This window comes from Azospirillum palustre (assembly GCF_002573965.1).
In the GTDB taxonomy this organism is placed as follows: Bacteria; Pseudomonadota; Alphaproteobacteria; order Azospirillales; family Azospirillaceae; genus Azospirillum; species Azospirillum palustre.
In genome coordinates, this window is record NZ_PDKW01000043.1 from 1,503,009 (window position 1) to 1,559,570 (window position 56,562).

At 66.2% G+C, this 56,562-nt stretch carries 52 protein-coding genes (2 of these 52 running past the window's edge); 22 read left to right on the top strand and 30 right to left on the bottom strand.

The genetic code is table 11. From position 1 onward, the window contains the following. Positions 1–667, top strand: the 3' portion of a protein-coding gene (locus CRT60_RS29445; protein ID WP_098740004.1) for a response regulator transcription factor. 95 nt of this gene lie to the left of the window's left edge; the window shows 667 of its 762 coding nt (coding positions 96–762); its start codon lies off the left edge, out of view; the stop codon is at positions 665–667. Between the two features lie 174 nt (positions 668–841). On the opposite strand, the gene CRT60_RS29450 is transcribed toward CRT60_RS29445, so the two are convergent. The 4 genes from CRT60_RS29450 to CRT60_RS29465 all read right to left on the bottom strand — a co-directional run bounded on the left by CRT60_RS29450 (position 842) and on the right by CRT60_RS29465 (position 4,740). Beyond that, positions 842–1,891 (bottom strand): sensor histidine kinase, encoded by a 1,050-nt coding sequence (locus CRT60_RS29450; protein ID WP_098740005.1) that lies wholly within the window; start codon positions 1,889–1,891, stop codon positions 842–844. Beyond that, positions 1,888–2,313, bottom strand: coding sequence for a DUF1987 domain-containing protein (locus tag CRT60_RS29455; RefSeq protein ID WP_244592832.1), 426 nt, complete (start codon positions 2,311–2,313; stop codon positions 1,888–1,890). Before CRT60_RS29455 ends, CRT60_RS29450 begins: the two co-directional genes overlap by 4 nt. Next, complete coding sequence (locus CRT60_RS29460; protein ID WP_244592833.1) at positions 2,310–2,807, bottom strand: SiaB family protein kinase; 498 nt, start codon at positions 2,805–2,807, stop codon at positions 2,310–2,312. The genes CRT60_RS29455 and CRT60_RS29460 overlap by 4 nt, the downstream gene beginning before the upstream one ends. A gap of 172 nt (positions 2,808–2,979) precedes the next feature. Further along, positions 2,980–4,740, bottom strand: coding sequence for a hybrid sensor histidine kinase/response regulator (locus tag CRT60_RS29465; protein ID WP_244592834.1), 1,761 nt, complete (start codon positions 4,738–4,740; stop codon positions 2,980–2,982). A 502-nt stretch (positions 4,741–5,242) separates the two neighbouring features. Between CRT60_RS29465 and CRT60_RS29470 the strand changes: the two genes are divergently transcribed. After that, positions 5,243–6,937, top strand: a complete 1,695-nt coding sequence (locus CRT60_RS29470; RefSeq protein WP_098740009.1) for a sensor histidine kinase — start codon at positions 5,243–5,245, stop codon at positions 6,935–6,937. On the opposite strand, the gene hisE is transcribed toward CRT60_RS29470, so the two are convergent. Beyond that, complete coding sequence (hisE, locus tag CRT60_RS29475; protein ID WP_244592835.1) at positions 6,934–7,383, bottom strand: phosphoribosyl-ATP diphosphatase; 450 nt, start codon at positions 7,381–7,383, stop codon at positions 6,934–6,936. The two genes, CRT60_RS29470 and hisE, sit on opposite strands and share 4 nt — an antisense overlap. Before the next feature lie 260 nt (positions 7,384–7,643). Between hisE and CRT60_RS29480 the strand changes: the two genes are divergently transcribed. Beyond that, on the top strand, positions 7,644–7,838 hold the full coding sequence (locus tag CRT60_RS29480) for a hypothetical protein (RefSeq protein WP_244592836.1): 195 nt from the start codon (positions 7,644–7,646) through the stop codon (positions 7,836–7,838). A gap of 44 nt (positions 7,839–7,882) precedes the next feature. Further along, positions 7,883–8,080: a hypothetical protein gene (locus CRT60_RS29485; protein ID WP_098740011.1), complete on the top strand. Its 198-nt coding sequence runs from the start codon at positions 7,883–7,885 to the stop codon at positions 8,078–8,080. 132 nt (positions 8,081–8,212) lie between these two features. Here the strand turns inward: CRT60_RS29485 and CRT60_RS29490 are convergent, their stop codons facing one another. After that, a complete protein-coding gene (locus CRT60_RS29490; RefSeq protein ID WP_098740012.1) occupies positions 8,213–8,947 on the bottom strand; it encodes a Crp/Fnr family transcriptional regulator in 735 nt (244 codons plus the stop codon). Between the two features lie 212 nt (positions 8,948–9,159). Here CRT60_RS29490 and CRT60_RS29495 point away from each other — a divergent pair, with 212 nt between their 5' ends. Together CRT60_RS29495 and CRT60_RS29500 are read left to right on the top strand one after the other, a co-directional pair. Further along, the gene (locus CRT60_RS29495) at positions 9,160–9,561 is read left to right on the top strand and encodes a hypothetical protein (protein WP_098740013.1); all 402 of its coding nucleotides are present in this window, start codon (positions 9,160–9,162) and stop codon (positions 9,559–9,561) included. A 96-nt stretch (positions 9,562–9,657) separates the two neighbouring features. Then, positions 9,658–10,494 carry a DUF502 domain-containing protein gene (locus CRT60_RS29500; protein WP_342210688.1) on the top strand — a complete coding sequence of 279 codons (837 nt, stop codon included), beginning with the start codon at positions 9,658–9,660 and terminating at the stop codon, positions 10,492–10,494. Here CRT60_RS29500 and recG read toward each other — a convergent pair. The 7 genes from recG to CRT60_RS29535 all read right to left on the bottom strand — a co-directional run bounded on the left by recG (position 10,446) and on the right by CRT60_RS29535 (position 21,087). Beyond that, positions 10,446–12,527, bottom strand: a complete 2,082-nt coding sequence (recG, locus tag CRT60_RS29505; RefSeq protein WP_098740014.1) for an ATP-dependent DNA helicase RecG — start codon at positions 12,525–12,527, stop codon at positions 10,446–10,448. The two genes, CRT60_RS29500 and recG, sit on opposite strands and share 49 nt — an antisense overlap. A gap of 415 nt (positions 12,528–12,942) precedes the next feature. Further along, positions 12,943–15,897 carry a chemotaxis protein CheA gene (locus CRT60_RS29510; protein WP_098740015.1) on the bottom strand — a complete coding sequence of 985 codons (2,955 nt, stop codon included), beginning with the start codon at positions 15,895–15,897 and terminating at the stop codon, positions 12,943–12,945. Positions 15,898–15,949: 52 nt separating this feature from the next. Further along, positions 15,950–16,372 carry a response regulator gene (locus CRT60_RS29515; RefSeq protein WP_098740016.1) on the bottom strand — a complete coding sequence of 141 codons (423 nt, stop codon included), beginning with the start codon at positions 16,370–16,372 and terminating at the stop codon, positions 15,950–15,952. Between the two features lie 56 nt (positions 16,373–16,428). Further along, positions 16,429–17,508 carry a chemotaxis-specific protein-glutamate methyltransferase CheB gene (cheB, locus tag CRT60_RS29520; RefSeq protein ID WP_098740017.1) on the bottom strand — a complete coding sequence of 360 codons (1,080 nt, stop codon included), beginning with the start codon at positions 17,506–17,508 and terminating at the stop codon, positions 16,429–16,431. Next, entirely contained in the window at positions 17,505–18,944 is a 1,440-nt protein-coding gene (locus CRT60_RS29525) for a chemotaxis protein CheW (RefSeq protein WP_098740018.1), read from the bottom strand. The genes cheB and CRT60_RS29525 overlap by 4 nt, the downstream gene beginning before the upstream one ends. Next, positions 18,941–19,867, bottom strand: a complete 927-nt coding sequence (locus CRT60_RS29530) for a CheR family methyltransferase (RefSeq protein WP_098740019.1) — start codon at positions 19,865–19,867, stop codon at positions 18,941–18,943. The genes CRT60_RS29525 and CRT60_RS29530 overlap by 4 nt, the downstream gene beginning before the upstream one ends. After that, a complete protein-coding gene (locus CRT60_RS29535; RefSeq protein ID WP_098740020.1) occupies positions 19,864–21,087 on the bottom strand; it encodes a methyl-accepting chemotaxis protein in 1,224 nt (407 codons plus the stop codon). Before CRT60_RS29535 ends, CRT60_RS29530 begins: the two co-directional genes overlap by 4 nt. A gap of 215 nt (positions 21,088–21,302) precedes the next feature. Between CRT60_RS29535 and CRT60_RS29540 the strand changes: the two genes are divergently transcribed. Next, complete coding sequence (locus CRT60_RS29540; protein ID WP_098740021.1) at positions 21,303–23,306, top strand: methyl-accepting chemotaxis protein; 2,004 nt, start codon at positions 21,303–21,305, stop codon at positions 23,304–23,306. Between the two features lie 244 nt (positions 23,307–23,550). Continuing rightward, entirely contained in the window at positions 23,551–23,790 is a 240-nt protein-coding gene (locus tag CRT60_RS29545) for a hypothetical protein (RefSeq protein ID WP_098740022.1), read from the top strand. A 39-nt stretch (positions 23,791–23,829) separates the two neighbouring features. On the opposite strand, the gene CRT60_RS29550 is transcribed toward CRT60_RS29545, so the two are convergent. The 7 genes from CRT60_RS29550 to CRT60_RS29580 all read right to left on the bottom strand — a co-directional run bounded on the left by CRT60_RS29550 (position 23,830) and on the right by CRT60_RS29580 (position 30,069). Then, positions 23,830–24,135, bottom strand: a complete 306-nt coding sequence (locus CRT60_RS29550) for a DUF2934 domain-containing protein (protein ID WP_098740023.1) — start codon at positions 24,133–24,135, stop codon at positions 23,830–23,832. A 94-nt stretch (positions 24,136–24,229) separates the two neighbouring features. Further along, complete coding sequence (mltG, locus tag CRT60_RS29555) at positions 24,230–25,237, bottom strand: endolytic transglycosylase MltG (protein ID WP_098740024.1); 1,008 nt, start codon at positions 25,235–25,237, stop codon at positions 24,230–24,232. A 49-nt stretch (positions 25,238–25,286) separates the two neighbouring features. Continuing rightward, a complete protein-coding gene (gene fabF, locus CRT60_RS29560; RefSeq protein ID WP_098740025.1) occupies positions 25,287–26,549 on the bottom strand; it encodes a beta-ketoacyl-ACP synthase II in 1,263 nt (420 codons plus the stop codon). A gap of 127 nt (positions 26,550–26,676) precedes the next feature. After that, on the bottom strand, positions 26,677–26,916 hold the full coding sequence (locus tag CRT60_RS29565) for an acyl carrier protein (protein ID WP_014247969.1): 240 nt from the start codon (positions 26,914–26,916) through the stop codon (positions 26,677–26,679). Positions 26,917–27,104: 188 nt separating this feature from the next. Next, positions 27,105–27,842, bottom strand: a complete 738-nt coding sequence (gene fabG, locus CRT60_RS29570; protein WP_098740026.1) for a 3-oxoacyl-[acyl-carrier-protein] reductase — start codon at positions 27,840–27,842, stop codon at positions 27,105–27,107. 41 nt (positions 27,843–27,883) lie between these two features. Then, positions 27,884–28,825, bottom strand: coding sequence for an ACP S-malonyltransferase (gene fabD, locus CRT60_RS29575; protein WP_098740027.1), 942 nt, complete (start codon positions 28,823–28,825; stop codon positions 27,884–27,886). Positions 28,826–29,082: 257 nt separating this feature from the next. Beyond that, positions 29,083–30,069, bottom strand: coding sequence for an acyltransferase family protein (locus tag CRT60_RS29580; RefSeq protein WP_098740028.1), 987 nt, complete (start codon positions 30,067–30,069; stop codon positions 29,083–29,085). Between the two features lie 426 nt (positions 30,070–30,495). Here CRT60_RS29580 and rpsF point away from each other — a divergent pair, with 426 nt between their 5' ends. The 9 genes from rpsF (at position 30,496) to CRT60_RS29625 (ending at position 37,878) form a co-directional block, all read left to right on the top strand. Next, on the top strand, positions 30,496–30,936 hold the full coding sequence (gene rpsF, locus CRT60_RS29585; protein WP_098740029.1) for a 30S ribosomal protein S6: 441 nt from the start codon (positions 30,496–30,498) through the stop codon (positions 30,934–30,936). After that, positions 30,937–31,206, top strand: a complete 270-nt coding sequence (rpsR, locus tag CRT60_RS29590; RefSeq protein WP_012974291.1) for a 30S ribosomal protein S18 — start codon at positions 30,937–30,939, stop codon at positions 31,204–31,206. Between the two features lie 49 nt (positions 31,207–31,255). Then, a complete protein-coding gene (locus CRT60_RS29595; RefSeq protein WP_098740030.1) occupies positions 31,256–32,215 on the top strand; it encodes a DUF2232 domain-containing protein in 960 nt (319 codons plus the stop codon). Next, on the top strand, positions 32,215–32,775 hold the full coding sequence (gene rplI, locus CRT60_RS29600; RefSeq protein ID WP_098740031.1) for a 50S ribosomal protein L9: 561 nt from the start codon (positions 32,215–32,217) through the stop codon (positions 32,773–32,775). Before CRT60_RS29595 ends, rplI begins: the two co-directional genes overlap by 1 nt. 246 nt (positions 32,776–33,021) lie before the next feature. After that, positions 33,022–34,290, top strand: a complete 1,269-nt coding sequence (locus CRT60_RS29605) for an SAM-dependent methyltransferase (protein WP_244592837.1) — start codon at positions 33,022–33,024, stop codon at positions 34,288–34,290. A gap of 325 nt (positions 34,291–34,615) precedes the next feature. Next, entirely contained in the window at positions 34,616–35,839 is a 1,224-nt protein-coding gene (locus CRT60_RS29610; protein ID WP_098740032.1) for an NADP-dependent isocitrate dehydrogenase, read from the top strand. Positions 35,840–35,986: 147 nt separating this feature from the next. Next, a complete protein-coding gene (locus tag CRT60_RS29615) occupies positions 35,987–36,367 on the top strand; it encodes an oxidoreductase (protein WP_098741090.1) in 381 nt (126 codons plus the stop codon). Between the two features lie 107 nt (positions 36,368–36,474). After that, on the top strand, positions 36,475–37,431 hold the full coding sequence (locus CRT60_RS29620) for an SPFH domain-containing protein (protein WP_098740033.1): 957 nt from the start codon (positions 36,475–36,477) through the stop codon (positions 37,429–37,431). A 3-nt stretch (positions 37,432–37,434) separates the two neighbouring features. Next, positions 37,435–37,878 carry an NfeD family protein gene (locus tag CRT60_RS29625; RefSeq protein WP_098740034.1) on the top strand — a complete coding sequence of 148 codons (444 nt, stop codon included), beginning with the start codon at positions 37,435–37,437 and terminating at the stop codon, positions 37,876–37,878. Between the two features lie 101 nt (positions 37,879–37,979). Here CRT60_RS29625 and CRT60_RS29630 read toward each other — a convergent pair whose 3' ends face one another. The 5 genes from CRT60_RS29630 to CRT60_RS29650 form a co-directional block, all read right to left on the bottom strand. Beyond that, on the bottom strand, positions 37,980–38,348 hold the full coding sequence (locus CRT60_RS29630) for a GcrA family cell cycle regulator (RefSeq protein WP_098740035.1): 369 nt from the start codon (positions 38,346–38,348) through the stop codon (positions 37,980–37,982). A gap of 174 nt (positions 38,349–38,522) precedes the next feature. Further along, positions 38,523–39,323 (bottom strand): anti-sigma factor family protein, encoded by an 801-nt coding sequence (locus CRT60_RS29635; RefSeq protein ID WP_098740036.1) that lies wholly within the window; start codon positions 39,321–39,323, stop codon positions 38,523–38,525. Then, entirely contained in the window at positions 39,323–39,874 is a 552-nt protein-coding gene (locus CRT60_RS29640; protein WP_098740037.1) for an RNA polymerase sigma factor, read from the bottom strand. The genes CRT60_RS29635 and CRT60_RS29640 overlap by 1 nt, the downstream gene beginning before the upstream one ends. A gap of 42 nt (positions 39,875–39,916) precedes the next feature. Further along, on the bottom strand, positions 39,917–41,362 hold the full coding sequence (locus CRT60_RS29645) for an NADP-dependent isocitrate dehydrogenase (protein WP_098740038.1): 1,446 nt from the start codon (positions 41,360–41,362) through the stop codon (positions 39,917–39,919). A gap of 141 nt (positions 41,363–41,503) precedes the next feature. Continuing rightward, positions 41,504–43,612 (bottom strand): multicopper oxidase family protein, encoded by a 2,109-nt coding sequence (locus tag CRT60_RS29650; RefSeq protein ID WP_098740039.1) that lies wholly within the window; start codon positions 43,610–43,612, stop codon positions 41,504–41,506. Between the two features lie 303 nt (positions 43,613–43,915). Between CRT60_RS29650 and CRT60_RS29655 the strand changes: the two genes are divergently transcribed. After that, on the top strand, positions 43,916–46,171 hold the full coding sequence (locus CRT60_RS29655; RefSeq protein WP_244592838.1) for an SLC26A/SulP transporter family protein: 2,256 nt from the start codon (positions 43,916–43,918) through the stop codon (positions 46,169–46,171). A 103-nt stretch (positions 46,172–46,274) separates the two neighbouring features. Here CRT60_RS29655 and CRT60_RS29660 read toward each other — a convergent pair whose 3' ends face one another. Further along, on the bottom strand, positions 46,275–46,991 hold the full coding sequence (locus CRT60_RS29660; RefSeq protein WP_098740040.1) for a helix-turn-helix domain-containing protein: 717 nt from the start codon (positions 46,989–46,991) through the stop codon (positions 46,275–46,277). A 379-nt stretch (positions 46,992–47,370) separates the two neighbouring features. Between CRT60_RS29660 and CRT60_RS29665 the strand changes: the two genes are divergently transcribed. Beyond that, entirely contained in the window at positions 47,371–48,666 is a 1,296-nt protein-coding gene (locus tag CRT60_RS29665; RefSeq protein WP_098740041.1) for an AAA family ATPase, read from the top strand. After that, positions 48,663–49,409, top strand: a complete 747-nt coding sequence (locus CRT60_RS35915) for a hypothetical protein (protein ID WP_143273411.1) — start codon at positions 48,663–48,665, stop codon at positions 49,407–49,409. The genes CRT60_RS29665 and CRT60_RS35915 overlap by 4 nt, the downstream gene beginning before the upstream one ends. Positions 49,410–49,436: 27 nt before the next feature. Here the strand turns inward: CRT60_RS35915 and CRT60_RS29670 are convergent, their stop codons facing one another. Further along, the gene (locus CRT60_RS29670; protein ID WP_098740042.1) at positions 49,437–50,627 is read right to left on the bottom strand and encodes a vWA domain-containing protein; all 1,191 of its coding nucleotides are present in this window, start codon (positions 50,625–50,627) and stop codon (positions 49,437–49,439) included. Between the two features lie 69 nt (positions 50,628–50,696). Here CRT60_RS29670 and CRT60_RS29675 point away from each other — a divergent pair, with 69 nt between their 5' ends. Together CRT60_RS29675 and ccoG are read left to right on the top strand one after the other, a co-directional pair. Further along, positions 50,697–51,275 (top strand): HD domain-containing protein, encoded by a 579-nt coding sequence (locus CRT60_RS29675; RefSeq protein WP_098740043.1) that lies wholly within the window; start codon positions 50,697–50,699, stop codon positions 51,273–51,275. Between the two features lie 108 nt (positions 51,276–51,383). Continuing rightward, the gene (gene ccoG, locus CRT60_RS29680) at positions 51,384–52,901 is read left to right on the top strand and encodes a cytochrome c oxidase accessory protein CcoG (RefSeq protein ID WP_098740044.1); all 1,518 of its coding nucleotides are present in this window, start codon (positions 51,384–51,386) and stop codon (positions 52,899–52,901) included. Positions 52,902–52,984: 83 nt separating this feature from the next. On the opposite strand, the gene CRT60_RS35920 is transcribed toward ccoG, so the two are convergent. The 3 genes from CRT60_RS35920 to CRT60_RS29690 all read right to left on the bottom strand — a co-directional run. Next, the gene (locus tag CRT60_RS35920; protein ID WP_143273413.1) at positions 52,985–53,419 is read right to left on the bottom strand and encodes a hypothetical protein; all 435 of its coding nucleotides are present in this window, start codon (positions 53,417–53,419) and stop codon (positions 52,985–52,987) included. Positions 53,420–53,486: 67 nt separating this feature from the next. Further along, complete coding sequence (locus CRT60_RS29685; protein WP_143273415.1) at positions 53,487–53,876, bottom strand: hypothetical protein; 390 nt, start codon at positions 53,874–53,876, stop codon at positions 53,487–53,489. A 396-nt stretch (positions 53,877–54,272) separates the two neighbouring features. Further along, positions 54,273–56,562, bottom strand: partial view of a [protein-PII] uridylyltransferase gene (locus CRT60_RS29690; RefSeq protein ID WP_098740046.1) — the 3' portion only. 554 nt of this gene lie beyond the right edge of the window; the window shows 2,290 of its 2,844 coding nt (coding positions 555–2,844); its start codon lies off the right edge, out of view — the gene reads right to left on this strand; it ends in the stop codon at positions 54,273–54,275.

Genomic DNA, 56,562 nt, shown 5'->3' on the forward strand with positions numbered 1-56,562 from the left:
CGCACGCGACGGGACGGAACTGGACCGGCTGTTGCAGACCCGCACCGCCGCCATCGTCATCCTGGATGTGAATCTGCCGGACGAGGACGGGTTCAAGATCGCCGCCCGGCTGCGCGACCATCACGGCGCCGGCATCATCATGGTCACCGCCCGCAGTTCGACGGTCGACCGCATCGTCGGGCTGGAAATCGGCGCCGACGCCTATCTGGTGAAGCCGGTCGAGCTTCGCGAGCTGGAGGCGCAGGTGAAGTCGCTGCTGCGGCGGCTGAGCGAGCGAGCGGCGGAATCGGCCGCCCAGTCCGCCAACGGCGCGGCGTCCGGCGAAGCCCCCGGCGATGGGGCGGACGAGGCGCGCTGGTCGCTGGATCCGACGGAATGGAGCCTGACCAATCCTGCCGGCATCCGCATCGGCCTGACCAGCATGGAGATGAAGCTGACCAGCCTGCTCGCCGCCCAGGCACGCAAGCCGGCGACCCGCGACCAGATCTCCCAGGCCTTGTACAATCGCCGCTGGAACCCGGAAGACCGCTCCATCGACACCGTCGTCGGCCGCCTGCGCCACAAGGTGGAGGGCGCCATCGGCGGTCCTGCGCCGCTGAAGTCGGTGCATGGCGTCGGTTACGTGTTCTCCGCTCCGATCCGGGTGGTTGGGGCGGGCCAGGGCTGAGCCCCGGCTCTTATACCAGTGCCGGAAAGTTCCGACCTGCGGTCGGCACTTTCCAGCCCCTCAGACGCCGGGCGGCCCGACATGGGCAATAAGGGGCCGCGGGCCTTGGCTTCGCGGGCATGTGCCCGCGCGGCCGATACCAGGGTCAAAAGTCAAAACTTTCTGACCCTGGTATTACATCGTCACAGCCTCGACCGGCAGGTCGCGGTCGGGCGTCCTGCGGGGGAACTGCAGGGTGAAACTGGTGCCCAGGTCGGGCGCGCTCAACACCGTGATCGAGCCCATCAGAACACCGACCACCAGATTGTGGACGATGTGGAGCCCAAGCCCGCTGCCGCCGCGACCGCGCCTGGTGGTGAAGAAGGGCTCGAACACCCGGGCGCTGTGCTCCTCGCTCATGCCGCGGCCATTGTCGGCAAAGCACATGCGGACGGTGTCGGCGTCCGGGCAATCCACCGTGATCGCCATCCCCCCTGCCTGCCCGTCGACGAAGGCATGGGTCAGCGCATTCATCACCAGATTCGACAAAATCTGCGACAGCACGCCGGGATAGCTGTCCAGTTCCAGGTCGGGGGGGCAATAGACCGCCACCGCATGGCCCGATGGCCGGAACTTGGGCTGAAGGCTGACCAGCGTGTCCTGGATATAGGCGGCAAGATTGACGGTGCGCCGCACCGCGCTGGCGCGGTCCACCGCCACCTGCTTGAAGCCGGCGATCAACTGCGACGCCCGTTCGCAATTGCCGAGGATCAGGTCGGTGGTGTCGACCGCCGTGGCGAGATAGCGGGCGAACTCCGCCTTGCCCAAGGTCCCGCCGTCTGCCCGCCGGCGCATCGCCTGGGTGGCGTCGGCCAGATGCGAGGCGCAGGAGACGGCGATGCCGACCGGCGTGTTGATCTCATGGGCGACGCCGGCGACCAGCGCGCCGAGCGACGCCAGCTTCTCCGACTGGACCATCGCCTCCTGCGCCTCGCGCAGGTGGTCGAGCGCCGCCTCCGCCTCGCTGCGCTGGCGGTCCAGTTCGTGGATGGCGTCGCTCAATTGGGCCTGCAACCGGTCGCTGACCCGTACGAGCCGCTGCTGCTCCCGCGTGCTGAGTTCGAAGGCGGCGATCAGGTCGCGGAATTCGGGCAGGCAGTCGGGCGCCAGCGCGCCCAGCCTCGTCTCCAAAGCGCGGGCCTTGGCGAGGGCCTCCTCCTCCGCGGCGAAGAGATTGAAGCTCATGGCGGGCCGCCGGCGGGCATCTCCCGCATCTGGAAGACGACGTGCCGCAAATCCTCCGCGAAATCCTCGCCCAGTTCGCGCATGGACTCGTCATTCTCCTCGACGCACCATGTCAGCGTCACCGACCGTCCGCCCTTGGCCACCGTCTCCAGCATCTGGAATATGTTCATCAGAGCCTTGGCGCTGGAGCTGTTGAAGTAGAGAAGCTCCATGTCGAAGCGGATGGGACCGCCGTCGGGATCGTCGAGGAAGCTGCGCAGCGCCTCGAACACCGGGCCGAAGAAGGCCGCGACATCGTCGGGATAGGACTCGCCGGTCATCCGCAAATGGCCGTTGGCGAAGTCGAACGACACGCCCGGCGTCCGTCCGGTGGCGGGAATGGTCAGGCAGTCCATCGCGTGGTGCTCGGCTCGGACGTTCATACGCTGACCTTGAGGCAGAAGAAGCTGCGGTCGGCGTCCATCGCGTTGAAATCGTAATCGATGGGATCGCTGGCCCGCCGGGCGATCTCGATCAATCCCAGCGTGGCGCCGCGGCTGCCGTCGTCCGGCTCCTCGCGAAGCTGCTCGCGGTAGTAGGTCTTGATGCCGTCGCGATCCAGGCTCTTCAGATGGTCCAGCCGTTCCTTCAGGCGGGGCACCTCGCTGTTGCGCACGGTGTTGCCGCAGACGATGAAGACCTTGCCGCGCTCCATGCCGATGGTGACCATTCCGGCGCTGAGCTCCACCGCGCGGCCGGCGGTGCCGGACATCTTCTCCGCCGAATAGCGAATGATGTTCTGCATCTGCTCGACGAAGACCGAGAAGACGCGGCGGATGGTCGGCCCGTCTGCCGCCTCCAAGGCCATCTTCTCGCGCAGAGCCTCCCCCAGGGAGTAAAGTATCCCCTCCGACAAATATCCGCTGAAAGAGAACACGATCCCCTTGTCATCGAGATCGCGCTTAATCGACGCATATTGCTGGGCAAGCATGGCTGTGGCCTGAAATTCCACCGGTACCAGGGTTCCGCCCGACTATGTCATTTCCTATGACAAAGGACCATAGACTTTCAGAGAGGCGAGATGAGAGCAGCCGCGACATCGCGCTGCATCACACCGGCACCACGACCCGGAAGGTCGATCCCTTCCCCAGCATGCTGTCGACGGCGACCGCGCCGCCATGCAGCAGGGCGATCTGCTGGACGGTGTGCAGCCCGATGCCGGTACCCGGCACCCCGGAAGCGCCCGCCCCGCGGAAGAAGCGGTCGAACAGGCGCGGAAGCTCCACCTCGGGAATGCCGCGGCCATGGTCCGTCACCTCGATCACCGCCATGGCGCCGTCGGTGTCGCCGCTGAGGAGGATCGGCCCACCCGGTCCGGAATATTTGAGGGCGTTGTTGACCAGATTGCTGATCACCAGGCCGATCAGGTTGGCATCGATCTCCGCCCGCTGCGGCAAACGATCCAGGGTCAGCCGGAATTCGCGGTCGGGGTAGGCGACGCGGAAAGGCTGGACGACGGCGCGGATCAGGTCCGGAAGGTCGACCTCGGCCCGCTCCACGACGAGGGCGTTGCTCTGCAGCCGCTCGTCGGTCAGATGGGAGTCGATCAGGCCGGTCAGGCGCTGCACGCTGCCGCGGATCACCGTCAGCCGTTCCAGCATCTCCGGCTCCACCTGCCCGGCCCGCATCGCCAGCAGTTGGGCAGCGCTGTCGATGATGGCGAGCGGTGTGCGGAATTCGTGGCTGACCATGCCCAGGAACTGGCGCTGCTGGTCGCGCGCCAGCAGTTCGCGCTCCAGCGCCCGTTCCACCCGTTCCTTCGCCAGGATCAACGCCTTCTGGTTGGCGGCCAGTTCCAGCGTGCGATCCTCCACCCGCTTTTCCAGCGAGCGGTTCAGCGCCATCAGCTCCTCGTACAGGCAGACATTGTCGAACCCAATGGCGACGCGGTTGCAGAACAGCTCCAGCAGGCGCTGCTCGTCGGGGATATAGGGCTCCGCCCGTTCCAGCCGGAAGATGGTCACGCCATGCTCGCGCGTGCGGAAAACCAGGACGCAATGGTCGTCACGGTAGAGGTTGGACTGGGTGGCGAGCGCAGTTGCCACCTCCGCGGCGGCGGCGGCGGACAGGACGTCGGCCACCGGCATGCCGATGCTGCCGGCGAACGGACCCAGCCCGGCGACGATGTCGACGGTCAGGCTGCCGTCGGCACGCGCAACCGGCCGGCAGGCAAGCACCGCAGGCGCGGCGCCGTGATCGACGACGCGGGCGATCTGCTCCGCCAGCCGTTCGACGAAGCAGCGCATCGGCCGCATCTCGAACAGCGGGGCCGACGCGCTGAGGATCCGCTCCAGCCCCTGCCTGTTGCGCTCGATCGTCACGATGTCGCGCCAGGCACGCAACGCGCTGACCAGGGTGGTGAAGAGACGCTGGGCGGTCAGCTCGCTCTTGGCTTTGTAATCGTTGATGTCATAGCCGACGATGACGTCGCGTTCCGGCGCCTGTCCCGGCTGGCCCGTGCGCAGGATGATGCGCATGCGGTGGTTGCCCAGTTCCTCCCGGATGTAGCGGACCAGCTTCAGGCCGGCATCCTCCGTCTCCATGACCACATCGAGCAGGGCGATGGGCAGGTCCGGCCGCCGGGCGAGGACCGCCCTCGCCTCTTCCGCCGACAGAGCGCTCACCACCTCGAACGGACGTCCGTCGAAATCGAAGTCGCGCAGCAGAACCGCGGTCATGGCATGGACCTGGGGGTCGTCGTCCACCACCAGAACGGGCCAGGGCAGCCCGCACGGCCGATGGGGCGCTGCCACGGTCGCGGCGCCGTCTTCCGGGCCGAACAGCAGCTCGTCGTCCAGCCCACCGTCCATCCCCATCATCCGCCGCCCCCATACCACTGCGCATGACCGCCCTTACCACAGCACAATGGAACCACCGTCCGGTGCCGGTTCCAAGTCTGATCGGACGAATAGGCAGCATTCGTTTCAATTTGTCGCATATGAGCGAACAGCGACGTGTCGCTTCGTCAATGTTTCGCAAGAGTTCATTACGCCCACACACAACGGAAGCTGTGCAACGGACGGAGCGGGTGCGACACTGATCACGGGACGGCTGCCCGCCGGGAGAGGGGACGGAGGATTCCCTTTTCCATGCTGCGGGGATGCTCCCTCTGCCGAAGTCCCAGGGCATCATGCCGGATTGGACAGAAGAGAGGACGAAGCCTACTATTCGGGGAAATAGTATGGACACTTAACCCGATATGGTTGCCGGGTGACGGAATGCAACGGTTGAGCTATTCTCGCGCCCTGTCCATCTCCTTTGCGGCCATCTCCTTTGCGGCCATCCCCTTTGCGGAAGGACCACCTCGCCCCGATGACCCCTGCTGGCCTCGAACAGGACTCACATGCCGCAGGAAGCCGGGATGCGAAACAGGAGGGGCGCAAGGCGGCGTCCCTGGCCGTTGGCGCATTGCTGGCGGTGTCGCTGGGCCTCACCGCCGCCCTGCTGGTGTTCTCAGCCTACCAGTATCGCAGCCAGGTGATCTCGGAGGCGGAGAACCGCAGCATCGCCATCGCCCGCGTTCTTGAGGAACATGCGGCGAGAACGCTGGGCATCCATGCCTCCACCCTGTCGCACATGGAATGGATGGTGGACGACCTGGGCTGGGACCGGATCGACAACACTCCCCTGCTGTTCGAGCGGCTGAAGGCGATGGCCGCGCAATCGCCGGAGGTCCAGTCCTATTGGATCACCGACGAGACCGGGCGGGTTCGTGCCAGCAGCTACGAATGGCCGATGCGCCCTTTGAACGCGGGAGACCGCGAGTATTTCCGCGCCCACCTGTATCCCGGCACGATGCTTCATATCGGCCCGCGGCTGAACGGCAAGATCGTATCGGATGTCTTCTTCACCCTGAGCCGCCGGATGGAACTGCCCGACCACCGGTTCCAGGGTGTGGCGCAGATCTCGCTGCTCCCCAGCTATTTCACCGACTTCTACCGTTCGGTCCTGCATGGGTCCCGCGATGTGATCCTGCTGATGCGCGAGGATGGCGAGGTGCTGGTCCGCAATCCGATGATCGCACCGGAGGACAGCGCCGCCATCGGCCATTTCCCGGAACTGATCTCCGCCCCCGACAGGAACGGCATCTTCCGCACGGTCACCCCCTCCGACGGGATCGAGCGGTTGCTTGCCCGCCGCAAGGTGCCCGACCTGCCCGTCTACGTGGTCTATGGCACCGATGTCGCCTCCATCGAGGCGGCCTGGCGCGACCGGGTGCTGCCCTATGCCCTGACGGCCTTCCCGGCGCTGGGCCTGCTGGGCCTGCTGGGCGGCATCGCGTTGCACCGGTCACGTCAGGCGGTCAACGCGCAGGAGGCGCTGCGCCGCGCCAACGAGGCGCTGGAGGGCCGCATCGCCGAGCGCACCCGTCACCTCGATCAGGCGCTTGCCGACAAGGAAGTGCTGCTGCGCGACATTCACCACCGGGTGAAGAACAACCTGCAGGTCATTCTCAGCCTGCTGGAGTTGCAGGCGCAACGGTCACCCGAGTTGGAAGCGCCGTTCAGCGAAGCCCTGACCCGCATCAACACGATGGGTCTGATCCACGAGCAGATCTACCGGTCGACCGGCATATCGGCGGTCCGGCTCGACAATTTCGTCGAGGCGCTGGCCGGGCACCTCAACAGCTTCCACAGCCGCCCCGGCCGGACAATCGTCATCAGGCACCGGGTCGAGCCCGTCAGCCTCGACCTGAACCGCGTGGTGCCCTTCGCCCTGATCCTGAACGAGGTGGTGTCGAACGCCTACAAGCATGCCTTCACGGGCCGCTGCTCCGGCACCATCGACATCGCGGTGAAGGCGGAAGGTGGATCGCTGCACCTGACCATCGAGGATGACGGCACCGGCGCGCCGGAACCGGAGGATGCCGCCCCGCCCGGACGGCGGTCGATGGGCATGGATCTGGTCCGGGCCTTCACCCGGCAAATCCACGGCGAATACCATTTCACCAGGGGCGCGGGCACGCGGTTCGATCTGGTCTTCCCGCAGGAGGCGGACCCCGCCTAACGCTTGCAGCGTTTGGCCTGATTGGGTTTGTCGGAATTGGACTTGTCCGAATTGGGCTTGGGGGGAAGCGGCTTGTCATGGCCGGCGGCGACACCGTTGATGGGGTCGTCCGATTTCGGCAGCTTCTCGGCTATGCCGTAGGCCAGTTCGCGCCGCCGCAGCTCCGCCAGGATCTCGTCGGGGGCGACATCCAGGTCGGCCAGCAGGACCACCAGATTGTACATCAGGTCCGCCGCCTCCATCACCAGCGCGCCGCGGTCGCCGCGCATCGCCTCGATCGCCACCTCGATCGCCTCCTCCCCCACCTTGCGCGCCATGCGGGCGCGGCCTTGGGCCAGCAGCTTTCCGGTGCGGGAGGTCTCGGGAATGGCGGACGGTTCGCGCCGCATCGTTTGGACGGCGTCGTAGAGACTGCGGAGCGGATCGGGGCCGATATACTGAACCATCCCCCTGAAGTCGTTTTTTCCGGCAGCACTGTCAAGATGTTGGTTGGTCGGCCGAACATCCGGCGGACGCGGGGGAGCGCTCCGGATGGCGTCGCCATGGGTTAATAGTTCGCGATGCTGATTGATTTGCCTGACGACGATTTGCTGAAGGAAACCTCTGTATAGCTGTAATTTTTGCAGCATCCAGCAATGCAAAGGCAGCGTATTTGGCATTGGGTATACCAGTATATAGTCTCCTCAACAGCCCGATGGAGACGACAATGACCACCACCACTTTCCAGCCCGGCACCGAACACCACGCTTCGACCGATGCCCTGCACGCCGTCGCCGAATTCCCGGTGGCCTGGTTCGAAGCCACCCCGGCCTTTCTGGTCCTGCGTCCGGTCGGCGCCTTCCTGCGTGAATGGGCTGCCGCCACCCCGGCCGGTTACCTGCTCGGCCTGCTGAAGCGCTGACACCCCGCCACCCCTTCCGACATTTCCAGCCGACGGAGACGATCATGAGCATCCTCAGCCTTCATCATGGCGATCACGGCATCCATGGCGACACCCAGTCCCAGCATCCGGTCCGCGATTTCGCTGCCGACTGGTTCGAAGCCACCCCCGCGGCGATCCTGCTGCGTCCGGTCGCCGCGTTTCTGACCGAATGGGCCATGGCCACCCCGGTGGCGATCCTGGTCCGGTCCCTGCACCGCTGAGTGCGGAACAAAAGCAAAAAAGTCTTGAGGGTTTGAAAGGCGACCGCGGCACGGCCCGACCATACGGGTTGCCGCGGCCTTTTCTTTTTCAGGGTCCGTTTTTTTCCACGGTCCGCTTCCCTGCCGGCGCGCTCAGGCGCCGCCGCGGACATCCTCGACCAGCATTTCCAGCCGTGACAGGTCGCGCACCACCAGCGCGTCGGGACGGCGTTCCAGCATCCCGTCGCGGGCCAGGTCGCTCAGCACGCGGGCAACGGTTTCACGCGTGGTGCTGACGCGGGCGGCAATGTCGGAATGGACGGGGATCGGCGCGATGATCGCCGACGCACCCTGGCGCGAACCACGCTTGGCGAGGCGCAGCAGTTCGGCATGAATGCGGTTGTTGGCGCCGAGCGTCGACAGTTCCATGATGCGGTCGGTGGCGCCGCGCAGCTTGTCGCACAGCCGCAGCATCGTCGCCATCGCCAGTTCCGGATGGGCGGTCACCAGCGCCTGGAAAGGCTTGGCCGGCAGGAAGGCGACCAAGGCGCCCTCCCCCAGCGCCACCACCGACGCGGACCGCGGACGGCCGTCCAGCGCCGACATCTCCCCCACCAGTTCCCCCGCCTCGATGTCGTTGAAGCTGATTTCGCGCCCACCGGCCGAATGGCTGAGCACCCGCACCCGCCCTTCGACCAGAAAGGCGACGTCGCGGGTGTCGGCCCAATGGTCGATCAGCTGCTCGTCGGGAGCGAAGCGGCGCCAGCGGCATTGGCGCGCCACCGCGGCGCGCTGGTCGGCGGACAGCGGGCGGAGCAGCGCGATGCGGTCCAGGCCGGCGGCGGATGCCTCGGCCAGCCCATCGGCCGGGCTGTCGGGTTTTGTCATTCTGGTTTCGTCATATCGGTCTTTGGCACGGAAGATTCCGGCTTCGCCCCGGACTGTATGTTGCCCCGAAGGATAGCGTGACCTGCGCAAAGGTGGAAGGCGCTGTGACCATTGGCCGGTGTCAACCCTCCGTTAACGCCAAGCGCGCAGAAGGGGGTGACGCCACACCGAATTCCCATTGGCCAGTCCCATCGTTGCCCGGAGCGCCGACCATGCCGAGCCTGTTCCCCGTGCCTACCGCCCGCCGCATCGACCGGCAACGGCTGCTGTCGGTCGCCCTGATCCCCTTCGCGGCGGCCATCGCCATGGCGAGCACGGTCGCCGCCACCGGCTTCACCGCCAGCCCTCTGGGCGAGGCGAACAGCACGCTGGGCTTCCTGCTGGATTTCGTGAAGTTCTGCTATCTCGCCGTCGCCATGGCGCATCTGTCGGGCGCCATCGCCGACCACACCTGCGGCAGCCTCGCCGCCGGGCTGTCGATGGACGAATACGACGCACCGGAACCGGTCTCGAAGGACGAGTTCTGGCGCGCCTTCCCCAACCATGTCGACGGCGCCGCCATCGCCGGGGCCGTCACGATGCTGTCGGTGATCGCGGGCTCGCTGGTCGGCTGACGTTTTCCCAATTCCCGCGTCCCCTTACGCGGCAGTTGAGAGCGGACCGCGCTTGCCCCACTATGGCGCGGATGGACGATGGGCGGATGGGCAGGCGTGAGCGGAGATCAGACTGAACCGAAGGCCGAGATAAAGGCCGACCCGAAGGCCCAAGGCAAGCCCCAGGCGAAAGGCCATCCGGGGGAGCCGGCGCGGCACCGCCGCGAGGGCATCGGGTTGATGGGGCGCCTGCGGGCTTATTTCCTGGCCGGCATCCTGGTGACGGCCCCCATAGCGATCACCGTCTATATCGCCTGGTGGTTCGTCTCGCTGATCGACGGCTATATCCGGCCGCTGATCCCCAGCGCCTACAATCCGGAAAACTACCTGCCCTTCTCGATCCCCGGCATCGGCGTTCTGGTGGTCATCATCGCCGTCACCCTGATCGGCGCCTTCGCCGCCGGCTATGTCGGCCGGCTGGTGCTCGGCGTCGGCGAAGGGGTGGTCGGGCGCATGCCGGTCGTCCGCTCCGTCTATGGCGGGGTGAAGCAGATCTTCGAGACGGTGCTGGCCAAGAAGTCGAACGCCTTTCGCGAGGTGGTGGCGATCCAGTATCCGCGCCCCGGCGTGTGGTCGCTGGGCTTCATCACCGGCAGCGCCCACCCTGAGGTGCAGGTGAAGCTGGCCGGCGAAGCCGACGACATCGTCAACGTCTTCATCCCCTGCGCGCCGCCCACCGCCGGCTATCTGGCGATGGTGCCGCGGCGCGAGGTGACCGTGCTGAACATGACCGTCGAGGATGGGCTGAAGCTGGTGATGTCCGGCGGCATCGTCGTCCCGCCCGACCGCCGCCCCACCCTGGTGGAAATGCCGGCCGAACCCGACGATGAGGATCGGGACGGCGATCAGCCCGACCGCAAGGTCTTGGCCGCCGCATCGCGTTCGAAGAGGTAGAGCAGGGTCCGCAGAGCCTGCCCGCGCGGGCTGGCGAGGTCGGGGTCGCGCTCCACCACCAGCCGGGCATCGTCGCGCGCCACCGCCAGCAGGTCGCCATGCACCGCGAGGTCGGCCATCCGGAAGCCCGGCAGGCCCGACTGGCGGGTGCCCAGAACCTCGCCAGCACCGCGCAGGCGCAAATCCTCCTCCGCGATGACGAAGCCGTCCTCGGTGTCGCGCAGCGTCTTCAGCCGCGCCCGCGCCGTCTCCGTCAGGTTCGACTCGAACATCAGCAGGCAGCTCGACGGCTTCTCGCCACGGCCGACCCGGCCGCGCAGCTGGTGAAGCTGGGCAAGGCCGAAGCGTTCGGCATGCTCGATCACCATCACCGTCGCTTCCGGCACATTCACGCCGACCTCGATCACCGTGGTGGCGACCAGCACGTCGAGGTTGCCCTCGGCGAAGGCGGCCATCACCGCATCCTTGTCCGGCCCGCGCATCTTGCCGTGAACCAGCCCGACGCGATCGCCGAAGGTGGCGCGCAGGAAGGCATGGCGCTCGGTCGCGGCAGCGAGGTCGCTTTGCTCCGATTCGTCGACCAGCGGGCAGACCCAATAGACGCGTGCCCCCTCCGCCACCTTGCGCTGGATGCCGTGGACGACCTCCTCCAGCCGGTCGAGCGCGATGGTGACGGTCTGCACCGGCTTGCGGCCCGCCGGCTTCTCGGTCAGGCGCGACACGTCCATGTCGCCATAGGCGGTCAGGGTCAACGTGCGCGGGATCGGGGTGGCGGTCATCACCAGCACATCGACCGCCCGCCCCTTGGCCGACAGTTGCAGGCGCTGGTGGACGCCGAAACGGTGCTGCTCGTCGATCACCGCCAGCGCCAGATCCTTGAAGGCAACATCCTCCTGGAACAGGGCATGGGTGCCGACCAGCAGCGGCAGCTCGCCGGACGCCAGCCGGTCGAGCACCGCCTGGCGCGCCTTGCCCTTGTCGCGCCCGGTCAATAGCCCGATCTCGACCCCGGCCGCCTTGCACAGCGGCGCCAAGCTCTCGGCATGCTGGCGGGCGAGGATTTCGGTGGGCGCCATCAGGGCGGCCTGGGCCCCGGTCTCCACCGCGTTCAGCATCGCCATCAGCGCGACCACGGTCTTGCCGCTGCCGACGTCACCCTGGAGAAGCCGCAGCATCCGCCGTTCGGCGGCCATGTCGGCATAGATCTCCTCCAGCGACCCGGCCTGTGAGCCGGTCAGGGAGAAGGGCAGCGCCGCCAGCGCGGCCCGGCGCAGACTGCCGTCGCCCTGGGTCGCCCGCCCGGCCAGCCGGCGCTGGCTGGCGCGCACCAGCATCAGAGCCAGCTGGTTCGCCAGCAGCTCGTCATAGGCGAGGCGGCAGCGGATGGGCGCGGTGGCGGCGAGGTCGCCTTCATCCTCCGGCGTGTGGGCGCGCTTCAGCGCCTCGGCCCAGGTCGGCCACTGGCGGCGGGCGAGCCATGCCGGGTCCTGCCACTCGTCCAGCGAAGGCACATCGTTCAGGGCGGCGCGCACCGCCTTGCGCAGCGTCTTGGCCGGCAGGCCGGCGGTCATCGGGTAGACCGGCTCGACCAGTTCCAGCTCTTCCTTGGCGTCGACCGGGACGACGGCGTCGGGATGGGTGATCTGGGCGGTGTCGTTGAACCACTCCACCTTGCCGGAAACCACCATGGTGGTGCCGGCTGGGATCTGCTTCGACAGCCAGTCGCCGCGGATATGGAAATAGACCAGTTCCAGCACGCCGGTCTCGTCGGTGCAGCGGATCTTGTAGGGATGGCGCGGGTTCACCGGCGGCGCGTGCGAATCGATGCGCACGGTCAGGGTGGCGATGCGCCCATGCGGCGCCTGCGCGATCTTCGGCGAGAAACGGCGGTCGACCACGCCGCAGGGCAGATGCCACAGCAGATCGACCACATGGGTGCCGGCCAGCTTCTCCACCAGCTTGCCCAGACGGGGACCGAGGCCGGGAAGTGCCGTGACCGGTTTGAACAGCGGAAACAGGATGGCGGGACGCACGGGCGGGTCGCTACCGGGAAAGCCTTCGACGGCCACCAGAAAGCCGGGTGGACCTTGCTGCGTCAAGGCTGCTGAACGGCATCGGGGAAAAGGCGGGGAAAAGAAGGAACGGCGGAGCGCACCCAAGGCCAGGTGGCCTATGGTGGGGGGCAACGTCGGCCTGGAAATTGGCTTGGACGCGCTCCGCCGATAGGTGCCGTCCGGAGGCAAACGGGAGAACCGGACGGTCAGGTCCGATGGCAGGGAACCATCGGGAAGAGACACCAGATAAGAAGACGCTCAACTGTGACGGGCCGGTGTTTCAGGGGGGCTGGCCCGACCGCGTCACAAGAAGGACATTAGCCCGTCCGCCCTGTCCCCAACCTGACTCAACCATGAATTTCCCTTCATGAACTGGCCAAGCCGAACGGGTGCATCAGGCCGGCGCGTCGGCCTCCCGCCGCTGGGCCAGCGCGGCGAGGCGATAGAGTTCGTCGCCGTCCAGGATGATGACGATGCGGCCGTCGTTCAGCAGGGAGACGCCGCCGACGCCGGGCACATCGGCAAGTCCGGGATGGCTTTCACGGACGAACAGGTCGCCGCGGCGCAGAAGCTTGTCGATCTCCAACCCGATGCGGCGTCCGCCCTGGCGCAGCACGACGACGAGGCGCTGACCGGGACCGGACGGCGGCCACTCCCCCTCGGCGGGAAATCCCAGCGCGTCGGCGAGGCGGACCACCGGCAGCACCCGCTTGCGGCGCATGACGGTCCAGCAGCCGGAGACGCGGTGGAAATCGTCGGCGGTGAAGCCGCAGACCTCCTCGACGAAACGGTCGGGGATCGCCAGCACCTGATCGTCGACCTGGACCAGCAGGGTGCGCAGGATCGCCGCCGACAGCGGCAGGTCGATGGCGAAGGCGGTACCCGCCCCTTCCCGCGTGCGGATGGCGATGCTGCCGCCCAGCCGGGTGATGGCGTTGCGCACCACATCCATGCCGACGCCGCGGCCCGACGTTTCGGTCACCGTGTCGGCGGTGGAGAAACCGGGGGCGAAGATGAACTCCCGCACCGCATCGGGTGACAAATGCAGGCTGTCCTCCTCGCCGATCAGGCCCTGGCGCACCGCCTTGGCGCGCACCGCCTCCGTCGCGATGCCGCGGCCGTCGTCGACGATCTCGACCACGACGCGGCTGTTGCGCTGGATGGCGCGGAGCGACAGCGTGGCCTGGGCCGGCTTGCCGGCCGACTCGCGGTCGGAGGCAGGCTCGATGCCGTGGTCGATGGCGTTGCGCACCATGTGCATCAGCGGGTCGTAGAGCATCTCCACCATGCTCTTGTCGATGCGGACTTCGCCGCCCTCGGTGGCGAAGCGGACCGACTTGCCCTGCCCGCGCGCCAGTTCGCGCACGACGCGGGGAAACTGGTTGAACAGGGATTCGATGGGAACGACACGCAGGTCCAGCGCCGCCTCGCGCAGACGGTCGACGGAGCGGCTGAGCTGGGTGTCGAGATCGAGCAGGTCGCGGCGGTGATGCTCGACCGCCTCGCGCAGGGCACGCAGATCGGGGTCACCGGCACCCAGCCGCTCGGTCAAGGCAGCGAGCGCCGACTCCAGCCGCAAATCGTTGGCGGTGGCGTTGAGGTCGCCGGACAGCAGGACCATGCCGTCGATGCGGGCCATGAAGCGGTCGATCACCTCGCCGGGCACGCGCAGCACGCCCCCCGTGGCGGTCGCCGCCGGGCGGGCGGATGGGGCGGCAGGCGGCGGGGCGGCGGTCGTCACCGAGGGACCGGCGGACTGCACCGCAGGCAGGGACGGCGCGTCGGCAGGGGCCGGCATGTCAGGAGCGAGCGGCTCCGCGCCATCCCCGGCCGGGTCGGACGGCGCGCAGGCGCGGATGCGCAGGAAGCCGCCGCCGGGGTCGATGCCGGCCAGGGCATCCGCCAGGGCCGGAAGCTCCTGCGGTGAGGCGATCAGCACACGCAGCCAGGTCTTGCCGTCGATGAACTCCGGCCAGTTGGTGATGGCGCGCACCTTGCTGCCCATCCACTGGACGAAGCCGGACGCGACCTCCGGCGAGGTCTCCAGAAAGGCGGTGACCTCGTAGAGCCGCATCTCCGGATCGGCGATGGCGGCGCGCAGGTCGGCGGTGCTGTCGGGCGACAGGAAGCGCAGCAGGCCGGGATCGAGCCCAAGGGCCGACAGATCGTCGGCGGTCAGCGGACGGCGCGCCTCGCCCGCCTCCCGCTCGGCCGAGACGGAATCGACGAAGGCGCGCAGACGGCCTTCCAGCGCAGCCACCCCGTCGGCGTCCAGATCCTCGGCCGGATCGCGCGCAGCCCGCGCCGCCAGATCGGCGAGCAGGGTGCGGGCGTCGGCCAGCAGGACCGGCCAGCCGGCATGAATAGCCGCCGGATCAGTGGGGGCCGCACGGCGCATCACATCGGCCAGCACCCGCAGCAGGGCGGAGCCGCGCGGCAGCCGGACGATGTCCAGCGTCGCCGCCATGCGGTCGAGCAGCCCGGCAAGTTCGGCGGCGACGGACGCTTCGGCCAGCGCCGCCGGATCGGCCAGCACCGCATCGACGCGGGCGCCGCCCTGCGCAAGGATCTGGGCGTTGTGGTCGGCCAGCAGGGTCGCCAGGATCGCAGCACCTGCATCCTTACCGGTCAGCCGCCCGATGCGGGCGCTGGCGGTGGCGACGGACTGAAGCTCGCGCAGGATGGCATCGGCGTCACGGGCGGCCAGCGCCTCGCGGAACCGGCGCAGCGTGTCGGCGAAGGGCAGGAGGTTCAGCCGCTCGCAGGCCAACTCCAGTCGGTCGGCCGTGTCGTCGACGCTGCGGACTCCCTCCTCGTCCAGGGTGTCGAGGTCGAGCGCGCGGGTCAGCGTCGCCATCCCGTCATGCAGCAGCCCCACGAACAGGCCGAGCATCCGCTCGTTCTCGTGCAGACGCACCGGCGAGGGCGGCGGCGGGGCGGCGGCGGGCTTGGCGGCGGGGCTTTCCCCGCCCAGCGCGTCGAGCCGCGCCAGCAGGTCGGCCGGCGCCTGCCCGTCGCGGCGGTCGCGCATGCCGGCCTCGGCAAGCCCGCGCAGCGCGTCCAGAGCGTCCAGCAGCGGGGCGGCGACCTCCTCCGTCAGCGCCAGCGCCCCGCTGCGCACACGGCCGAGGATGGTTTCCGCCCGGTGCGCCACCGCCTCCATCGCGAAGAGGTCCATGGCGCGGGCGGCCCCCTTCAGCGAATGGAAGGAGCGGAACAGCGCGGCGATCCGCTCCGCCTCCGGCCCATCGCCGGGGGCGGCGGACAGCAGCTTTTCCAGCAGGTCGCAATGTTCGCCGGCCTCGACGCCGAACTGCCGCCACAGGGTCTCGATCAGTTCGCTGGTCATGGGTCACCGCTCATCGATCACCGCTCTGGAAAGGAGGCGCCGAACCGGAGACTCAGGGTTTCACGGGCGGGGGCAAGCCGGCGGCGCGGCGGATGGCGGCGACGATGTCGTGACCCTTCTTGTGGGCAAGATCGAGGCTCATGGTGCCGGACGGCTTGGCGATGATCTCCACCGCCCCCAGGGCGCGGGCCTCGTTCGCTTCGGGAGAGCCGACCTGCGCGACGGAGGAAATGATGATGACCTTGGCGCGCGACATCAACGACAGATGCTCCATCACCTCCAGCCCCGACATTTCCGGCATCTCGATGTCGAGCAGGACGATGTCGGGCTTCAGGCTCTTGACCATCTCCAGAGCCACCTTGCCGTTTTCGGCCGCGCCGACGAGGGACAGCTCGTCGTCAGCGCGCACGATGTCGCCGATGATGGTGCGCATCAGCACCGAGTCATCGACCAGCAGGATCGTCGGCTTCGCCATGAGTAAAAGCTTCCTATGTTTGCAGCGCCTGTCGGCTTCCGGGGTCTGCCTGACTGTCAGGAGAGTGTGAATAGAGCGTTCAGCTTGCGGGCGATTGACGTAACCGGCAACACCTCCGTGGCGATACCGGCACGGATTGCCGCCCTTGGCATGCCGTCGACCGCGCAGGTCGCCGGATCCTGGACCAGAACGGGAAAGCGGCGTTCCGCGAAGACCGCTCCCCCGTTGCTGCCGTCGTCGCCCATGCCGGTCAGGACGACGGCGACCGGCGACTCCGCCGCTTCCGCCGCGCTGCGGAAGAGCCGGTCGGCCGAGGGATGGTAGATGGCGCCGGCCGGGTCGGCGGCATGCAGGGTGAAGCAGCCGGAGGTGCCGCGTCGCACGGTCCAGTCGCCGCCGCCGCGCAGGATGGTGACGGCTTCCGCGTCGAGCGTCTCGCCGTCGCCCCCCTCCGCCACCGGCCGGCCGAGCGACCGCGCGAGCGACGCGGCGAAACCGGCGGTGAAGCTGGCCGGCATATGCTGCGCCACCACCAGCGGACAGGGCAGCGGTCCGAGCGCGCCCAGCAACTCCGCCAGCGCCACCGGCCCGCCGGTGGACACGCCGACGACGACGAGGTCGGGGCGGCGTCCGCGGACGGACGGACGCGGGGGCCGAGGCGGTTCGGGTGTGGGGTCGGGCGCGGGAGTCGCAACGGAATCGGCGGCCCGCTCCCCCGTCAGGGCCATGCGCCAGCGGCCCCAGTGGCGCACCTTCTCGGTCAGCTGGCGTTCGATGGACGCCATGTCGAAGGTGATGAAGGAGCTGTTCTTGCAGACGAAATCCACCGCCCCGGTTTCCAGCGCCCGGATGGTGGCGGCCGCCCCCTCCGACGTTTCGTTGGAAACCATGATGCAGGGCGGTCCCTTTTCCGCGGCGATGGCCTGAACCGATTCGATCCCGTCCATGACCGGCATGTTCAGGTCCATCGCCACCACATGCGGCTTGAGCTTGCGCGACAGGCGCAGAGCCTCCGCACCGTTGCGCGCCTCGCCGACGATCTCGATGTCGGATGCCGGCTCCAGCATCTGGCGCAGCGCGATGCGGACGAAGTTGCTGTCGTCCACCACCAGCAGGCGGATGCGCGGGTCGGTCATGGCGTGGCGGCCTCGCTCCGGGCGTCTCCGATGGGCAGCACCCTGGTGCCGGCAGCCGCGGCGGCGGTCAGGCCCTCGGGCCGCAGAACCGGGATCAGGGCATTGTCCAGGCGGATCACCGCGGCGGTCAGGCGGTCGGACAGCGGGTCGACATCCTCGCTGTCGATCTTGCGGATGCGTTGGATCTCGTCGGCGATCACCGCCACAGTCCCGCCGTCGATCTCCACCAGGACCGCGATGCCGGGCGTGGCGGGAGCGGCACCGACCGGCGCCCGCGCCAGCAGGCGGCGCAGATCGAGAACCGGGAGGATGCGGCCGTCGACATCGGTCAGCCCGTCGAAGCTTTCGGCGCCCTGCGGCAGGCGCAGCCGGTCCGATACCTCCACCACGCGGCGGACCCTTTCGAACTCCAGCGCATAGATGCGGGCCTCCACCACCAGGGTGAGGAAGCGGCGATAGAAGCGGCGCGGCAGACGGCTTTCCGCCAGATCGTCGTCGGGATCGCCGCCCTCGGGCACGAAGCGGCCGATGTCGTCGAGTTGATCGCCCAGCATGCGCGCCACGCTCCTCACGTCGAGCCAGAGTCCGTCATAGTCCACGATCCGGGCCGCTGCCCCGGATTCTCCCGCGCGCAGGCGGTCCAGCGGCACGCGCACCACGCCCCGCACCCCGTCCACCCGCACGCCCACCGGCCCCCGGCGCGTCCGCAGGACGACGGCATAGCCGCCGGGCCGATCCCCGATACCTGCACCGGCACCGAGCGGATCGGTGACCAGGATCGACCGCTTCTGCACCCGCGCCACGCCGCGCACCAGCGCCGGCGCATGGGGCAACGGATGCAGGTCGCCGACGGGGAAGACCAGCAGCAGATCGGCCATCTCCAGCGCATGGGGTCGGCCGGCGACCTCCACCATCAGCAGGCGGATGCTGGCACGCTCGCGCGACGGGTCGGGCGGCTCCGCGGCACCGCCGGACAGGGCATCGGCATCAGCCAACCCCGGAATGGCGAGTGCCCCGCCGCGCCCCAGCTGCATCAGGTCGGGGTCGAGCAGCCGCAGGGACCGCTCGCCATGGCGCAGCCGGCCGGCCACCGGTGTTCCGCAATCCTCCGGCTCCGCCGCGCACAGCCCCACCCGCTCCGTCGTCAGCGTGCCGCCGATGCGGCCGGCGCGGAGTGCCAGCACGCCGCCCCCGGCGCGCAGCACGATCAGCAGCCCGCCGCGCCGTCCGCCGCTCCAGGCCAGCCGCAGCGAGGGGTAGCCGGTGACGTCCAGCACCGGCAGGATGCGGCCGGCGACATTCGCCAGCCCCTCCACCTGCGGCGGGGCAAAGGGAAGCCGGGTGATGCCGGTCGGCTCCGCCACTTCCTCCACCCGATCGGCGGCGACAGCGAAGGGCGTGCCGGCGATGTCGAAGGTGAGATAGCCACACGTCATGCCGCCGCCCCTCCCCGCCGGTAAGCGAGCGCGCGGTCGCCGCGATGGCGTTCGAAGCCGTGGCCCCGGCCGCAGCCGTCCGGCAGCCGGTCGGTGGTGCCGAGCACCAGCCAGCCACCCGGCGCCACCGCCGCGGTCAACAGGGAGAGCGCCCGTTCACGGCTGCTATCATCGAAATAGATCATGACGTTGCGGCAGGACACGAGATCGAATCCACCGGCCGGCACCCCATCCGGCAGCGACTCATCCATCAGATTGTGGCGGGCGAAGCGCACCACGCGGCGGGCATCGCCATGCACCCGCCGGTACAGCGGCGCCTCCGCCCCCAGCGGCACGAACCAGTTCCCGTAGTCCGCCGGCATTTCGCGGAAGGGGCCCAGCCCCTCGCCGCCATAGCAGGCGTTGGCGGCCTGCCGCACGGCGATGCGGCTGAGGTCCGTGCCGAGAACCTCGACGGTCCAGTCGGTTTCCAGCCCCTGGGCGGTGCGGCGTGCGTGCCCGGCGTCGGCCAGCGCCTCCAGCGTCACGATGGCGAGACCGTAGGCCTCCTCCCCGGTGGCGCAGCCGGCGCTCCACAGCCGCAGGGTCCGCGTCGCGGCGCGCTCGGCGATCAGGCGCGGCAGCAGATGGCTGCGCAGATAGGCGTGATGCGGCAGGTCGCGGAAGAAATAGGTTTCATGGATCGTCAGATTCTCGATCAGGCTCAGCCAGTCCGGGCTGTCGGCCGGCGCCCCTTCGATCTGCGCCACCCAGTCCTCCAGCACCGACAGCGGCATCGCCGCCAGGATGCGCACCAGCTTGCGCTCCAGCGGGCGGTCGTGACGGATCCCCGCCTTGCGCCGGACATCCTCCAGCAGCCGCCGCACCAGATCGTGCAGCGGACCCTCCGATCCGGACGCAGGAGGAACGGCGGCGCCGGTCACGACGCCCGGAAGCGTTCGGCCAGCCGCCGGGTGTCGTCGGCCAGCCGGGACAGATGGACCATGGTCGCGGTGATCTCCTCCGACGCGGCGGCGTTCTTGGAGGCGACGGTGCGGATGTTGCCGACGTTCGATTCGATCTCGACGATATGGTCCTGCTGGTGGGCCATGGCCGCGGCGACCGACTGGACCATGCGGTCGATCTGGGCGACCCGCTCGGCGATGCCATCCATCATCTGCACCACCTCCGCCGTGGCGGTCATCCCCTCCTCCGCCAGTGCTGCGGCGGCCTCGACGATCTCGGCGATCTGGCGGGCGCTCTCGACGGCGTTGTCGGCGAGCTTGCCGACCTCCTCGGCGACCACCTCGAAGCCCTTGCCCTGCTCGCCGGCGCGGGCGGCCTCGATGGAGGCGTTGACCGACAGGATGTTGGTCTTCACCGCGATCTGGGTGATGGCTTCGGTGATGCGGCCGATGCGACGGCTGTTGTCGCCGATGGTCTGGGAAACACGGACCAGCCGCGCCATCTCCGCCTTGCCGCGGTCGGCGAATCCGGCGGTGACACGCACCATGTCGGAGGCGGCGCGGGTGCTGTCGGTGACATCGGCGATGGCCCGGACGGAGCGGCCAACCGCATTCACCACCCGGTCGAGATCCTCGGTCTGGATGGCGGCGCCGTCGGCGACCTGCGACACCGCGGTGCTGGCCTGCCCGGCGGCGACGGCGACCTGGGCGGCCTGCTGGCCGATGTTCCGGAAGGAGGCACGGGCATCCTCCACCAGCGCCGCCATCTCGCCGTAACGGCCGGGGAGAGGCGTTGCGGCCGGTGCGTCGCCGCCCTCATGCGTCAGGCGGCGGAGGGTCGCATGGAGGCTGTCCTGGGTCCGGGCGACACGGGCGAGCGCCGCGGCAATGCCTCCGGTCTCGTCGCCGCGGACAGACAGCGCGGATGCATCGTCCGGCGTTGCGGGGTCCGGCGTTCCGGCGGCGAGGCGGTCCGCAGCCGCCTCCAGCCGCGTCATCGCGTCCGACAGATCGAGCGCCAGGACACAGCCGATCAGCAGCGCCAGGGCAAGCGCGCCGCCTGTGGCGAGCCAGACGGTCTGCGGCGTGGCATCCGGAACGGCCTGGGGAAGCAGAAGGGGAACGAGCGCTGCCGCCATGGGGAGAAGAACGGCGAGTCCGAAGCGGGGAAGGATCCGCAAGCTGGCCGGAAGGGACATCGCAGTAAAGGCTCCTCACGAACGACCAGCGGCAACCCGCGACATCCCGCGGAGACCGCACGCCACCCTTATGACTTGCCGGATGCACCCCAACCGAAGCAAGGTGAATCCGGCAGATGGACTGGGATGCCGCAGGTCACGCGGGGCTTCCGCCGTCCGCCCATCGCTCAACCCGGCGCCGCCCTCGGGGCGGCCTTGATCGGACCTCCACCGGCATGTCCATCGCCACCCGCATCGCCCTGGGCTTCGCCGCCGTCCTGCTGCTGACGCTCGCCGTCGCCGTCGTCGGCTGGAGCGGGCTGAACACCTACGCCTCGCGGGTGGAGATCGCTGCCCAGACCGCCCGCCTGGACACGCTGCTGTACAGCGCCCGGCAGGAGGAGTCGCGCTACCTGCTGGACGTCGACCCGTCCGCCAGCCGGCGGGTGCGGCAGTTGACCGACCAGTTGAGGACTGATGCCGAAGCACTGCTGGCCCTGCCCGATCATGCGGTCCCCCCGGAGGCATTGCGCGAGGCGCTGGAGAAGCTGGCGGCCTACCGCAAGTCCTTCGACGAGGTGGTCGGGCTGGAGGTCGACCGCTTCGCCAGCCTGGCGAAGCTGCGCAAGCAGACCTCCGCGCTGCTGGTGATCGCCCAGACGCTGACGCACGAGCAGTCGGTGCGCTATGCCGATGCGCTGGCGCGGGTGAAGGCCGACCCCGGCGACCGTGCGGCGGTGACGGCGCTCGAGTCCTCGGCACTGCTGGTTTCCATCGCCGGGCGGCTGATCCAGGACACCCGCGGCGCGCTGCTGGACGTGCAGCAGTTCCTGATCGACCATGGCGGTTCCGGCCGCAACTCCCTCAGCGCCAGCATCGACCGGTTGCTGGCGGTCGTTGGCGATGTCCGCAAGGCGGCCAACGACGGGGAAGCCCTGCGCGAGTCGGAGAAGCTGACCGCCTCCATCATGGGGGTGGAGACGGAGTTCCTGCTGGTGGCCGACATCGTCGCCCGGCGCAACGCCGCGCGGGACGCCATGCGCGACGCCGCCAGGATCGTCAACGATCAGGTGACGCAGCTGGTGGCGGCCCAGACGGCCGAGCGCGAGGCCGGACGGTCACGCGCGGTCATGCTGTTGTGGAGCGGCGCGCTCGTCGCGCTGGCCGCCGGCACGATCCTGTCCATCCTGATCGCCCGCAGCCTGACCGGCCCCATCGCCGCCACCACCGCGGCGGTCCAGCGCCTGTCGGACGGCGATCTGACGGTGGCGGTGCCCAACACCGGCCGGCAGGACGAGCTGGGCTCCATCGGCCGTGCCGTCGCCACCGTCATCCAGGTGCTGCACGGACTGCATGGCGAGATGCACAGGCTGTCCGGCAAGCCGGTGGACTCGCTTGAGACGGTCGGGACGCGCCAGGCTCCGGACTTCCATGGTGCCTATGGCGAGATGGTGGCCCTGCTGCAGGAAACCGGCGCGGCCTTCCGCACCATCGGCGAGCAGGCGACCCAGGTCGCCGTCGCCGCCGGGCAGGCCAGCACCGCCATCGCCCATGTGTCGGACGGCGCATCGGAACAGACCGACGATCTGGATCAGGTGGCGACCGCGGTCGGGCAATCGGCCCGCGCCATCGCCCATGTCACCGACAGCACACGCGATGCGTCCGACATGGTGAAGGATGCCGCCGACTTCGCCGACGGTGGGCGGCAGGACATGGCGCGGCTGCTGCGCGTCTCGCAGACCATCGCCGACAACAGCCGGCGCATCGGGCGCATCACCGAGGCGATCACCCAGATCGCGGTGAAGACCAACATCCTGTCGGTCAACGCCTCCATCGAGGCCGCCCGCGCCGGCGAGCAGGGCAAGGGCTTCGAGGTGGTGGCCGAGGAGGTCGGCAAGCTTGCCGACAATGCCGTCGAAAGTGCCCGCCAGATCGCCGAGATCGTCGAGGCCGCCGCAGCACTGGCCGAAGAGGGCAAGACCGTCACCGAACAGGCGCGGCGCCGGATGGACGGTCTGGCCGAACGGGTCGACCGCATCGACGGCGCTTTCCAATCGGTCGCGGTCGCCATGGAGGAACAGCAGGCCTCCGTCCGCGAGATCGAGCGGTCGGTCGAGAGCGTGCGCACCGTCGCTTCCAAGAATGCCGCCGCGTCGGAGGAGATCGCCGCGACGATGGTGCATCTCTCCCGCCTTGCCGATGAAACGCGCCGTCAGGTGTCGCGCTTTCAAGCCGGCTGAAGCTTGGCCGTTGCCGAAGTTCTGAACAGGAAGCGAAACCCGGAAGCGTTTTCGGCGCTGCATGCCGCTGCGCAGGGCCACCAGCCGCAGTCTCTGAAGTGGTAATTCTTAATCCCAGCCGGGATTACATGGCATTTAAAGTTCTTTTAACCCTATTCCACGCCTAATCGGTTTGCGGGAACGCTCGATCCCGAGAAGACGCTCTACTGAACATTAGACCCACACGACACCAAGGGAGTTCCCCATGCCCGCACAGAAGGTCGCCGATGAAGTCCGCTTGGCCAGCCGCATCCACGCGCGCCTGCTGGACGCCTTCATCGATTTGACGGAGCGGGAACTGGCCGGGCTGGCTCCGGGCTTCGCCGAGGAAAGCCTTACGGAGGCGCTGGACGCTCTGCGCGCCGCCCGCAAGTCTTACGGCACGACCGCCGGGGTGATGGTCATTTCCAACCTGCAACTGCCGCAGGCTTCGAACGCCGCCTGACCCCGGATGCCATCCTGCGACCGGTCGGGCCGCGACAGATCAGGCGGTGACCGCCTTGCGGGTCCGCGGCTTGCGCGCCTTTGGGGGCTCGGCCGGCGCGGCTTCCGCTTCGGCGGGCTTTACCACACTGCGCGGCTTGGCGTTGGTGGTCTTGCGCGGAGCCTTCACCACGGCGACAACCGGCGCATGATCGGGCGGCGCATGATCGGGAACGACAACCGCTTCGGCCAGGACCGCGCGTTCGGCCTGGGCCCAATGGTCGGCATCGCGGCCATGGGGACAGCCCTCTTCCAGCCAGATCGCATAGGCGCGATCACGGATGCGCTGTTCGACATCCACGCTCATTACATCTCCCCGGGGAATGGTGGTCAATTTTGCTGCGATGCAAAGACTGCCGAATTCCGAAAATGCGCGCAACCAAGCGGATCGTTATCGGCCGTCAATCCGATGACGTTTCGCCATGGTCCGGCTGCCGGCCTTGCTGGACCTCGCGCCATTTGGTGACGTTGCGGTTATGGTCCGCCAGCGACTTGGCGAAGACATGGCCGCCGGTGCCGTCGGCGACGAAATACAGGAACTCGTGCCGTTCGGGCTTCATCACCGCCTGGATCGAGGCCTTGCCCGGATTGGCGATCGGACCCGGCGGGAGGCCGGTGGCGACATAGGTGTTGTAGGGTGACTCGAACTTCCAGTCGTTGCGGGTCAAGGCCCGCCCCAGCTCGCCGCTGCCATCGGTCAGCGCATAGATCACCGTCGGATCGGACTGCAGCTTCATGCCGGCCTCCAGCCGGTTGACGAAAACCCCCGCCACCCGCGGCCGCTCGGCCGCGATGCCGGTCTCCTTCTCGACGATGGAGGCGAGCGTCAAGGCCTGCTGCGGCGTTTCGAACGGCAGATTCTGGTCGCGGTTTTTCCAGGCCTCGCCAAGCGCCTGGGTCATCGCCGTCTGCATCCGCTCGATCAGGGCAGCGCGGCTGTCGCCATAGGCAAAGTGGTAGGTCTCCGGCAGAAGGGAACCTTCCTTCGGCGGCTTGGATAGATCGCCGGTCAGTCCGGTTTCCCGTGCGAGCAGTGCGACCACCTGGGCGGAGGTCAGCCCCTCCGGCACGGTGAAGCGACGCACGACGGTGCGGCCCTGGCGCATTTGCTCCAGGACGCCTTCGATGCTGATTCCCGCGGGGAACTGGTATTCGCCGGCCTTCAGTTCACGGAAGGTGCCGGACAGCTTGGCCGCGGCGGCGAACACCAGCGGCGAACCGATCACGCCGGAGTCGCCCAGCGTGATGGCGATGGCCTCCAACCCGCTGCCGCGCGGGATGATGACCGTTTCGGATTGCTCCAACGGTCCGGGGGCCGAATAGCGCTGGTAGCCCCAGACGCCGATTCCGCCCGCCGCACCGACAGCGAGGACCAGCGTCCCCGCAAAAATCCGGAGACCCCAGCCCATCGCTCACCTCTTGAAGACTGCAGACCGCAACGCGGGTGCGGCGCTTCGTTTACGCAAATTCCTTGAACACCAGCGAGGCATTGGTGCCGCCGAACCCGAAGGAGTTCGACAGCGCGGCGCGCACGCGGCGCTCCTGCGCCACCTTCGGCACCAGATTGACGCCCAGGCAGCTCTCGGACGGATTTTCGAGATTCAGCGTGGGCGGCACGATGCCGTGGTTGATCGCCTTGATCGAATAGATCGCCTCGACCGCACCGGCGGCCCCCAGCAGGTGGCCGATGGCCGACTTGGTGGAGGACATCGCCAGATTGTCCATGGCGTCGCCGAACAGGCGCTTCACCGCACCCAGCTCGATCTCGTCGCCGAGCGGCGTCGAGGTGCCGTGGGCGTTGACGTAATCGATATCGGACGGGTTCAGCCCGGCGCGCTTCAACGCGGCCTTCATGGCACGGAAGCCGCCATTGCCGTCTTCCGCCGGAGCGGAGATGTGGTGCGCGTCGCCGGACATGCCGTAACCGACGACTTCGGCGTAAATGGTGGCGCCGCGCTTCTTGGCGTGCTCCAGCTCCTCCAGCACGACCACACCGGCACCCTCGCCGATGACGAAACCGTCGCGCTCCTTGTCATAGGGGCGCGATGCCTTTTCGGGCGTGTCGTTGAAGCTGGTGGACAGTGCGCGCATCGCGGCGAAGCCGCCGACGCCGAGACGGCTGACCGCCGCCTCCGTACCGCCGGCGACCATGATGTCGGCATCGTCCCACATGATCAGACGGGCAGCGTCGCCGATGGCGTGCGCGCCGGTCGAGCAGGCGGTGACGACCGCATGGTTGGGGCCCTTGAAGCCGTGCTGGATCGAAATATGGCCGGAGGCCAGATTGATCAGGCAGGCCGGGATGAAGAAGGGCGACAGGCGGCGCGGACCCTTTTCGTGCAGGGTAACGGCGCCATCGGCGATACCCGGAAGGCCGCCGATACCCGAACCGACCATGACGCCGGTCCGCTCGCGCTCTTCATCGGTCTGGGGAACCCAACCCGAATCCTTGATTGCTTCCTGCGCCGCGGCGATGGCGAAGATGATGAAATCATCCATCTTCCGCTGGTCCTTCGGCGGAATGAAGGTGTCGGCGTTGAACTCGCCCTCACCGTTTCCGCGCGGGACCTGCCCGGCGACTTTGGAGGCCAGGTCCGAAGCGTCGAACCCCGTGATGCCGCGGATTCCCGACGTTGCGGAAATCAGCCGCTCCCAGTTCAGCGTGTGGCCGACGCCGAGCGGCGTGACCATACCGAGTCCGGTGACGACGACACGTCTCATGAGGCTGTTCCTTGACCTTTCCTCGAATAAACTGTCGACGATCTGGTCGTCGACGGCCAGGCTCCGCGCTGCTGGTGTTGCAAATGCGGTTTGCCTGGCCCTCGGGGGCTCAATGCCCGCGGCCCGATCAGGCGGCGGCGTTGGCCTTGATGAAGTCGATGGCGTCCTTCACCGACAGGATCTTCTCCGCGGCGTCGTCCGGGATCTCGACACCGAACTCTTCCTCGAAGGCCATGACCAGCTCGACGGTGTCGAGGCTGTCAGCGCCCAGATCGTCGATGAAGGAGGCGTTCTCCACCACCTTCGACTCCTCGACACCCAGGTGGTCCACAACGATCTTCTTCACGCGCTCGGCGATGTCGCTCATCTTTTAAGACCTTCCAATCCTTGAAACCGCTCGGGATAATCCGGTCGGAGCAACACGCGAAGAACGTGCCGTCCTGCCGCGAAAAGCCCCGTCCGATAACACATTTCAGCAGCCTTGACCAGCACCCGCGAGCGAGCCTGGTTGGCGCCGTTCTTCACACGTGGCGATGCCGCCCCGTCAGATCCTCATCAGATCATAGCCATGCCGCCGTTGATATGCAGCGTCTGGCCGGTGACGTAGGCGGCCTCCTCGCTCGCGAGGTACACGACCCCGGCGGCGATCTCGTCCGACTGGCCCATGCGGCCTGCCGGGATAGATGGGAGCAGCTTTTGCTTCTGCTCTTCGTTCAGCGCGTCGGTCATGGCCGTGGCGATGAAGCCCGGCGCGACGCAATTGACGGTGATGCTGCGCGAGCCCAGTTCGGCCGCCAGCGACTTCGACATGCCGATCAGGCCGGCCTTGGAGGCGGCGTAGTTCGCCTGCCCCGCGTTGCCGGTGACGCCGACGATCGACGTGATGTTGATGATGCGGCCCCAGCGGCGCTTCATCATGCCGCGCATGGCGGCCCGCGACAGGCGGAAGGCCGCCGTCAGGTTCACGTCGATAACCGACTGCCAGTCCTCGTCCTTCAGGCGCATGGCGATCTGGTCGCGGGTCAGGCCGGCATTGTTGACGAGAATGTCGATCTTGCCCAGCGCCGCCTCGGCGTCCTTGAACAGCTGTTCGGTGGCGGCGGCCTCCGACAGGTTGCCGGGCACGACGAAGGCGCGCTCGCCCAGCTCGGCGGCCAGGGCCTCCAGAGGGGCGACACGGGTGCCGGACAGCGCGACGGCAGCGCCCTGGGCGTGCAGCGCACGGGCGATCGACGCGCCGATGCCGCCGGACGCGCCGGTGACGAGGGCCGACTTGCCGGTCAGGTCAAACATGGATGGCCTCATGACGCTGATTTATCAGAGTGCTGATACAATCACAGGGTTTTCAGGAACGACTCGACATCGGCCGGGGTGCCGACCGACACCGCCGCCATATCCTTGTCGATGCGCTTGGTCAGCCCGGCGAGCACCTTGCCCGACCCGACCTCGACCAGCCGTTCGACGCCCTGCTCCTTCATATGGAGCACGCATTCGCGCCAGCGGACCATGCCGGTCACCTGCTCGACAAGCAGGCGGCGGATGGCGTTGGGATCGGACACCGCCGAGGCGGTGACGTTGGCAACCACCGGAACCACCGGCGCGGAAATCGTGACGTTCGCCAGAGCCTCCGCCATTGCGTCGGCGGCCGGCTGCATCAGCGAGCAATGGAAGGGAGCGGACACCGGCAGGCGCACCGAACGCTTCAGCCCGCGTTCCGCCGCCAGCGCGATGGCGCGGTCGATGGCGTCGGCGCTGCCGGAGATCACCACCTGCCCGACCGAATTGTCGTTGGCGATGCTGCACACCTCGCCCTGGGCCGCGTCGGCGGCAATCGCCTGCGCCTGGTCCAGATCGGCACCCAGCAGGGCCGCCATGGCGCCCTTGCCGACCGGAACGGCCTTCTGCATCGCCTGCCCGCGCAGCTTCAGCAGGCGCGCGGTGTCGCCCAGCGAGAAGGCACCGGCAGCGCAGAGCGCCGAATACTCGCCCAGCGAATGGCCGGCGACGAAGGTGGCATGCTTGGACAGATCGACACCGCCCTCGCTCGCCAGCACCCGCATCACCGCGACGCTGACCGCCATCAGGGCGGGTTGGGCGTTTTCGGTCAGGGTCAGATCGGCCTCGGGGCCCTCGACCATCAGGCGCGAAAGCCGCTGGTTCAGCGCATCGTCCACCTCTTCAAAGGTGTGACGAGCGACTTCGAACGCCTCGGCGAGTTCGCGGCCCATGCCGACGGCCTGGCTGCCCTGCCCCGGAAAGACGAACGCCCTGATCATGCTTCGGTGAAACCCTGGATGAATGCGCCCCGCCCCTGCGGCGGCACCATGGATTGGGCGACAGTCATACCCTCACTTTTGAGCAAGTCAAGCGACGCGCGATGACCAAAGCGACAATGGTGCGATAAAACGCCACGTATTGAGGCAGAAAGCCCACGAAAAACCGCCAGTCCCAAGGGGTTGTTCGTGGGCTCGCACAGAGGTGCCGCTCACCGGGTCTTGCACCCTTTGCCGCAGTGCAAATCAAAGGCCTGCGGTCATGCCTTGCCCACCAGCGCCACCCTGGTCCATGGCCTGACCTGCGCCAGCATCTCCAGCACCATCGGGCCGATCAGGCCGGAAAGCAGAGCCCCCCAGAAAATTACGCCGTCCGGGGCGTCCATATGGTGCAGCACCACCCGCGTGCCGGCGGCGAACAGGGCATGATGCAGGTAGATCGCATAGGATGAGGCGCCGACGGTCCGGAAAACCCGGCTCGACGGCATGGCATGAAGCAGGGTCACCGCCCCGCCCATGCCGCACAACAGGGCAACGCTGCTGTTCCAGCCGAAATGGGGCAGATACCCCCACAGCGATGCCTGATGAAGCGCGACACCAGCGGCAAGTGCAGCGCCGGCCGCCGCCTGCATCGTCTGCCGCAGGACCATCGCCCGGAACCGGGTGACACCCACCCCGAACAGGAAGTGCGGCAACAGGAAGCAGGCCTCGTTGATCGAGAAGACGTTCGATTCGACATGGACCGTCAGGCAGGCCGCCACCGCTGCGGCCATTGCCAGCACGAATCCGCCCGGCCTGTCCATGGCATGGAGCGCGTCGAGCAGCGCCACGACGGAGAAGATCAGGAAAAGCGCCTGCAAATACCAGAAATGGGCATAGGGATAGACGTAGATCCGCCACATCGACTCGGGGACGAAGCTTCCGTTCGCGCCCGGCGCATGCGTCTGCAGGAAATAGAAGATGGCGGACACCACCAGGAACGGGAAGCCCAGGCGGCGAAGCTTCTTGATGAAGAAGGTCTTCAGCCGGTCGCTCCGGGCCGGGTTCAGGGCATAGACCAGCCCCGAGATGAAGGTGAAGAGCGGCATGCGGATCAGCTCGAAGCTGTCGGTGGCATAGCGGTAGATCGACCCCTCCGCCACCTGCATTCCGGATCCGGGAATGCCGACCACGTGATAGGCGACCAGCAGGATGCAGGCCAACCCTCTCAGTTCCACGACATGGTACGGCAACATGTTTTTGCGCATGGCTACTCCAGGCACCGGGCTGTCATGCCGCCGGTGGAGCATGCCGGGGCGAGTCGACCCATAGCTCCGCCGGGAACGGCAGTCGCAACATGGCGCCTGGGGCGGTGTATTGCACTTCGGTCAAATGCGCCGGACCGTATCCCGCGCGATATCCACCCTTGCCCCACCCCTACCCAGCCCATTTCCGGGAAGCGCAGCGGTGTTCATCCGGGCAGCACCCCCGTTCATCCGGACAACACCCTATGGCCGGCATAGGTTTTCCAAAAGGCAGGGAGGTTTTCCACTTGCTACCACCGCCGGCCTGTGCATACTGCGCCGCTTCATAACTCCTTGCCGCCGGTCCGCCGTCGGCTAGGCCCGGGCGGCTGATCCGATCCATGAGGGATGGGGCGCAGCGCCGGACCATGAACAGCCATGGGGAGTGCAATGGCACTTTACGAGTGCGTGCTGATCGCGCGCCAGGACATTTCGGCCGCCCAGGCCGAGCAGCTCTCTGAGCAGTTCGCCCAGATCGTTCGCGACAACGGCGGCACGATCGCCAAGAGCGAATACTGGGGTCTGAAGACCCTCACCTACAAGATCAAGAAGAACCGCAAGGGTCACTACACCCTCTTCAACATCGACGCGCCGGCCGCCGCCGTCGCCGAGATGGAGCGGAACATGAGCATCAGCGAAGACGTGCTGCGCTTCATGACCGTGCGTGTCGACGAGCTCGACGCCAACCCGTCGGCGATGATGCAGAGCCGCAACGAGCGCGGTGAGCGCGGCGATCGTGGCGATCGTGGTCCGCGTCGCTTCGACGACCGTGGCCCGCGCCCGCCGCGTCGCCAGGAAAACGTTGCCGCCGCCGAAGGGGAGTCCGCGTAAATGTCCGACAAGCAGACCACGGGCGCTCCGGCCCGCACCGGCGGCGCTCGCCGCCCGTTCTTCCGTCGCCGCAAGACCTGCCCGTTCTCGGGCGCGAATGCACCGGCGATCGACTACAAGGACGTCAAGCTGCTGTCCCGCTTCATCTCCGAGCGCGGGAAGATCGTCCCGAGCCGCATCACCGCGGTCTCGACGAAGAAGCAGCGCGAACTGGCCCGCGCCATCAAGCGCGCCCGTTTCCTGGCCCTTCTCCCCTACGTGGTGAAGTAAGCCCGGCAACGGCCGAACTGTTTCGGTGAAGGTTCTTCAAGGGGTTTCCATGGCCTTGGGTCCGGCCGTTCCGCTGGTGGTCGCCGTCGGCGGCGGTCTGGCGAGCGCGTTCTTCTACCTGTCGGTCACGTTCGGCGGGATGGGTGCGCTGATCCTGGGCTATCTGGCCCCCCTGCCCCTGTTCCTGACGGGACTGTGGCTGGGGGCTCCGGTGGTGGCGCTGGCCGGTCTGGCCGGTGCCGCCGCGGTGCTGCTGGGCACCTCCGGCAGCATGCTGGTGGCGCTGTCCTACCTGGTGACCGGGGCTGCCCCGGCGATCCTGGTGGTGCGGCAGTCGCTGCTGGCGCGCTCGCGGGAGGATGGTTCCCTTGAATGGTATCCGCCCGGCCGGGTCCTGATGGGCCTGACCGGGATGGGCGTGGCGGCGCTGCTCGCCGCGGTGATCCTGACGCTCGGAGAGCCCGGTGGGCTCGAAGGGCTGATGCGGCAGACCCTGGCCCGAGTCGTCGAGCCGGCGTTCCGCTCGCAGGGCCAGCCGGCCCCGGATCCCGAGGCATTCTGGGTGGCGGCCGTCCTGCCGGGACTGGTTGCGGTCTCATGGCTTGTCATGACGATCGTCAACGCGGTGCTGGCGCAGGGGGCGCTGATGCGGTTCGGCCGCAACCGGCGCCCTGCCATGCGTCTGGCCGAGCTGGAGCTGCCAGGCTGGTTGGCGCCGCTGTTCGCGGTGTCGGTCGCGGCGGCATCGGCCGTACCGGGAACCGTCGGGTTCCTGGCGGTCAATCTGGCCCTGATCCTGGCAATCCCGTTCGCCTTCGCCGGGCTTTCGGTGGTTCATGTATTCGCCAGCAGCAAATCGGCGCGAACGCTGATCCTGGTTGGCTTCTACATGATGCTGTTTCTCTTCGGGTGGCCGATCCTGCTTTTGGTCGGCCTGGGCATGATCGAGCAATGGATCGGGCTGCGCCGCCGGTTTTCCCCCGCGGCCCCCGGTCAGGAGGACGAGTGATGGAAGTTATTCTGCTGGAGCGGGTCGAGAAGCTCGGCCAGATGGGTCAGGTCGTCAATGTGCGTCCCGGCTTCGCCCGCAACTATCTGCTGCCGCAGCGGAAGGCCATGCGCGCCACCAAGGCGAACCTGGCTGTCTTCGACAAGCAGAAGGCCCACCTTGAGGCCGTGAACCTGGAGCGCCGCAAGGACGCCGAGCAGGTCGCGACCAAGATGGACAACGTGACGGTCGTCGTGATCCGTCAGGCCGCCGAGACCGGCGTCCTGTACGGCTCCGTCACCACCCGCGACGTCTCCGACGCGCTGACCGCCGCCGGCTACAAGACCGACCGCAAGCAGGTCCAGATCGACACCCCGATCAAGACCCTGGGTCTGTTCAAGCTGCGCGTCGTCCTGCACCCGGAAGTGTCGATCACGGTCACGGTCAACGTCGCCCGTTCGGCTGAAGAGGCCGAGCTGCAGGCCCAGCGCGGTGGCATGATCACCGCCGCCGACCTGCGCGACGACGACGAGGAAGAGACCTACGTCGAAGAGACCGCGACCGAGGAAGAGGAGGGCTGATAGCCCTTCTGCCGCGGCAACCCCGAGGACGCCTTCGGGGTTTTCGCGGCACCGTCGCACCGCTCGTCCGGAAACCGCCCGCCCCACCCGGGGCCGGGCGGTTTTCCGCATTCAGGGCGCGGCGGCGCACATAACTCTGCGCATAGGGCAGCAATGCCCAATTGGGTAGCAGTTCTGACCGATTGACGAATTGTCGCCCCCCGCCTTGCGCGCGATGCTTGGACGGCACCGCGGAAGGAGTTCGGCATGCTGCTGGTTCGTCTGCTTGCCGCCGCCAAGGGCGACGGAACCCTCAATCTCGTTACGGCCGATGGAAAGCATCACCGGATCGGCTCCGGTCCTCCACATCTGACCCTTCGCCTCCATGACCGCAAGGTCGAGCGGGACCTGCTGATCAATCCTCGCCTGCGCTTTGGCGAAGCCTATATGGACGGCCGCTTTTCAATCGAGGGCGGCACCATCTACGACCTGCTGGCGATGCTGATGAGCGGCGCCGAGGTGCAGGGTGCGCTGGGCCGGGCATTGGAATCGCTGTCGCCATTGCTGCGCCATGTGCAGCAATACAATCCGATGCAGCGATCTCGGCAGAATGTCGAACATCACTACAACCTGTCACGCCAGTTCTATCAGCTCTTCCTCGACCGGGACATGCAGTATTCCTGCGCCTATTTCCCCGAGCCGGGGATATCGCTGGACGAGGCACAGGAGGCCAAGAAGCGGCACATCGCAGCCAAGCTGCTGATCGTGCCGGGCATGCGGGTGCTCGACATAGGCTGTGGCTGGGGCGGCATGGCGCTCTATCTGGCGCGGCACACCGGGGCACGGGTGACCGGCATCACACTGTCGTCCGAACAGCTGGCGGTCGCCCACCAGCGGGCGGAGGAGGCGGGGCTGGCCGACCGGGTCACCTTCGAGCTGCGCGACTATCGCGAATTCGCCGCCGCCCACCGGGGGGCCTTCGACCGCATCGTCTCGGTCGGCATGTTCGAGCATGTCGGCGTGCCGCATTACCGCGATTACTTCGCTGCGATACGCGAGATGCTGAACGACGAGGGCGTGGCCCTGATCCACTCCATCGGCCGGCTCGACGGGCCGGCAAGCACCAACCCCTGGATCCGCAAATACATCTTCCCCGGCGGCTATTCCCCTGCCCTGTCGGAGGTGCTGCCGGTCATCGAACGGTCCGGCCTGCTCGCCACCGACCTGGAGGTGCTGCGCCTGCATTACGCCGAAACGCTGCGCCACTGGCGTGCCCGCTTCCTCGACCGCTGGCAGGAGGCCAAGGCCCTCTACGACGAGCGGTTCTGCCGCATGTGGGAATTCTATCTGGCCGGTGCCGAACTGGCCTTCCGGCTGCAGGGGCACATGGTCTTCCAGGTCCAGGTCGCACGCTCGCTGGGAGCGGTGCCTCTGACCCGCGACTACATGCTGAATGCGGAACGCGATCTTGCCGGTACGCCGGCCGGCTATCCGGCGGAACGGCAGCCCTCACGCACGCCGGAGTCGGCGGCCTGACCGTTCCAGGCATTGGATTTGCGGCCCCGGCGCGGCATTTCGCCGCTAAATGGCCACAATCCGGCCAACCGGTAATACCAATTGACCATCATGGCCGGGCGCAGGGCCGTGTTGCAAGCGGAATCGTGCGACATCGACGCCTGAACCACCGCCGTACCTTCCTTTCCGTCACGGGGCGATGCTATATAACCGCGATTGATTTCCGCCCGGGGTACCGGGGAGCCACCCAAGCGGCATGCTCCCCGGCAACAAGCGCCCGCTGGACGACGCGCCCGGCTCCCAAGGAATGACAACGCCCTTACCCGTTCGGGGAGATCTCGCACCCATGACCAAGATCAAGGTAGCCAATCCGGTCGTCGAACTCGACGGCGACGAGATGACGCGCATCATCTGGCAGTTCATCAAAGACAAGCTGATCCTGCCCTACCTCGACATCGACCTGAAGTACTACGACCTCGGCATCGAGAACCGCGACAAGACCGACGACAAGGTCACCGTCGAGTCCGCGAACGCCATCAAGCAGTATGGCGTCGGCGTCAAGTGCGCGACCATCACCCCGGACGAAGCGCGGGTGAAGGAGTTCGACCTCAAGAAGATGTGGAAGTCGCCGAACGGCACCATCCGCAACATCCTGGGCGGCACCGTCTTCCGCGAGCCGATCGTCTGCGAAAACGTTCCGCGCTATGTTCCGGGCTGGACCAAGCCGATCATCATCGGCCGTCACGCCTTCGGCGACCAGTACAAGGCCACCGACTTCGTCGTCCCCGGCCCGGGCAAGATGACGATCAAGTGGGAAGCCGCCGACGGCAGCAGCCAGATCGAGCATGAGGTGTTCGACTACCCCAGCGCCGGTGTGGCGATGGGCATGTACAACCTCGACGACTCGATCGAGGGCTTCGCCCACTCCAGCCTGATGTACGGCCTGGAGCGCGGCTACTCGGTCTATCTGTCGACGAAGAACACGATCCTGAAGGCCTATGACGGCCGCTTCAAGGACATCTTCCAGAAGATCTTCGACGAGACCTACGCCGACCAGTTCAAGGCCAAGGGCCTGGTCTACGAACACCGCCTGATCGACGACATGGTCGCTTCGGCCCTGAAGTGGGAAGGCGGTTTCGTGTGGGCCTGTAAGAACTACGACGGCGACGTCGAGTCGGACGTCGTGGCGCAGGGCTTCGGCTCGCTGGGCCTGATGACCTCGGTCCTGGTCACGCCGGACGGCAAGACCGTCGAGGCCGAGGCCGCCCATGGCACGGTGACCCGCCACTACCGCGAGCACCAGAAGGGCAAGGAAACCTCGACCAACCCGATCGCCTCGATCTATGCCTGGACCCAGGGCCTGGCCTATCGCGGCAAGTTCGACGACACCCCGGACGTGATCAAGTTCGCCCAGACGCTGGAGCGCGTCTGCGTCGAGACCGTCGAGTCCGGCTTCATGACCAAGGATCTCGCCATCCTGATCGGCCCGCAGCAGCCGTGGCTGACCACGAAGCAGTTCCTGGACAAGCTGTCGGACAACCTGGAAAAGAAGATGGCCGCCTGGTCGTAAGGCCGGCGTCGTTTTCAGCCGCCGCTTTCTTCACGAGGGTGCGACGCCGCGTCCGGGTCAAACCGGACCGCGGCTCGGCTAGGGTTCGAGCGGGGAGTTTCGGCTCCCCGCTTTTTTCTTGTCCGAATTTGAAAAGGAATGAACCCGATGTCCAACGATCTGTTCCGCGTCGCCGTCATCGGTGCCGGCGAGACCGGAACGCCACTGCTGCGCAAGCTGCTGGCCGCTCCCTTCGTCGAACTGCTGGGTGTGGCGGATCTCGATCCGGAGGCGCCGGGCATGCGCCTTGCCGAACACCGGGGCGTGAAGACCACCACCAACTTCCACGATCTGGCGAAGCTGGGCGATGGTCTGGATGTGCTGATCGATGTCACCGGCGTGCCGGCGGTGCGGGAATCGCTGCGCAAGGCGATGCAGGAGACCGGCAACCACCACACCGTGATCGTCCATGAGATGGTGGTGCAGCTGATGCTGTCGCTGTTGAACGGCGAGTTGGTGCGGTTGAAGCACGACACCCAGGATTACTGAGGCACGCTGTTGCGGCGGGGGCGGCATTTGCAGCCTCTCCGAATTGGCTCATGATGGGGTGTGAGGGCGCCTGCGACGGCGCCCGTCCATGTCAGGAGCGGCGATCGATGGAACTCGGCATTCTGGTCATCGCGGCGTTCGTGCTGGTCGTCATTCTGGCGATCACGAGCGTCCGCACGGTCCCCCAGGGCTTCAACTTCATCGTCGAGCAGCTGGGCCGCTATCAGGAGACCCTGCATCCCGGCTTCAACGTGATCTTTCCGGTCATCAGCTCGATCCGGGCCAAGGTGGACATGCGCGAGACGGTGGTGGACGTGCCGTCGCAGAGCGTCATCACCAAGGACAATGCCGCGGTGACCGCCGACGGGGTGCTGTACTTCCAGGTGCTGGACCCGATGAAGGCGACCTACGAGGTCAACGACCTGCAGCGGGCGATCCAGACGCTGGCGATGACCACCACCCGGACGGTGATGGGGTCAATGGACCTCGACGAGTTGCTGAGCCAGCGCGAGGCGATCAACGCCAACCTGCTGCGCGCGGTGGACGAGGCCACCGCCTCCTGGGGTGTGCGGGTGACCCGCATCGAATTGCGCGACATCACCCCGCCCGACGACATCGTCCAGGCCATGGGCCGGCAGTTGAAGGCCGAACGCCTTCGCCGCGCCCAGATTCTGGAGGCCGACGCCGAGAAGGAAAGCCAGATCCGCATCGCCCAGGGCAAGCTGGAAGCCGCCAAGCTGGAGGCGGAGGCGCGCGAACGGCTGGCGGAGGCCGAAGCCAAGGCGACGCGGCTGGTGTCGGAAGCGGTGGCGCAGGGTTCGAACCAGGCCCTGGGCTATTTCCTCGGTCAGAAATACATGGAGGCGTTGAAGGCCTTCGCCGCCTCTCCCAACCAGAAGACGATGATCCTGCCGGTGGAACTGGCCGGCGTGGCGGGCGCCCTGTCGGGCCTGGGTGAGCTGCTGCGCGACGCGACCCCGCCGCGACCGCCGGAACCGCCCGCAGCCGCCAAGCGCAATCCATGGTCGGTGCCGCCGACCGCATCCGCTGCGGATGAGGAGTGACGGATGTCGCCTCTGCTTTGGGGAGCGTTGGGCGCCGTGCTGATCGCCGCCGAGCTGGTGATCCCCGGCCTGTTCCTGATCTGGTTCGGCGGGGCGGCGATGCTGACCGGGCTGGTCACCGCGCTCTGGCATGACTGGGGGCTGGTCAACGAGGCCGGATTCTTCACAATCGCCGCCGGGGCTGCCGTCGCGACCGCGATGGTCCATGCGCGCCGCCGCAATGCGTCGTCGGAAAGCGATGCCGCCCGGATCAACGACCGCGCCGGTCAGCTGGTCGGCCGTGCGGTGACGTTGAGCGAGCCGATCGCCAACGGACAGGGCCGGGTTTTCGTCGGCGACACGCTGTGGTCGGTCGAGGGACCGGATCGGCCGGCCGGGGCGGCGATGCTGGTCGCCGGCCATAAGGGGATGGTTCTGGTGCTGCGCGATGCGCCGGAGGGCCGATAGGGCTCCTCCCTGCTCAAACCAGCCGGCCCCCAAATCACCCAACAAAAAAGCCCGTCTCTCCCCCGAGAGCGGGCATTTTTGTTGGGTATCTTGCCGAATTGTCAGGCGGCGCCGACGTTGCGGTCTTCTTCACGCTTCTTGCTGCCCGACGCCGGCTGATAGGCCAGGGCGGCGTGCTCCGCGCAATAGGGCATGCCTGCCAGAGCGGTCTTGCCGCAGAAATGGAAATCCTGGTGCTTGGGGTCGCCGACCGGCCATTTGCACATCCGCTCGGTCAGAGCCAGGATGGTCGCGCCGCGCGTCGGCTTCTTCTTGATGGGCGACGGCCGGCCCGACAAGCCCAGGCGATGGGCCTTGCCGATGACCGCGTTGCGGGTGATGTCTCCCAGAATGTCGGCGATCTCGCTCGCGCTCAGACCCTGGGACCAGAGGTCCTTGAGCTGTTGAATCCGCTCGTCCGTCCAACTCATCCCCGAGTACTCCCGATCCGGTGTCCGGTTATGCTGTGGCAAACAGGTCACGGTCTAGTGCCGTTTTCCATAAGCCGCAACATTTTGTGCCAGCCGGTGAGGAAGCTACCAGATGACGGCCGCGGACGATAGGGGGGCGCGGCAACATTCCTGTTGATAAGTCCGTGGGTAGACTCACGAATTCAGCGCGCCATAGACCTCCTCGGCGACGCCGGACAGGGTATCCCGATCGGTCTCTCCGGCGACGGCCAGCGCCAACCCATTGTCCTGCCAATACAAAGCACGGACGCCACCATCCTGGGCGAACCGGAACGCTGAACCGGAGGTATTGGGAGATGGGCGGATATACAACGTGATGCGACGCCCGGCCGCATCCTCGTACATGTACATTGCAACAGGTCCAGCGGAATCGGCCAAAAGCCGGCCGCCCATCAGTTGGTAGCCCCCTCGTGTGACTTTTGGGCAACGCATATTCTTGCCCAGCCGCTTGGACAGCCAGTTGACCAGATGCGCTTCCTCCTCGACGCCGATCTCGACCGGATGGCGGACTTCGACGGAGAAAACACGGTGGGCCGCAACGGCATCGGCGATGAAGGCGGCGGTCGGCGGCTCGGCCCGCAAGCCGATGCGGTCGCGCATCAGCCAGCCGCTGGCGCCGCCGGCGACGAACATCAGGAGGGAGGCGGCAATCGCCGTTCCCCACCAGACAGCACGGCCACGGGATGGGAGCGGCTTTTCGGAAGGGTCGCGGGCGGTGAAGGGCGGGGTCAGGCGGGCGGGCAGAGGCTGGTCGATCAGCGGACCGAAGCTCTGCCCCAACAGGGAGCGCTGGGCACGGTAGCGCTCGAAACGCTGGGCAACCTCCGGATGGTCGGCAAGATGGCGTTCGACGGCGGCCTGCCGCTCTTCCGGCAATTCGCCGTCCAGCCAGGCATGCAGCTCGGCTTCGGTCACGGGATTGCTGAAGCCGCTCATCACTTGATCCTCCTGACGACCTGCTGGGTTCCACCGTCCAGCAGGACCCTCAATTTTTCGCGCGCCCGGGCCAGCCGCGACATCACCGTCCCGATCGGCAGTTCCAACACCTCCGCCACCTCGCGGTAGGACAACCCCTCCATTCCCGTCAGCAGCAGGATGGTGCGGTGTTCGTCGGTCAGCTGGGCGAAGGCGCGCACGAAGTCGCGCACCGCCCCACGGTCGGCCGGCGGGGCGCTCAGCGCCAGATCGTCGGCCAGCTCCTCCACCGGCACCTCCGCCCCGCGCCGCCGACGGCCGCGCTGGCTGGAGATGTGCAGGTTGTGCAGGATGGTCATCAGCCAGCCGCCGAGCTTCGACGGGTCCCGCAGCGCATGGCGGTTGGCCAGCGCCTTCTCCACGCAGTCCTGCACCAGATCGTCGGCGTCCGGCCGGTTGCCAACCAGGGCGGTGGCATAGCGCCGGAGCCGCGGCACATGCGCGGCGATGGCGCGGTCGTCGATGTCGGGCGGGCTCATGTCTGGTCCGGGGATGGCGTCGTCGTCAGTCATGACGCCCTGCCCCGCCGGTTTATTCCCACCCCGCCCATCGGATCACTGGCCCGGCGAGGAGAAGCCGGCCTTGCCGTCGAAATTGCTGAGATTCTCGGTCTGGGTGAAGTCGATCCCGGCCGCGGCCAGCCGGCCCAGCAGCTCGACGATGGCGCCATGCTGCACCGGGCCGTGCTGCGCCAGGAAGCGGCAGCGCCAATGGTCGGTGCAGAAGACGTCGGCATTGCCGTCCGGCCAGACCCGCTGCGAGCGGTTGGAGATGCTGGTCAGCGTCAGCGCATCGGTCGACAGCGGCAGCACCAGCTCCGCCAGATCGTCGGGCAGGCCGCCGGACCATTGCAGGAAGATGTCCACCCCGACCAGCTCCTTCAGCGCGCGGACGCGCGGGGAAAGCCGGTTGATGCGGTCATAGGCCGGCCTCGCGGTGGAATAGCCCACCGGCGGCATGGTGACCGGGGTCTGGCCCAGCCGCTCCACCACCGCTTCGGCGAAGGCGGCGGTGCCGGCCCGGACCCGGCCCAGGCCGCGGGCATAGATGTCGGCGGTGTGGATGCCGTCCTCAATGGTCTTCAGCCACGCATTGTGGATGCGCGCGGCGATGTCGCCCTGGCCGATATGGACCAGCATCATCACGGCGGCCATCAGCAGGCCCGAGGGGTTGGCGATGCCCTGCCCGGCGATCATCGGGGCGGAACCGTGGATCGCCTCGAACATGGCGCAGGTCTCGCCGATGTTGGCGGAACCGGCCAGCCCAACCGAGCCGGTCAGCTGGGCGGCGATGTCGGAAACGATGTCGCCATAGAGGTTGAGGGTGACGATGACGTCGAAGCGCTCCGGCTGGTCGGCCAGCCGGGCGGCGCCGATGTCGACGATCATGTGGTCGGCCTTGATCTCCGGATAATCGGCGGCGATCTCGTAGAAGATCTTCAGGAACAGCCCGTCCGTCATCTTCATGACGTTGTCCTTGACGAAGGCCGTCACCTTTTGCCGGTGGTTGGAGCGGGCGAAGTCGAAGGCGTAGCGGACGATGCGCTCCGACCCCGGACGCGAGATCAGCTTGACCGACTGGATCACGTCGTCGGTCTGGCGATGCTCGATGCCGGCGTAGAGATCCTCCTCGTTCTCGCGAATGATCACCACGTCCATGCGCGGGTGCCGGGTCCGCACATAGGGGTGGTAGGAGACGCAGGGGCGGACGTTGGCGAACAGGCCCAGCGTGGTGCGGGCGACGACGTTCAGCGACTTGTTGCCGTATCCCTGGGGCATGGTGATCGGCCCCTTCAGGAAGACCCGCGTGCGGCGGATCGATCCCCAGCCGGCGGCATCCAGCCCGCCGGGATGACCCCGCTTGTAGACGGCTTCGCCTGCCGGAACCTCTTCCACCTTCAGCCGCGCGCCGGCCGCATTCATCACATAAAGCACGGCATCCATGATCTCCGAGCCGATGCCGTCGCCGCGTGCGACCGTGACGGGGGTGATATCGCGCATGCACTCACTCCAAGGGGACGCGCGACCGTAGACGCAAACAGGGGCCTTTTTCAATGGTTGGAGGCAGCGACGGATCGCAGCATCGGGTGGGCTGCACTCCCCGCTCCCGGCTTTGCGGAAGCGGGGAGTGCGCGCGTCCGGTCAGTGATGCGCCCCGGCGACGCCGCCGCGGCCATCGGGCACGCCGATGCTGACATTCTGCATCATGCCCTGGTCCTCATGGTCGAGGATGTGGCAGTGCAGCACATACTCGCCGATGAAGCGCTCGTAGCGGGTGCGGACGGTCACCTTGTAGACGCCCTTCGGCGGCTCGGTGGAGGTCAGCGCGCTGCTGTTGTCGCTCTTCACCCAGATGGTGTCCTTCCACACGCCCTTCATGCCGGCATAGTCCGGGTCGCCGGAACCGGGCTCGCTGACGTCGCGGCCGTCCGGACCGATGACCGAGACGATCTGGAACGGGTTGACGTGGATGTGGAAGGGATGGCTGACGAAGTAGGAGGCCAGTTCCCACTGCTGGGCGGTGCCCAGCACCACCGGCCGGTTGTCCACGTTCGGCCGGTAGGCGGCCGCCCCCTTCGGACCATAGGTGCCGTCGGGATTCTCCACCACCTCGAAGCTGTCGGCGACCTGGAACAGCGCGTTGGTGCGCTTGCCCCCTTCCGGCGGCAGGTTAATGAAGAAGGTCAGCTCCTGCTTGGGCTGGTGCATCACCTCATGCTCGGTGATCGGCCGGTGGGCGGTGAACTTCGAGAAGCGCGGGCAGTAGGGAGTATCGACCATCGTCTTGGCGAAGCAGCGGGCGGTCAGCCCGTCAATGACCTCCTTGGCGACCGACGGCGCGTATTTCGTCGCGTTGACCGACAGCCGGCGGATGGTCTCCTTCACCGGATCCTTGACGACGCGGTCGCCCTTCACCCGGACGAAGCCGAGCACGCCGGTGGAGGTGGCGGTCTGGTCCGGGCTGGCGTTGGCGGCGGACGGCTTGTTGATGACGCAGTAGATGCCGGGTTCGGGGAAGTTGACCAGCAGATCGTCGCGGTAGCCCGGCTGCATCGGCACGCTGGTGCGCACCTGCCCTTCCTCCATGGTCAGGCCGTCGGAGGCCGCCAGGATGTAGGGCACCGGCTGCCCGACGCAGCGTTCCTTGGCGAAGCGGTCCTGGCCGGCGGCCGACAGCGTCTTCTCGCTCTGGAAGAAGCCGGTCGGATCCAGCTTGCGGAACTCCACCGTGATGGGCGAGCGGACACCGCCATGGATCAGGCGCCAGCGTTCCGGCTCGCCGGTTTTGGCGTTGGCGAAGATCGGACGGACGCGGCCGTTGACGGTGGTGAAGCGCCCGGACTGCTCCCAGGTGCCCGGACCGAACTGGTCGTAGGACACGACCTCGCCCACCTCGCCCGGCGCGCAGCTCCAGTCGATGGAGCCGTCGGCGTTGGTCTTCAGCTTGCCGTCCTTGGTGCAGGCGTAGGGGATCTGCTCGAACAGCAGGACCCGGTCGGTCATCGCCACGCCCTTGGGGCTGGTCAGCAGGGTGTCGAGATCGCCGTTGGCCTCGCGCGTCGGCGGACGGTCGCCGCGGATGATCAGCGCGCCGGCCATGCCGCTGCCGACCTGGAGGGCGGTCGAGCCGTGGCGGTGCGGGTGATACCAGAAGGTGCCGGCCGGATGGTCGGCCGGGATGTTGTATTCATATTCGAAATCGACGCCGGGATTGAGCGAGATCAGCACATTGTCGCTGTTGCCGGTCGGGCTGACCCAGACGCCGTGGCTGTGCAGGTTGGTGCCGTTGAAGCAGTGCGGCTTGTTGATGTCCGCCGCCGGCTGGCTGGTGCAGTCCGGATCGGCCGGCAGCTCGTTGTGCAGCTTGATGCGCACCGTGTCGCCCGGCGTCGCTTCGATGGTCGGCGCGACATAGGGATGGTTGGGATCGACGTTGGTGCCGCGGTAGCTGCGCAGCCGCACCGCGTCGGGACGGCCCTGGGCGGGGTTGCGGATATAGCCGTCGGTGAAGGACACGAACAAGTCGTAATTGCGCGCCTGCCCGGTGTGCGGACGGGCGGTCGCCTGCGGCTGGCGCATCAGGAGAGAGCCGACGCGCGGCGATTCGGAATTGGTCAGCAGCGGCGGATTGCCGATGGCTTCGCCGGCCGGTTCGGCAGCGTCCTTCGTAGCGGTGGCGGCTGCCAGCGCGCCGGTTGCGGCGCCCAGCGCCAGGGGCATCAGCAGGCCCAGCAAATATGCATGCTTCATGAAATTCTCCCTCGATACCGCCCTATGCCGAGAGATATGATTCCTGATAATTGATCTTTGCAACTTCAACACACGCCTAATCATATGCCGCGATACCAAGCCCTGGCTGGATCGGGAAGCCGTCGCTCCGCGGCGGAAGAACCGGCCGACGCAATGCAGGGTGGCGCAGCACAATTCATCACCGCTTATTGCTTGCCTGGGCAGCGGAATTCCGCTCATTGCTGCAACCGTGACGGCGGTCTGCCGCCGTGACCCAGGCTTTTGCACAAGACCCGCCCAATCAGCCGGACCGAACGCGACCTCATGAGCGACGCCCCCATTCCGAAGCCTTCCACCGGCCACCCTGCACATCCCGGCCGGAGCATGATCGCCTCGGCGATGATCGGGCTGATCGCGGGCATCGACAATCTGGGCAACGGGCTGGCGATTGCCGCACTGCTGTTCACCGGGCCGCTGGCGGCCGGGCTGGGCGCCGGGGTCGGCGTGGTGCTGCTGAGCGCCGCCATCCTGGCGCTGCTGGTCGCCCTGCGCAGCACGCAGCCCAATTCCGTGGCGCTGGTGCAGGAAACCGGCGTCGCCATCCTGGCCTCCACCGTCGCGACCATGGCCGCCGGGCTGGAGGACGCGCCGGAGGGGGTGAGGATCGCCACCGCCTTCGCCATCCTGGGCGGCAGCACGCTGGTGACCGGGCTGCTGTTCTGGATGGTGGGGCGGCTCCGGCTGGGGCGGCTGGTGCGCTTCTTTCCCTATCCGGTGGTGGCCGGCTTCCTCGCCGGGTCGGGCTGGCTGCTGGTGGAAGGCGCGCTGGCGATGGTCAGCGGGCGGCACGGGCTGGGCGCCGGCATCGCCGGGCTGGCGGCGCCGATGGTGGCGGTCACCGCCGTGGCGGCGGTCGGGCTGGCCGGGCTGCTGGTGCTGGCGATGCGGCGCAGCGACAGCCCCTTCACCATGCCGCTGGTCCTGCTGGCGACGGCGCTGGCCTTCCATGCCGGGCTGCCCCTGCTGGGGGTGACGGCGGAGCAGGCGCGCGGCTGGGGCTGGCTGCCCGGCGTGGCCGGCGGCGGCGGGTTCAGCCTGCCGGTGCCGACGGAGGTGCTGGCGCTGGCAGACTGGGGCCGGGTGGCGGCGGCGCTGCCGGCGATGGTCTCGGTCGCGGTGCTGGGCATGCTGGGCCTTCTGCTGAATGTCAGCGGCATCGAATTGGCCCAGGGCCGTGACATCGACGCCGATGCGGAGCTGCGCAGCACCGGGGCGGCCAACCTGCTGGCGGGTGCGCTGGGCGGGCCGTCCGGCTATGTCGGGCTGGGCATGACCCTGCTGGCCGGGCGGATGGGCGCCACGGGGCGCGGCGCCGGGCTGGCGACGGCGGCGGTGATCCTGGGCGGGCTGTTCGTTGCGGGGTGGCTGGTGTCGGTGACGCCGGTGTTCCTGACCGCCGGGCTGATCCTGTTCCTCGGCGTCGAGCTGTTGCAGGAGTGGCTGATCGACGCGCACCGCCGGCTGCCGCGGACGGAGTGGCTGATCGTGCTGGCCGTGGTGCTGGCGATTGCCGGGATCGGCTTCATGGAGGGGCTGGCCCTGGGCCTGGCGGTGTCGCTGGCGATGTTCGTCTACAGCTATTCCCGGCTGCCGGTGATCCGCGGCCGGCACAGCGGGGCGGAGCTGCGCAGCCGGGTCGACCGCAGCCCGGCGGCCAGCCTGCATCTGACCGGCGCCGGGGCGGCCATCGAGGCGATGCAGGTGCAGGGCTATCTGTTCTTCGGCACCGCCGAGCAGATCGTCGGCCCGGTGCGCGACCGGCTGGAGCGGGCGGGCGGGCAGACGGGCGGGCAGACCGGTGCGCAGCCCCTGCGTTTCCTGATCATCGACTTCCGCCACATCAAGGGCATGGATTCGGCCGCCGCCGGGGTGTTCCGCCGCATCCGCAACATGATCGAGGCGGCCGGCGCCACGCTGGTGCTGAGCGCCCTGCCCGCCGCGGTCGAGGACGCCTTCCGCAACTGCGGCCTCGACCCCGACCGCGATCCGGTGCTGCGCCGCGCGCCCGACCTCGATCATGCGCTGGAATCCTGCGAGGAGGCGCTGCTGGCCGGAAACGGCGCGGGTCTGGCCGGGGCGGACGCGCCGCTGCTGCGCCATCTGGAGGCGATGACCGGCCCGCACCCCCGGCTGGCCGATGCGGTGGCGGCGCTGGACACCCTGCATCTCGAGCCGGACGAGGTGCTGATCCGCGCCGGCGAGGCGGCGAGCGACGTCTTCATCGTCGGGCGCGGCCGGGTGAAGGTGCAGATCGCCCTGCCCGACGGCCGGAGCTTGCGGCTGCGCACCATGACCGCCGGGGCGGTGGTGGGCGAGATCGCCCTGCTGCTGGGCCAGACCCGCGGCGCCGACGTGGTGGTGGAAACCCCCGCCACCATCCACCGCCTGACCGCGGCGACGCTCGCCCGGCTGGAGCGCGAGGATCCGGAACTGGCGCTGGTCCTGCACCGCATCCTGGCGACGACGCTGGCGCAGAAGGTGACGCTGGCGAACCGGCTGATCGAACAGGCGGCGGGCTGAGGCGGCGATCTGGGGCGAGGTGCCGGCGCTGCGGCGTGGGGCGGATGGAACGTTTGAAACGCCGTGAACCGGTTTCCAGGCGGCGTTTCATTGTCGCATCCGCTCACCGGCGGCGCGGGAACGCCCCTTCCCCGCCCTGGCGCTCCAGGGCCGAGCCGAGGTTGGGATAGGGATCGTCGGGGTTGAGGGTGTAAGGATAGACGCCCTTCGGCCCCTCCGCCTCCGGCCGGGCGAGGATGGCGGCGATCACCTTCGGGTCGGGCGGAGTGTGCTCGCGGATCGCGCCGGGGATGCTGTCGTCGTCGAGGCCGGGCAGCGCGGGCTCGGGCGGCGCGGGGTCTGCGGCGGTCGAGGCGGCGGCGGGGTTGGCGGCGTTGGCCACGTTGGCGGCAGCGGCCTGCCTGGCGCCCGGATCGTCGCACTCCCTGAACAGGCCGAGCCGCTCGGCCAGCCAGCGCACGGTGGAGGGATCGCCGGCGGAGACCAGCCGCTCGATCTGCTCGGTCACCAGGGCGCGGAGCGAGCCGAGCCGAAGCTCCGACTCCCGGTTCAGCGCCTGCCGCTCCCACCAGACGCGATGGCGGAAGGCCTGCGACCCGTAATAAGCTCGCCACAGCGTGGTGCGGCTGCACCCCATGGCGCGGGCGACCTGCTGGAAGGACGCGCCGCGCGCCAGCATGCCGGCGGCCATCACCCACTGTTCCTCGTGGAAGCGCGAACCGGGAACGAGCGAGCCTTCGGGCGGAACCGGCGGCTCCTCGGCCCAGCGGGGGAAGTGGTCGGCGGGAAGCGCGGCGGGGGGGGGCAGGCAGTCGGGCATGGGGCGTCTCCGGGAGTGGGTGGGTTGACACTCCTATTTCAGCAGAACGGAATAAATTTCATAGGAAAAAAAACATATTTCTGGCCAAGCAGATGCTCTACTGCTACAGGAGCCAGACTCCAGACTTTGCCAATGCCGAGCATTAAGCGTTGTCTGTCGATCCCATGATCGGGCAATCAAAAGCCGTTGACCGGTCGTCCTTAACATTGGCTCTAAGCCATGCTAAATTCGTAACAGGTCATAGCTAGCAGCGAATTTGCCCATTATTCTGACACCGCGCCTACATAAGGTTATACAGCCGCGCTAGAGCGCTTGGTTTTTCGATGGCGGCTATGATATTGACAAGTGAACGTTCCTTCGCAACGTACTGATACATGGCATGCTTAGAAAAATAAAAATTGACCGCTTCAAGTCTGTCCGAGATGCCGAACTAGAATTCGGACGCGTCAACCTTTTTATTGGTGGCAATGGAGCTGGAAAATCAAATCTCCTTGAAGCTATTGGTGTAATGGCGGCCGCGCTAAATCGCGGAATTTCAGACACTGAGCTGTCCAGAAAGGGAGTTCGCCTTACTCCGGCAGCTTTGATGAAGTCGGCTTTCAAAAATTTTGATCTTCCGAAAACGCTTAGATTAGAAGCATATTTTTCGGACGATATAAATTATGCACTAGAGCTTTCCTCTGGAGAGAAAAATACTGTCTTGTCCTTTTTGACAGAGAAAGCTTACCACAATGGAAACAAGATATTTGGGAGAAGCGGAGCCGGTCACAATGTCCTGGGAAATAGGATAACGAGAAAGCTTGATAAGCAAAGGAGTATCTGGGATCAGACAAGAACTGCTTTTGATTTTCATCCGGAAATTCAAGAAAATTTCGATGCACTTTCGCGTTTCGCAATCTATGCCCCTCAGACCGAATTTCTTAGAGAAATAAGATCTGGACTCATATCGGATCCCCCAATTGGATTGCATGGAGAAGGCCTCTCTATTGCAGTTTCATCTTTCATTGCGCAATACTCTAATGCTTACGCAAAGCGCTATAAAGAAAAAGGCGTGCCTACCGAGAAGTATAAGCAAATCAAAGAGGCGCTTGATCTCCTTTGGCTCCCTGGCTGGGCAACTGCGGTTAAAGCGGGATCAATCGATCCACTTTTGAAGTCTCCAGGGATGGCATCAAGCGAAGGTCAAATTGTGTATTTTACTGACAAATATATGCACGAAAGAAGGCGTTCTTTATCTGCATACGATAGCAGCGAAGGAACGCTGTTTCTGCTTTTTATGAGTATTCTGCTATGCCACGAGGAGTCCCCGCCGATATTTTCCATTGATAACGTTGATAATGCATTGAACCCCGCTCTAACGAGGAAATTGCTTGAGGCTATGATTTCAATATTGAAGAGAAGAATTCAATCAGACTTAGAAATTGGTCCCAGGCAAGTATTCTTAACTAGCCATAACCCTTCCTCTTTGGATGCATTTGACCTCTTTGATGATGACCAGCGGGTCTTCGTAGTAAGCCGAAGTGATAAGGGGTTCACTACTGCGAATCGCCTCAAACCTCGGGCGGGATGGACGCGTGACGAATGGACAAGAGCCTTCAAAGGCAAAAAAATGAGCCAGTTGTGGATTGATGGAGAGATTCAGGGCGCATTTGGAATACAGGAAACGAAATTATGAAGAACAGTGCATTTAGAATTGGCGTTATTTGTGAAGGACCGACGGATTATCACGCCATTTCATGTTTAATTGGCGCCGCCTTAGAAAGTCAAAAAATTAATGCAAAGTTTATTGACCTCCAACCAAACATGGACAGCACTCAAGCTGATGGAGGATGGTCTCTTATTGAAAAGTGGTTCGAGAATTATCAACCCGATATAAGAGTCCACCGCTATCTTAAGGGGGGATTTTTTGAGCAAGATCTCGATGAAAAATCATGCGATGTATTTCTTATACAAATGGACAGCGACATACTCGACAATAGGAACTTTATCAGCTATATCGGCGAAAAATATAATCTAGCTTTCAATACTCTTGATACGCCCCTTAAGAGAGGCGAAGCAATTTCACAGGTTCTGGAAAAATGGGCAAAGTCAGAGGAATGTAGTAACTTTGACAAAAAGCGGCACATCTACGCACCCGCCGTTGAATCAACAGAGACTTGGTGCATTGCGTCATTTAAACGCACTAAAGAAAATCTTGAAGCAACAAAAGGGGTGGACTTATGCGAAAAATTTATGGATGCACTCCATCAATCCGAAGGGCGAACGCCTCAGAAGTTCTCTGAAGTCGACAAAAGTGTTTCAAGAAGAAAGAAATTTTGTCAAAAACACGTCAAAGGGCATCAAATTGCCAGAGAACAATGTTTTCATTTCAACCAAGCAGTAGACAATCTAATTAGCGCTTCAGCATTATTTCTTTAGTCAGCAATACAATATAATTATCGCCCCTCACCTCCCCAACTCCCGCATGGCCCCGTCCAGCCCCTCCAGCGTCAATGGGAACATCCGTCCTCCCATAAGGCGCTGGAGCAGACGTGTGCTTTCCGAATAGTCCCAGTATTGCGGCGGGGTCGGGTTCAGCCACACCGCCTTGGCGTAGACCGACAGAAGGCGCTGCATCCACACTTGACCCGCCTCCTCGTTCCAGTGCTCGACGCTGCCGCCGGGATAGACGATCTCGTAGGGGCTCATGGCGGCGTCGCCGACGAAGACCAGCTTGTAATCGGCGGGATAAGTGTGCAGCACGTCCCAGGTGGACAGCCGCTCGGTGTGGCGCCGGGCGTTGTCGCGCCAGACGCCCTCATAGACGCAGTTGTGGAAGTAGAAATGCTCCAGATGCTTGAACTCGCTGCGGGCGGCGGAGAACAGCTCCTCGACGAGGCGGATGTGGTCGTCCATCGAGCCGCCGATGTCGAGGAACAGCAGCACCTTGATCGTGTTGTGACGCTCCGGGACCATCTTCAGGTCGAGCCAGCCGGCGTTGTTGGCGGTGGCGCGGATGGTGCCGGGAAGGTCCAGCTCGCTGGCCGCACCGCTGCGGGCGAACTTGCGCAGGCGGCGCAGCGCCACCTTGATGTTGCGGGTGCCGATCTCCACCCGGTCGTCGAGATTCCTGAACTCGCGGCGGTCCCACACCTTGACGGCGCGGCGGTGGCGGCTCTCGTGCTGGCCGATGCGCACGCCCTCCGGGTTGTAGCCGTAGGCGCCAAAGGGTGAGGTGCCGGCGGTGCCGATCCATTTCGATCCGCCCTGGTGCCGGCCCTTCTGCTCGGCCAGACGCTGGGCCAGCGTCTCCATCAACTTGTCCCAGCCGCCGAGTGCTGCGACCTGCGCCTTCTCCTCGTCGCTCAGGAAGCGCTCGGCCAGCTTGCGCAGCCATTCCTCCGGCAGGTCGGTGACGGGGACCTCGTCGGCGGCCGGGGTGTCGTCGGTCAGGCCCTTGAAGGCGGCGCCGAAGACGCGGTCGAAGCGGTCGAGGTTGCGTTCGTCCTTAACCAAGCATGCACGACTGAGATAATAGAAATCCTCGACGCGGAAGGACGCGGTGCCCTGCTTCATGGCCTCCATGAGCGTCAGGTACTCCGTCAGCGAGACGGGCACGCCGGCCTTGCGCAGATCGAAGAAGAATGACGTGAACATGGGCGCGGTCCTTCGGCATCGGGGTCCCCGGGGCGGAGGATACTGCAATGCCCCAGCCGAGAGAACAGCATGACCTTGCCAAACGCCTGCCCGACAGGCGCCCCCCTCCTCGATTTCGCCCGTGCGCTGGATTTCGCCGCGCACAAGCACATCGACCAGCGCCGCAAGGGCGTGCGCGCCGAACCCTACGTCAACCACCTGTCGGAGGTGGCCCTGCTGGTGGCGGAGGCGACGGCCGGCAAGGACCCGGTGGTGGTGATCGCGGCGCTGCTGCACGACACGCTGGAGGACACCGACGCCAGCTATGAGGAGATCGAGCAGCTGTTCGGCACCGAGGTGGTGCAGGTCGTCGCCGAGACCACCGACGACAAGCGCATGTCGAAGGCCGAGCGCAAGCAGCACCAGATCGACGCCGCCTCCCACGCCTCGACCCGCGCGAAGCTGGTGAAGCTGGCCGACAAGGTGTCGAACCTGCGCTCGATGGCGCACAGCCCGCCCGCCGACTGGCCGCTGTCGCGCAAGGTCGAGTATTTCGAATGGGCGCATGCGGTGGTCGCCGGTCTGCGCGGCACCGACGCCCGGCTGGAGGCGCTGTTCGACCGCGCCTATCACGACGGGTTGGCGGAGCTGCGCGGGCAGGCGGTGTGAGAAAGCGGGCCGGATTGACATTGCGCAATGCGGCTCCATGACGGAAGTCTTATGGAGAAGGGACGACGCTGACGCCACCCGTGCCGCTGACGGCCGAGGAAAGATGCCATGTCCCTTCGCCAAGAAGACACCCCCCTCACCCGCCGCCCCGACCCTGCCGGCAAGCCGGCCGCCTCGTCCGCCGCCGGGCCGCATGAGGAACCGGGACGCCACTGGTTCATCGACCGGCCCAAGGTCTATGCCGCCGACGTGAAGGGCCGCTTCCGGCAGCTGAAATGGGCGGTGCTGATCGTCCTGCTGGCGGTCTACTACATCACGCCGTGGCTTCGTTGGGAACGCGGGCCGGGCATCCCGGACCAGGCGGTGCTGATCGACATGGTCGGGCGCCGCGCGTACTTCCTGTGGATCGAGATCTGGCCGCAGGAGGTCTATTACCTGACCGGCCTCTTGATCCTCGGCGCCTTCGGCATCTTCTTCGCCACCACGCTGGCCGGGCGCGTCTGGTGCGGCTATGCCTGCCCGCAGACGGTGTGGACCGACCTGTTCATGTGGGTGGAGCGCAAGATCGAAGGCCCGCGCACCACCCGCATCCGGCTGGACAAGGCGCCGATGACCGGGGCCAAGCTGGCGCGCAAGACCGCCAAGCATGCGGCGTGGGTCGCCATCTCGCTGCTGACCGGCGGGGCCTGGGTGTTCTATTTCAACGATGCGCCGACGCTGATGGGCGAGCTGCTGCATGGGCGGATCACCAGCGGGGTGGCGACCTTCATCGCGCTGTTCAGCTTCACGACCTATTTCTTCGCCGGCTGGGCGCGCGAGCAGATCTGCATCTATGTCTGCCCGTGGCGAAGCTTCCAGTCGGCCATGGTGGACGAGGACACCTTCCTGGTCACCTATGAGGACTGGCGCGGCGAAGGCCGGGCGCCGCTGCGCAAGTCGCAGAGCTGGGACGACCGGCAGGCGGCGGGCCTGGGCGACTGCATCGACTGCAAGCAGTGCGTCCATGTCTGCCCGACCGGCACCGACATCCGCGAGGGCCAGCAGATCTCCTGCATCGGCTGCGGCCTGTGCGTCGATGCCTGCAACGACGTGATGCGGCAGATCGGCCGGCCCATCGACCTCGTGCGCTTCGACACCCAGTCGAACCAGATCGCCAAGATCGACGGCAAGCCGGAGCGGGTGAAGCTGGTGCGGCCGCGCACGGTGATCTATTCGCTGATCATGCTGATCGTGCTGTGCGCCATGGGCATCGCGCTGATGCTGCGGCCGACGCTGGACGTCAGCGTGCTGCGCGACCGGGCGCCGCTGTTCGTGACGCTGTCCGACGGGTCGGTGCAGAACGCCTACACCATCAAGGTGCTGAACAAGACGCACATCGCCCGCAGCTATGCGGTGAGCTTCGAGGGCTTGCGCGATGCGCATCTGTCGGTGGCCGGCGATGAGGCGGCCGGCAGCGGCGGCAGCCTGACGCTGACCGCGGAGGCGGACTCGGTGGCGACCTTCCGGGTGTTCGTGAAGGTGCCGGCGGCGGCGGCGAAGTCCGGCTCGACGGATGTGGCGGTGATCGCCAAGGACCAGGGCAGCGGCGAGGTCGGACGCCATGTCAGCGTGTTCATGGCGCCTTGACCGCGCCGTGATCGAGGAGCAGCCATTCGGATGGCAAGAGGCGGCGGCGCAATCCGCCGCCTTTTCCATTCCCGCCCTTCACCTCATGTCGCAACGGTCTTGTTGAGATATTTGAAGTCGTTGGAATAGAACATATTGTTGTCGCCCGCTTTGGCGTAACCTTGGCTCATCTGAACCATGGAATTGTCTTCGCTAAAACCAGAGAAGAAATAGAGAATTGCCGAACCTTCGCCAGGATATCGATAGTCTCCACCATAGAAATAATGATCCCTGTTCAGGTCTACTGAATAAGTATTTCCATCGACCTCTATGGACAACCAAATCCTGGAAAAATCGTTCCAGTTCTTCTCATCGTAAGAAATAATTGCGCTATTTTTATCGGAAATTGAAAATATCTTATTTTTCACTTCTGGATATTCGCTTGGTTTTTCTTTCTCAATCAGAATCGTGTCATTGATCTTGAGGTATGCGATACCGATGGAAGAGCCACTGACATTCGTGAAGCTCAGGCTTCCCATAATTAGTCTCCGATTTCTGGAATATCGATCTTCGCTGACGATCAGTCACCTCGACTGAATGTCGTATTCATTGGGCGTCCAGATATTTCAGGTCGTCGGAATACTTGTATTTCTCCAAATCCGGAGAATTATAAGCGTAGTTCATCTGGATCTTCTTATTGTCGGGACTCAGGCCGCTCAGGATGTAGCGGACTTTTGCCCCGGAACCAGGGTATCGATAATCACCACCGCCGAAATAGTGGTCCTTATTGAGATTGGCTCTATAAGAGACGGATCCCTTTTCGACCTCTATGATGAAGCCAGAGAAATTCTTCCAATCGGTCAGCCGATAATCCAATTCTATGCTACGGAGCATGGAAATGTGGTTGTTTTCTATTGGAAGACTCGTTCCATTGATGATCAGGGATTTAAGGGAAAGATCCGTACCAGTCAAATTGAAGACGGTTATGTTTGCCATGGTCCGACCTCCGTCAAAATTTTGGAACCGCTCCCGAAGGCACACGCCTATGGCCACGGTTTCGGCATCTGGATATCGATAAAAAGGCATATCCAGTCAGGCCCATACACATCATATGGCGAACATCCCACAAGGATATAGTGAAATTTTCGATTATTTGAGTAAAAAAGGAAATTATTGCGTGGAATCATCGACGGTCCATCGCAGCCATCGTCGATGTGCTCGGGCGCCATACACTATTGGATAGTTTTTCATGCATCCCTGAACGCCTTTAAATTGAAAGGCCAGGTTGCGTTCATGCTGCTTTTGTGGAAATTTACGACAATCCGTCCCGATCATCTCATGATCGGGACGGATTGCCCCTCTCCCCTGCCCTCTCTTCCGGAGGGGGGTATTCTACGCCCCCGTCACCTTCGTCCGCGTCCGCTTCACCGTCGTGGGGGGCGGGGCGTCGCCGGTGGGGTCGTCGAGCGCGCTCAGCAGGCGTTCCTTGATCTTCGACAGCTTGCCGTCATGCGTCACCTTCAGGCCGAAGACGTCCTTCACATAGAAGACGTCGATGGCCTTCTCGCCGAAGGTCGAGACCTTGGCCGAGCTGATCTGCAGGGTCAGGTTCGACAAGGCACGGGTCAGGTCGTAAAGCAGGCCGGGACGGTCGCGGCCGTTCACCTCGATCACCGTGTGGGTGGTCGAGGCGTTGTTGTCGATCAGCACGCGCGGCGGCACATGGAAGACGCGGGTGCGGCTGGCATGGCTGGTGCGGCGGGTCGACAGGTCGTTCAGCGGCTTCAACTGGCCCGACAGCACCTTCTCGATCATCACCGACAGCTTGGCGAGCTTGTCGCCGCTCTCGAAGGCACCGCCGCCGGCGGCGTCCTGCACCGAGAAGACGTCGAGCGCCATGCCGTTGGTCATGGTGAAGATGCGGGCATCGACGATGTCCGCCCCGCAGGCGGCCAGCGCCCCGGCGAGGCGGGAGAACAGGCCGCTGTGGTCGGTGGCGTAGATCGTCACCTCCGTCACCGCCCGGCCGCGGTCGACGCGGGTCTCCACCGTCAGCGGGCGCTGCGCCCGCTCCGCCTCGCGGACGATGCGGGCCTGATGGGCCAGCGTGTCGGTGTCGAAGGCCAGCCAGTAGCCGGGATAGCCGAGCCCCTTGTGATGCTCGAAGGCCGCCTCGTCGAAGTCGGTCAGTTCGGCGCGCAGTGTGGCCTGGGCGGCCTGGATGCGCCGGCCGCGGCCCTCCACCGTCATGCCGCCGGACATCAGCTCCTCGGAGCGGTTGTAGAGTTCGCGGAGAAGCGTGGCCTTCCAGTTGTTCCAGCGCTGCGGCCCCACCGCGCGGATGTCGGCCACCGTCAGCACCAGCAGCAGGCGCAGGCGTTCCGGCGACTGGACCAGCGCCACGAAGTCGCGGACGGTCTTGTCGTCCTCGAGGTCGCGCTTGAAGGCGGTGTGCGACATGGCGAGGTGCCAGCGCACCAGCCACGCCACGGTTTCCGTCTCCTCCGCCGTCAGGCCGAGCCGCGGGCAGAGCTTTTCGGCGACGCGGGCGCCCAGCACCGAATGGTCGCCGCCGCGGCCCTTGGCGATGTCGTGCAGCAGGACGGCGACGTAGAGCGCCCGCTTGGAGACGACCTTGTGGATCACCTCGGTGGACAGCGGCAGCTCGTCGGCATGCTCGCCGGACGCGATCTTGTGCAGGATGCCGAGCGCGAACAGCGTGTGCTCGTCCACCGTGTAGACATGGTACATGTCATACTGCATCTGCGCGACGACCCGGCCGAAGTCGGGGATGAAGCGGGCCATCACGCCCGCCTCGTTCATCCGGCGCAGCGTGATCTCCGGATCCTTCGGCCCGGTCAGGATGTCGAGGAAGAGCCGGTTGGCATCCGGATCGTTGCGCAGCTTCGGGCCGATGGCCGACAGCGACCGGGTGATCGAGCGGAGCGCCGCCGGGTGGATGTCGATGTCGTTCATCTGCGCGGTGTGGAACAGCCGGATCATGTCGATCGGCTGTTCCTTGAACTGCTTGTCGCTGCGGGCGTTCAGCCGCTCGCCATCGACGATGAAGCCGTCCACGTCCTTGCGCCGCGCGACCGAGGCCAGGCGCAGCAGGTTGAACTTGGGCGGACGCTTCGATTCCGCTTCCAGCGCCGCGCAGAAGATGCGCGTCAGGTCGCCGACATCCTTGGCGACCAGGAAGTAATGCTTCATGAAGCGTTCGACGCCCTTGGTGCCGGCATGGTCGGTGTAGCCCATGGCGGCGCCGATGCTGGTCTGGACGTCGAAGGTCAGGCGGTCTTCCAGCCGGCCGGTCAGGTAATGCAGGTGGCAGCGCGCGGTCCACAGGAAGTTCTGCGCCTTGGCGAAACGCTGCGCCTCCTCCGGCGTCAGCACATGCTTGCCGACCAGCTCGTCCACCCCCTCGACCCGGTAGAGATACTTGGCGATCCAGAACAGGGTCTGGAGATCGCGCAAGCCCCCCTTGCCGTCCTTCAGGTTGGGTTCCAGCACATAGCGGCTGTCGCCCATCTTCAGGTGGCGGTTGTCGCGCTCGGCCAGCTTGGCCTCGACGAATTCGGGGCCGGTGCCGGCAACGACCTCCTTGTCGTAGCGCTTGCGCAGCTCGGCGAACAGCTTTCCCGGACCCCAGAGATAGCGGGATTCGAGGATCGCCGTGCGG

Coding starts and splice junctions, on each gene's coding strand:
- ccoG (WP_098740044.1), top strand. CDS start 51,384: ATGTCCCTTCGCCAAGAAGACACCCCCCTCACCCGCCGCCCCGACCCT.
- CRT60_RS29660 (WP_098740040.1), bottom strand. CDS start 46,991: ATGCCCGACTGCCTGCCCCCCCCCGCCGCGCTTCCCGCCGACCACTTC.
- CRT60_RS29605 (WP_244592837.1), top strand. CDS start 33,022: ATGCTGCTGGTTCGTCTGCTTGCCGCCGCCAAGGGCGACGGAACCCTC.
- CRT60_RS29455 (WP_244592832.1), bottom strand. CDS start 2,313: ATGAACGTCCGAGCCGAGCACCACGCGATGGACTGCCTGACCATTCCC.
- CRT60_RS29450 (WP_098740005.1), bottom strand. CDS start 1,891: ATGAGCTTCAATCTCTTCGCCGCGGAGGAGGAGGCCCTCGCCAAGGCC.
- CRT60_RS29595 (WP_098740030.1), top strand. CDS start 31,256: ATGGCCTTGGGTCCGGCCGTTCCGCTGGTGGTCGCCGTCGGCGGCGGT.
- rpsF (WP_098740029.1), top strand. CDS start 30,496: ATGGCACTTTACGAGTGCGTGCTGATCGCGCGCCAGGACATTTCGGCC.
- fabD (WP_098740027.1), bottom strand. CDS start 28,825: ATGATCAGGGCGTTCGTCTTTCCGGGGCAGGGCAGCCAGGCCGTCGGC.
- fabG (WP_098740026.1), bottom strand. CDS start 27,842: ATGTTTGACCTGACCGGCAAGTCGGCCCTCGTCACCGGCGCGTCCGGC.
- CRT60_RS29545 (WP_098740022.1), top strand. CDS start 23,551: ATGCCCGCACAGAAGGTCGCCGATGAAGTCCGCTTGGCCAGCCGCATC.
- CRT60_RS29655 (WP_244592838.1), top strand. CDS start 43,916: ATGAGCGACGCCCCCATTCCGAAGCCTTCCACCGGCCACCCTGCACAT.
- CRT60_RS29640 (WP_098740037.1), bottom strand. CDS start 39,874: ATGACTGACGACGACGCCATCCCCGGACCAGACATGAGCCCGCCCGAC.
- CRT60_RS29470 (WP_098740009.1), top strand. CDS start 5,243: ATGACCCCTGCTGGCCTCGAACAGGACTCACATGCCGCAGGAAGCCGG.
- CRT60_RS29645 (WP_098740038.1), bottom strand. CDS start 41,362: ATGCGCGATATCACCCCCGTCACGGTCGCACGCGGCGACGGCATCGGC.
- CRT60_RS29685 (WP_143273415.1), bottom strand. CDS start 53,876: ATGGCAAACATAACCGTCTTCAATTTGACTGGTACGGATCTTTCCCTT.
- rplI (WP_098740031.1), top strand. CDS start 32,215: ATGGAAGTTATTCTGCTGGAGCGGGTCGAGAAGCTCGGCCAGATGGGT.
- CRT60_RS29495 (WP_098740013.1), top strand. CDS start 9,160: ATGCCGAGCCTGTTCCCCGTGCCTACCGCCCGCCGCATCGACCGGCAA.
- rpsR (WP_012974291.1), top strand. CDS start 30,937: ATGTCCGACAAGCAGACCACGGGCGCTCCGGCCCGCACCGGCGGCGCT.
- CRT60_RS29675 (WP_098740043.1), top strand. CDS start 50,697: ATGACCTTGCCAAACGCCTGCCCGACAGGCGCCCCCCTCCTCGATTTC.
- CRT60_RS29525 (WP_098740018.1), bottom strand. CDS start 18,944: ATGACGTGTGGCTATCTCACCTTCGACATCGCCGGCACGCCCTTCGCT.
- cheB (WP_098740017.1), bottom strand. CDS start 17,508: ATGACCGACCCGCGCATCCGCCTGCTGGTGGTGGACGACAGCAACTTC.
- CRT60_RS29490 (WP_098740012.1), bottom strand. CDS start 8,947: ATGACAAAACCCGACAGCCCGGCCGATGGGCTGGCCGAGGCATCCGCC.
- hisE (WP_244592835.1), bottom strand. CDS start 7,383: ATGGTTCAGTATATCGGCCCCGATCCGCTCCGCAGTCTCTACGACGCC.
- CRT60_RS29535 (WP_098740020.1), bottom strand. CDS start 21,087: ATGTCCCTTCCGGCCAGCTTGCGGATCCTTCCCCGCTTCGGACTCGCC.
- CRT60_RS29480 (WP_244592836.1), top strand. CDS start 7,644: ATGACCACCACCACTTTCCAGCCCGGCACCGAACACCACGCTTCGACC.
- CRT60_RS35915 (WP_143273411.1), top strand. CDS start 48,663: ATGAAGAACAGTGCATTTAGAATTGGCGTTATTTGTGAAGGACCGACG.
- CRT60_RS29625 (WP_098740034.1), top strand. CDS start 37,435: ATGTCGCCTCTGCTTTGGGGAGCGTTGGGCGCCGTGCTGATCGCCGCC.
- CRT60_RS35920 (WP_143273413.1), bottom strand. CDS start 53,419: ATGGGAAGCCTGAGCTTCACGAATGTCAGTGGCTCTTCCATCGGTATC.
- CRT60_RS29550 (WP_098740023.1), bottom strand. CDS start 24,135: ATGAGCGTGGATGTCGAACAGCGCATCCGTGATCGCGCCTATGCGATC.
- CRT60_RS29620 (WP_098740033.1), top strand. CDS start 36,475: ATGGAACTCGGCATTCTGGTCATCGCGGCGTTCGTGCTGGTCGTCATT.
- CRT60_RS29635 (WP_098740036.1), bottom strand. CDS start 39,323: ATGAGCGGCTTCAGCAATCCCGTGACCGAAGCCGAGCTGCATGCCTGG.
- CRT60_RS29515 (WP_098740016.1), bottom strand. CDS start 16,372: ATGGCGAAGCCGACGATCCTGCTGGTCGATGACTCGGTGCTGATGCGC.
- mltG (WP_098740024.1), bottom strand. CDS start 25,237: ATGGGCTGGGGTCTCCGGATTTTTGCGGGGACGCTGGTCCTCGCTGTC.
- CRT60_RS29615 (WP_098741090.1), top strand. CDS start 35,987: ATGTCCAACGATCTGTTCCGCGTCGCCGTCATCGGTGCCGGCGAGACC.
- CRT60_RS29510 (WP_098740015.1), bottom strand. CDS start 15,897: ATGACCAGCGAACTGATCGAGACCCTGTGGCGGCAGTTCGGCGTCGAG.
- CRT60_RS29610 (WP_098740032.1), top strand. CDS start 34,616: ATGACCAAGATCAAGGTAGCCAATCCGGTCGTCGAACTCGACGGCGAC.
- fabF (WP_098740025.1), bottom strand. CDS start 26,549: ATGAGACGTGTCGTCGTCACCGGACTCGGTATGGTCACGCCGCTCGGC.
- CRT60_RS29670 (WP_098740042.1), bottom strand. CDS start 50,627: ATGTTCACGTCATTCTTCTTCGATCTGCGCAAGGCCGGCGTGCCCGTC.
- CRT60_RS29665 (WP_098740041.1), top strand. CDS start 47,371: ATGCTTAGAAAAATAAAAATTGACCGCTTCAAGTCTGTCCGAGATGCC.
- CRT60_RS29465 (WP_244592834.1), bottom strand. CDS start 4,740: ATGGACGGTGGGCTGGACGACGAGCTGCTGTTCGGCCCGGAAGACGGC.
- CRT60_RS29540 (WP_098740021.1), top strand. CDS start 21,303: ATGTCCATCGCCACCCGCATCGCCCTGGGCTTCGCCGCCGTCCTGCTG.
- CRT60_RS29630 (WP_098740035.1), bottom strand. CDS start 38,348: ATGAGTTGGACGGACGAGCGGATTCAACAGCTCAAGGACCTCTGGTCC.
- CRT60_RS29650 (WP_098740039.1), bottom strand. CDS start 43,612: ATGAAGCATGCATATTTGCTGGGCCTGCTGATGCCCCTGGCGCTGGGC.
- CRT60_RS29580 (WP_098740028.1), bottom strand. CDS start 30,069: ATGCGCAAAAACATGTTGCCGTACCATGTCGTGGAACTGAGAGGGTTG.
- CRT60_RS29565 (WP_014247969.1), bottom strand. CDS start 26,916: ATGAGCGACATCGCCGAGCGCGTGAAGAAGATCGTTGTGGACCACCTG.
- CRT60_RS29485 (WP_098740011.1), top strand. CDS start 7,883: ATGAGCATCCTCAGCCTTCATCATGGCGATCACGGCATCCATGGCGAC.